The sequence below is a fragment of the Pseudomonas sp. FW215-R2 genome, from assembly GCF_058789255.1.
In genome coordinates, this window is sequence record NZ_JBYTBO010000009.1 from 115117 (window position 1) to 168822 (window position 53706).

Annotated in this window: 55 protein-coding genes (2 of these 55 cut by a window edge); 28 read left to right on the forward strand and 27 right to left on the reverse strand. The window is 60.7% G+C overall.

Annotated features, from left to right (window positions below; all coding sequences use genetic code 11):
• On the reverse strand, positions 1 to 1026 hold the 5' portion of the coding sequence (locus AC3WRD_RS14565) for a patatin-like phospholipase family protein (protein WP_096821052.1). It extends 12 nt beyond the left edge of the window; 1026 of the gene's 1038 nt are visible here — the first part of the coding sequence; its start codon is at positions 1024 to 1026; its stop codon lies beyond the left edge, outside the window.
• 217 nt (positions 1027 to 1243) lie between these two features.
• On the opposite strand from AC3WRD_RS14565, the gene AC3WRD_RS14570 reads away from it, so the two are divergent.
• The 3 genes from AC3WRD_RS14570 to AC3WRD_RS14580 all read left to right on the forward strand — a co-directional run bounded on the left by AC3WRD_RS14570 (position 1244) and on the right by AC3WRD_RS14580 (position 3282).
• Positions 1244 to 1522, forward strand: a complete 279-nt coding sequence (locus AC3WRD_RS14570; RefSeq protein ID WP_096821053.1) for a hypothetical protein — start codon at positions 1244 to 1246, stop codon at positions 1520 to 1522.
• Between the two features lie 77 nt (positions 1523 to 1599).
• Positions 1600 to 2367, forward strand: coding sequence for a CHAD domain-containing protein (locus AC3WRD_RS14575; protein ID WP_102620455.1), 768 nt, complete (start codon positions 1600 to 1602; stop codon positions 2365 to 2367).
• A 120-nt stretch (positions 2368 to 2487) separates the two neighbouring features.
• Complete coding sequence (locus AC3WRD_RS14580) at positions 2488 to 3282, forward strand: acyl-CoA thioesterase (RefSeq protein ID WP_102620454.1); 795 nt, start codon at positions 2488 to 2490, stop codon at positions 3280 to 3282.
• A gap of 1 nt (position 3283) precedes the next feature.
• Here the strand turns inward: AC3WRD_RS14580 and AC3WRD_RS14585 are convergent, their stop codons facing one another.
• From AC3WRD_RS14585 to AC3WRD_RS14595, 3 genes are all read right to left on the reverse strand, one after another.
• Positions 3284 to 3649, reverse strand: a complete 366-nt coding sequence (locus tag AC3WRD_RS14585) for an Mpo1-like protein (RefSeq protein ID WP_085730565.1) — start codon at positions 3647 to 3649, stop codon at positions 3284 to 3286.
• A 119-nt stretch (positions 3650 to 3768) separates the two neighbouring features.
• Complete coding sequence (locus tag AC3WRD_RS14590; RefSeq protein WP_096821056.1) at positions 3769 to 5247, reverse strand: methyl-accepting chemotaxis protein; 1479 nt, start codon at positions 5245 to 5247, stop codon at positions 3769 to 3771.
• Positions 5248 to 5368: 121 nt separating this feature from the next.
• Positions 5369 to 6175 (reverse strand): TatD family hydrolase, encoded by an 807-nt coding sequence (locus tag AC3WRD_RS14595; protein WP_102620453.1) that lies wholly within the window; start codon positions 6173 to 6175, stop codon positions 5369 to 5371.
• Between the two features lie 236 nt (positions 6176 to 6411).
• Between AC3WRD_RS14595 and AC3WRD_RS14600 the strand changes: the two genes are divergently transcribed.
• From AC3WRD_RS14600 to AC3WRD_RS14610, 3 genes are all read left to right on the forward strand, one after another.
• Entirely contained in the window at positions 6412 to 7833 is a 1422-nt protein-coding gene (locus AC3WRD_RS14600) for an MltF family protein (protein WP_096821058.1), read from the forward strand.
• 107 nt (positions 7834 to 7940) lie between these two features.
• The gene (locus tag AC3WRD_RS14605) at positions 7941 to 8375 is read left to right on the forward strand and encodes a DoxX family protein (protein WP_096821059.1); all 435 of its coding nucleotides are present in this window, start codon (positions 7941 to 7943) and stop codon (positions 8373 to 8375) included.
• Positions 8376 to 8625: 250 nt separating this feature from the next.
• A complete protein-coding gene (locus AC3WRD_RS14610) occupies positions 8626 to 8934 on the forward strand; it encodes a hypothetical protein (protein ID WP_096821060.1) in 309 nt (102 codons plus the stop codon).
• A 3-nt stretch (positions 8935 to 8937) separates the two neighbouring features.
• On the opposite strand, the gene greB is transcribed toward AC3WRD_RS14610, so the two are convergent.
• Genes greB through AC3WRD_RS14625 form a run of 3 tightly spaced genes read right to left on the reverse strand, consistent with a single transcriptional unit; the run spans position 8938 to position 12657 of the window.
• A complete protein-coding gene (greB, locus tag AC3WRD_RS14615) occupies positions 8938 to 9435 on the reverse strand; it encodes a transcription elongation factor GreB (protein WP_102620452.1) in 498 nt (165 codons plus the stop codon).
• A gap of 34 nt (positions 9436 to 9469) precedes the next feature.
• Complete coding sequence (locus AC3WRD_RS14620) at positions 9470 to 11974, reverse strand: ABC transporter permease (protein WP_102620451.1); 2505 nt, start codon at positions 11972 to 11974, stop codon at positions 9470 to 9472.
• Positions 11974 to 12657 (reverse strand): ABC transporter ATP-binding protein, encoded by a 684-nt coding sequence (locus AC3WRD_RS14625; RefSeq protein WP_085710774.1) that lies wholly within the window; start codon positions 12655 to 12657, stop codon positions 11974 to 11976. Before AC3WRD_RS14625 ends, AC3WRD_RS14620 begins: the two co-directional genes overlap by 1 nt.
• A 10-nt stretch (positions 12658 to 12667) precedes the next feature.
• On the opposite strand from AC3WRD_RS14625, the gene AC3WRD_RS14630 reads away from it, so the two are divergent.
• From AC3WRD_RS14630 to AC3WRD_RS14640, 3 genes are all read left to right on the forward strand, one after another.
• Complete coding sequence (locus tag AC3WRD_RS14630) at positions 12668 to 13273, forward strand: arylesterase (protein WP_096821062.1); 606 nt, start codon at positions 12668 to 12670, stop codon at positions 13271 to 13273.
• Positions 13274 to 13330: 57 nt separating this feature from the next.
• Positions 13331 to 13624, forward strand: a complete 294-nt coding sequence (locus tag AC3WRD_RS14635; protein WP_007955656.1) for a hypothetical protein — start codon at positions 13331 to 13333, stop codon at positions 13622 to 13624.
• A 150-nt stretch (positions 13625 to 13774) separates the two neighbouring features.
• Positions 13775 to 14746 (forward strand): L,D-transpeptidase family protein, encoded by a 972-nt coding sequence (locus AC3WRD_RS14640; RefSeq protein WP_096821063.1) that lies wholly within the window; start codon positions 13775 to 13777, stop codon positions 14744 to 14746.
• Between the two features lie 123 nt (positions 14747 to 14869).
• Here the strand turns inward: AC3WRD_RS14640 and oprI are convergent, their stop codons facing one another.
• Positions 14870 to 15121: an outer membrane lipoprotei OprI gene (gene oprI / locus AC3WRD_RS14645; RefSeq protein WP_003183784.1), complete on the reverse strand. Its 252-nt coding sequence runs from the start codon at positions 15119 to 15121 to the stop codon at positions 14870 to 14872.
• 637 nt (positions 15122 to 15758) lie between these two features.
• Here oprI and AC3WRD_RS14650 point away from each other — a divergent pair.
• Positions 15759 to 16040: a GNAT family N-acetyltransferase gene (locus AC3WRD_RS14650; protein WP_007955658.1), complete on the forward strand. Its 282-nt coding sequence runs from the start codon at positions 15759 to 15761 to the stop codon at positions 16038 to 16040.
• A gap of 70 nt (positions 16041 to 16110) precedes the next feature.
• On the opposite strand, the gene AC3WRD_RS14655 is transcribed toward AC3WRD_RS14650, so the two are convergent.
• Together AC3WRD_RS14655 and AC3WRD_RS14660 are read right to left on the reverse strand one after the other, a co-directional pair.
• Positions 16111 to 17187, reverse strand: a complete 1077-nt coding sequence (locus AC3WRD_RS14655; protein ID WP_042560279.1) for a 3-deoxy-7-phosphoheptulonate synthase — start codon at positions 17185 to 17187, stop codon at positions 16111 to 16113.
• 145 nt (positions 17188 to 17332) lie between these two features.
• Complete coding sequence (locus AC3WRD_RS14660) at positions 17333 to 17761, reverse strand: PilZ domain-containing protein (protein WP_085730573.1); 429 nt, start codon at positions 17759 to 17761, stop codon at positions 17333 to 17335.
• Here AC3WRD_RS14660 and AC3WRD_RS14665 point away from each other — a divergent pair.
• From AC3WRD_RS14665 to cysB, 5 genes are all read left to right on the forward strand, one after another.
• Entirely contained in the window at positions 17760 to 18146 is a 387-nt protein-coding gene (locus AC3WRD_RS14665; RefSeq protein WP_096821064.1) for a thioredoxin family protein, read from the forward strand. The genes AC3WRD_RS14660 and AC3WRD_RS14665 overlap by 2 nt on opposite strands.
• Positions 18146 to 19099 (forward strand): putative 2-dehydropantoate 2-reductase, encoded by a 954-nt coding sequence (locus tag AC3WRD_RS14670; protein WP_102620450.1) that lies wholly within the window; start codon positions 18146 to 18148, stop codon positions 19097 to 19099. The genes AC3WRD_RS14665 and AC3WRD_RS14670 overlap by 1 nt, the downstream gene beginning before the upstream one ends.
• A 31-nt stretch (positions 19100 to 19130) precedes the next feature.
• Entirely contained in the window at positions 19131 to 20036 is a 906-nt protein-coding gene (locus tag AC3WRD_RS14675; RefSeq protein WP_096821066.1) for a 5'-nucleotidase, read from the forward strand.
• Between the two features lie 98 nt (positions 20037 to 20134).
• Positions 20135 to 20638, forward strand: coding sequence for a universal stress protein (locus tag AC3WRD_RS14680; protein WP_085730577.1), 504 nt, complete (start codon positions 20135 to 20137; stop codon positions 20636 to 20638).
• Between the two features lie 113 nt (positions 20639 to 20751).
• Positions 20752 to 21726 carry an HTH-type transcriptional regulator CysB gene (cysB, locus tag AC3WRD_RS14685; protein WP_007955684.1) on the forward strand — a complete coding sequence of 325 codons (975 nt, stop codon included), beginning with the start codon at positions 20752 to 20754 and terminating at the stop codon, positions 21724 to 21726.
• A gap of 8 nt (positions 21727 to 21734) precedes the next feature.
• On the opposite strand, the gene AC3WRD_RS14690 is transcribed toward cysB, so the two are convergent.
• Together AC3WRD_RS14690 and AC3WRD_RS14695 are read right to left on the reverse strand one after the other, a co-directional pair.
• Positions 21735 to 22217 carry a GreA/GreB family elongation factor gene (locus tag AC3WRD_RS14690; protein WP_096821067.1) on the reverse strand — a complete coding sequence of 161 codons (483 nt, stop codon included), beginning with the start codon at positions 22215 to 22217 and terminating at the stop codon, positions 21735 to 21737.
• Positions 22218 to 22219: 2 nt separating this feature from the next.
• Entirely contained in the window at positions 22220 to 22627 is a 408-nt protein-coding gene (locus AC3WRD_RS14695; protein WP_102620449.1) for a hypothetical protein, read from the reverse strand.
• 124 nt (positions 22628 to 22751) lie between these two features.
• Between AC3WRD_RS14695 and earP the strand changes: the two genes are divergently transcribed.
• Together earP and AC3WRD_RS14705 are read left to right on the forward strand one after the other, a co-directional pair.
• Positions 22752 to 23894 carry an elongation factor P maturation arginine rhamnosyltransferase EarP gene (gene earP / locus AC3WRD_RS14700; RefSeq protein WP_102620448.1) on the forward strand — a complete coding sequence of 381 codons (1143 nt, stop codon included), beginning with the start codon at positions 22752 to 22754 and terminating at the stop codon, positions 23892 to 23894.
• A 48-nt stretch (positions 23895 to 23942) separates the two neighbouring features.
• On the forward strand, positions 23943 to 24512 hold the full coding sequence (locus tag AC3WRD_RS14705) for an elongation factor P (protein WP_096821070.1): 570 nt from the start codon (positions 23943 to 23945) through the stop codon (positions 24510 to 24512).
• Between the two features lie 65 nt (positions 24513 to 24577).
• Here AC3WRD_RS14705 and AC3WRD_RS14710 read toward each other — a convergent pair whose 3' ends face one another.
• The 4 genes from AC3WRD_RS14710 to AC3WRD_RS14725 form a co-directional block, all read right to left on the reverse strand.
• A complete protein-coding gene (locus AC3WRD_RS14710) occupies positions 24578 to 25591 on the reverse strand; it encodes an alpha/beta hydrolase (RefSeq protein WP_096821071.1) in 1014 nt (337 codons plus the stop codon).
• Positions 25592 to 25624: 33 nt separating this feature from the next.
• Positions 25625 to 26044 carry an organic hydroperoxide resistance protein gene (locus AC3WRD_RS14715; protein WP_102620447.1) on the reverse strand — a complete coding sequence of 140 codons (420 nt, stop codon included), beginning with the start codon at positions 26042 to 26044 and terminating at the stop codon, positions 25625 to 25627.
• A gap of 282 nt (positions 26045 to 26326) precedes the next feature.
• Complete coding sequence (locus AC3WRD_RS14720) at positions 26327 to 26791, reverse strand: MarR family winged helix-turn-helix transcriptional regulator (protein ID WP_102620446.1); 465 nt, start codon at positions 26789 to 26791, stop codon at positions 26327 to 26329.
• 83 nt (positions 26792 to 26874) lie between these two features.
• Positions 26875 to 27831 (reverse strand): LysR family transcriptional regulator, encoded by a 957-nt coding sequence (locus AC3WRD_RS14725; RefSeq protein WP_102620445.1) that lies wholly within the window; start codon positions 27829 to 27831, stop codon positions 26875 to 26877.
• A gap of 112 nt (positions 27832 to 27943) precedes the next feature.
• Between AC3WRD_RS14725 and AC3WRD_RS14730 the strand changes: the two genes are divergently transcribed.
• Complete coding sequence (locus tag AC3WRD_RS14730; protein WP_173861322.1) at positions 27944 to 28693, forward strand: sulfite exporter TauE/SafE family protein; 750 nt, start codon at positions 27944 to 27946, stop codon at positions 28691 to 28693.
• On the opposite strand, the gene AC3WRD_RS14735 is transcribed toward AC3WRD_RS14730, so the two are convergent.
• Entirely contained in the window at positions 28683 to 29537 is an 855-nt protein-coding gene (locus AC3WRD_RS14735; protein WP_007955701.1) for a LysR substrate-binding domain-containing protein, read from the reverse strand. The two genes, AC3WRD_RS14730 and AC3WRD_RS14735, sit on opposite strands and share 11 nt — an antisense overlap.
• 97 nt (positions 29538 to 29634) lie before the next feature.
• On the opposite strand from AC3WRD_RS14735, the gene AC3WRD_RS14740 reads away from it, so the two are divergent.
• Together AC3WRD_RS14740 and AC3WRD_RS14745 are read left to right on the forward strand one after the other, a co-directional pair.
• Positions 29635 to 29850, forward strand: coding sequence for a DUF1127 domain-containing protein (locus AC3WRD_RS14740; RefSeq protein WP_085607148.1), 216 nt, complete (start codon positions 29635 to 29637; stop codon positions 29848 to 29850).
• Positions 29851 to 29914: 64 nt separating this feature from the next.
• Complete coding sequence (locus AC3WRD_RS14745) at positions 29915 to 31162, forward strand: winged helix-turn-helix domain-containing protein (protein WP_102620443.1); 1248 nt, start codon at positions 29915 to 29917, stop codon at positions 31160 to 31162.
• Here AC3WRD_RS14745 and AC3WRD_RS14750 read toward each other — a convergent pair.
• Positions 31159 to 32505 (reverse strand): class II 3-deoxy-7-phosphoheptulonate synthase, encoded by a 1347-nt coding sequence (locus AC3WRD_RS14750; protein WP_007955704.1) that lies wholly within the window; start codon positions 32503 to 32505, stop codon positions 31159 to 31161. The two genes, AC3WRD_RS14745 and AC3WRD_RS14750, sit on opposite strands and share 4 nt — an antisense overlap.
• Positions 32506 to 32632: 127 nt before the next feature.
• Here AC3WRD_RS14750 and AC3WRD_RS14755 point away from each other — a divergent pair, with 127 nt between their 5' ends.
• Complete coding sequence (locus AC3WRD_RS14755) at positions 32633 to 33388, forward strand: spermidine synthase (protein ID WP_096821076.1); 756 nt, start codon at positions 32633 to 32635, stop codon at positions 33386 to 33388.
• Positions 33389 to 33391: 3 nt separating this feature from the next.
• Here AC3WRD_RS14755 and AC3WRD_RS14760 read toward each other — a convergent pair whose 3' ends face one another.
• The gene (locus AC3WRD_RS14760) at positions 33392 to 34183 is read right to left on the reverse strand and encodes a crotonase/enoyl-CoA hydratase family protein (protein ID WP_096821077.1); all 792 of its coding nucleotides are present in this window, start codon (positions 34181 to 34183) and stop codon (positions 33392 to 33394) included.
• A 422-nt stretch (positions 34184 to 34605) separates the two neighbouring features.
• Between AC3WRD_RS14760 and AC3WRD_RS14765 the strand changes: the two genes are divergently transcribed.
• On the forward strand, positions 34606 to 36279 hold the full coding sequence (locus tag AC3WRD_RS14765; RefSeq protein ID WP_007955707.1) for a DEAD/DEAH box helicase: 1674 nt from the start codon (positions 34606 to 34608) through the stop codon (positions 36277 to 36279).
• 90 nt (positions 36280 to 36369) lie between these two features.
• Here AC3WRD_RS14765 and AC3WRD_RS14770 read toward each other — a convergent pair whose 3' ends face one another.
• Positions 36370 to 37137: a DODA-type extradiol aromatic ring-opening family dioxygenase gene (locus AC3WRD_RS14770; protein ID WP_102620442.1), complete on the reverse strand. Its 768-nt coding sequence runs from the start codon at positions 37135 to 37137 to the stop codon at positions 36370 to 36372.
• Positions 37138 to 37239: 102 nt separating this feature from the next.
• Here AC3WRD_RS14770 and AC3WRD_RS14775 point away from each other — a divergent pair, with 102 nt between their 5' ends.
• Positions 37240 to 37896, forward strand: coding sequence for a thiopurine S-methyltransferase (locus tag AC3WRD_RS14775; RefSeq protein WP_096821079.1), 657 nt, complete (start codon positions 37240 to 37242; stop codon positions 37894 to 37896).
• Positions 37897 to 37947: 51 nt separating this feature from the next.
• Here AC3WRD_RS14775 and htpX read toward each other — a convergent pair whose 3' ends face one another.
• Together htpX and AC3WRD_RS14785 are read right to left on the reverse strand one after the other, a co-directional pair.
• Positions 37948 to 38835, reverse strand: a complete 888-nt coding sequence (gene htpX, locus AC3WRD_RS14780; protein ID WP_102620441.1) for a protease HtpX — start codon at positions 38833 to 38835, stop codon at positions 37948 to 37950.
• Between the two features lie 304 nt (positions 38836 to 39139).
• Positions 39140 to 40351, reverse strand: a complete 1212-nt coding sequence (locus tag AC3WRD_RS14785; protein ID WP_085710751.1) for a pyridoxal phosphate-dependent aminotransferase — start codon at positions 40349 to 40351, stop codon at positions 39140 to 39142.
• 225 nt (positions 40352 to 40576) lie between these two features.
• Here AC3WRD_RS14785 and msrB point away from each other — a divergent pair, with 225 nt between their 5' ends.
• The 3 genes from msrB (at position 40577) to AC3WRD_RS14800 (ending at position 42017) form a co-directional block, all read left to right on the forward strand.
• Positions 40577 to 40972, forward strand: coding sequence for a peptide-methionine (R)-S-oxide reductase MsrB (gene msrB, locus AC3WRD_RS14790; protein WP_096821149.1), 396 nt, complete (start codon positions 40577 to 40579; stop codon positions 40970 to 40972).
• A 101-nt stretch (positions 40973 to 41073) separates the two neighbouring features.
• On the forward strand, positions 41074 to 41559 hold the full coding sequence (locus tag AC3WRD_RS14795; RefSeq protein WP_085730592.1) for a glutathione peroxidase: 486 nt from the start codon (positions 41074 to 41076) through the stop codon (positions 41557 to 41559).
• Entirely contained in the window at positions 41556 to 42017 is a 462-nt protein-coding gene (locus AC3WRD_RS14800) for a MarR family winged helix-turn-helix transcriptional regulator (protein WP_096821081.1), read from the forward strand. Before AC3WRD_RS14795 ends, AC3WRD_RS14800 begins: the two co-directional genes overlap by 4 nt.
• On the opposite strand, the gene AC3WRD_RS14805 is transcribed toward AC3WRD_RS14800, so the two are convergent.
• Positions 42001 to 44322 (reverse strand): hybrid sensor histidine kinase/response regulator, encoded by a 2322-nt coding sequence (locus AC3WRD_RS14805; protein WP_096821082.1) that lies wholly within the window; start codon positions 44320 to 44322, stop codon positions 42001 to 42003. The two genes, AC3WRD_RS14800 and AC3WRD_RS14805, sit on opposite strands and share 17 nt — an antisense overlap.
• A 166-nt stretch (positions 44323 to 44488) precedes the next feature.
• On the opposite strand from AC3WRD_RS14805, the gene AC3WRD_RS14810 reads away from it, so the two are divergent.
• The gene (locus AC3WRD_RS14810) at positions 44489 to 45379 is read left to right on the forward strand and encodes an ATP-binding protein (protein WP_102620440.1); all 891 of its coding nucleotides are present in this window, start codon (positions 44489 to 44491) and stop codon (positions 45377 to 45379) included.
• The gene (locus tag AC3WRD_RS14815; RefSeq protein ID WP_085710746.1) at positions 45376 to 45858 is read left to right on the forward strand and encodes a GAF domain-containing protein; all 483 of its coding nucleotides are present in this window, start codon (positions 45376 to 45378) and stop codon (positions 45856 to 45858) included. Before AC3WRD_RS14810 ends, AC3WRD_RS14815 begins: the two co-directional genes overlap by 4 nt.
• Here AC3WRD_RS14815 and AC3WRD_RS14820 read toward each other — a convergent pair whose 3' ends face one another.
• The 4 genes from AC3WRD_RS14820 to AC3WRD_RS14835 all read right to left on the reverse strand — a co-directional run.
• Positions 45859 to 48804: an HD domain-containing phosphohydrolase gene (locus tag AC3WRD_RS14820; RefSeq protein WP_102620439.1), complete on the reverse strand. Its 2946-nt coding sequence runs from the start codon at positions 48802 to 48804 to the stop codon at positions 45859 to 45861.
• Positions 48805 to 48852: 48 nt separating this feature from the next.
• Entirely contained in the window at positions 48853 to 52497 is a 3645-nt protein-coding gene (locus AC3WRD_RS14825; protein ID WP_102620438.1) for a transporter substrate-binding domain-containing protein, read from the reverse strand.
• A gap of 8 nt (positions 52498 to 52505) precedes the next feature.
• Positions 52506 to 53132, reverse strand: coding sequence for a response regulator transcription factor (locus AC3WRD_RS14830; RefSeq protein ID WP_096821086.1), 627 nt, complete (start codon positions 53130 to 53132; stop codon positions 52506 to 52508).
• A gap of 392 nt (positions 53133 to 53524) precedes the next feature.
• A protein-coding gene (locus AC3WRD_RS14835; protein WP_102620437.1) for a deoxyguanosinetriphosphate triphosphohydrolase crosses the window boundary here: on the reverse strand, positions 53525 to 53706 show its end. Its footprint extends 1147 nt past the window's final position; only the last 182 of its 1329 coding nucleotides appear in the window; its start codon lies beyond the right edge, outside the window; it ends in the stop codon at positions 53525 to 53527.

The window sequence follows — 53706 nt, forward strand, 5'->3', positions numbered from 1 at the left end:
ACTCTCGTAGCGGTCGAGGGTGTCCCGGGCGATCTCGCGACCCAGTGCGATCAACTCCGGCGCCTTGTAGAACTCGAAGAACCGGCACACCCGCTTCGGCACGTTGATCAGGATGTCCGGCGGATACCCGGCGATCTTGTACTGCGCCAGCGAGGTCTGCATCACCTCGAAACTCTGGTTGATCAAGTCCAGCAATGACGCCGGCCCGACGTTATCGATGATGAACGAACCGGTGGCGGATTTCGGGGCGCCGTCGCGTTCGGGGGCGGCGGCCGGTTGCTGGGTTTCAGGCTCCGCGCCTTCGACCCACGGATTGATTTCCGCCGCTTCGGCGCGCAGCGCTTCCTGTTCCAGCAACAGCAATTGCTCGGCCTGTTTGCGGCGGAACGGCATCTTCGATCCCAGCGAACTGATCAGGCTGTCGAAGCGTGTGCGAAACGCCGCGGGACGCTGTATCACCGGCAATTTGTAATGACGCTGGTTGGTCGAGTTGAGATTGACCGCGATGATCAGATCGCAGTGGCTCGACACCACCGGCACGATCGGCAGCGGGTTGAGAATCCCGCCATCCACCAGCATCCGGTTGCCTTGCATGACGGGCGTGAACAGGCTGGGAATCGCCGCCGAGGCACGCATCGCCTGATGCAGGCAACCTTCCTGAAACCAGATTTCCTGTTGATTGGTGAGGTCGGCGGCCACCGCCGTGTAGGGGATGCGCAGGTCTTCGATGTTGATCTCGCCGACGATCTTGCGGATCTGGCCGAAGACCTTTTCGCCACGGATCGCGCCGAGGCGAAAGCTCACGTCCACCAGCCGCAGCACGTCGAGATAATCCAGGCTTTCGATCCAGTTGCGGTACTCGTCGAGTTTGCCGGCGGCATAGATCCCGCCGACCACGGCGCCCATCGAACAACCGGCAATACAGGCGATGTCGTAACCACGCCGTTCAATCTCTTCGATGACCCCGATATGGGCATAGCCCCGGGCGCCACCGGAGCCCAGCACCAGTGCGACACGCTTTTTCATCAGACTTCCTCCCGACAGGTTTCCACAATGCACCCATCGAGGGCCGGGCTACAATCGTCACGGTCGCTCGGGGTGGCAGTGGCGTCGTTATTTCGATACTTCATGACCCGCTGGCGTTATCTTTCGCAGTGCGGTGGATTCACGGGGCACAAGGCACTTTTTCGCCGCCGAACCGTCTTAACTGCACGACTGTTGACCTATCTTTGAGGTGTAAGTGATGAAAGCCTGGATCTGTGTGCCCTTGATTGCCCTGGCATTGGCCGGTTGCGCTGGCAAGACCGCCTACCGCGACAGCTGCGGCAGCCAGCTCGACGCGGCGTGGCATGAACTGGATCTGGCCAAGGCCGAAGGTTTCGCCGGCACGGTCAGCTACTCCAAAGCCCTGTCGTTGCTGACAGCGGCCAAGACTCAGCAGCAATTCGAGGGATTCGAGGGTTGCAGCAGAAAAGCCGAGAAGGCGCGTTTCTACATTCGCGAATCCCGCGCCGGGCGCTAAGCTGCTGACGTAGCGCAAGTGCAGGTGCCTTGCGCAGGTGCACACTCATGCAGCGTCATTGAATTCAGGAGCAAGTAATGTCTGCGTTGGTTGACCGGTTGGTGGCTCATGTCCTGAGCCTGGAAGTCAGGCTGCTGGCCTGTCAGGCACGTTTGACCGCTCGGACCGACCCTGAGGCGCTGCATGATCTGCGAACCACCGTGCGCCGCTTGCGCAGCCTGTTGCGGCCGTTGCGCGGTTTGCCCGGTGTCGAGCAACTGGAAGTCGCGGCGGCCGGCGTCGGGCAACTGACCACGCCATGGCGCGACCGCGAGGTGCTGGCGGCGTACCTGCTCGAACATGGTCAACCTGAGGCCGCGCAGCGGCGCATGGCGCAGATGGCCGAGGCTTATCCGGCATTGGCGGCGAGTGCGGAAGTGGCTTCGCTGCTGATGATCCTCGACGCGTTTCCGCGTTTTCTGCGGGCGTCCCAGCGTCAGGGATTGCTCAATGACCTGGACAAACGCATCGAAAAACGCCTGGGCAAACAATGGAAGAACCTCGACGTGGCGCTGCACGATCCGGCCCACGACCGTCATCGCCTGCGCCTGCTGATCAAGCGTGTGCGTTACGGCATCGAAGCCTATCCCGAACTCGATCGCTTGCCGAAACCCGCGTTGGAGCGTCTGAAGTCCGCACAGGGCGCGCTGGGTGACTGGCACGATTGCTGGCAATGGCTGGCGAAGGCCGAACAGGAGGCGGATCTGCAACCCTGCGTCGCCACCTGGCAGGCAACCATGATCAAGGCCGAAAGCAAGGCTGACCGGGTGCTGGAAAAGCTCAGCGCCGCCTGCTTCAAGTCCTGAAACCCTCTTCAGCTCGGCGCGCTGTCTTATCTGTCAGTCTCTTTGACCGGAATGGACGCTGCGCCGCTCTGCCGCGCTGGTTAAGATCCGGTCATTCCCTTTTTCGTGTCCGAGGTTCCCATGCGCTTTTGCGATCTGATCGATGCTGTCCGTCGTCAACCGGAGGTCACCATTCCGGCCGAGTGGGGCCAGGGCCGGGCCAGTTTTGGCGGATTGGTTGCCGCGCTGCAATTTGAAGTGATGCGCACCAAGGTACCCACCGATCGGCCGGTGCGTTCGCTGGCCATCAGTTTTGTCGGCCCGGTCGAGCCCGAGGTGCCGGTGAGCTTCGAGGTCGAGGTGCTGCGCGAAGGCAAAGCGGTCATTCAAGTGCTGGGACGCGCCGTGCAGAACGGCCAGGTGGTGACGATGGTGCAAGGCAGCTTCGGTGCTTCGCGCCCCTCGGAAGTGGCGGTTGAAGCCTATCCGGCGCCCGAGATGAAGCATTGGGACGAGTGCCAGGAGTTGCCGTACATCAAAGGTGTGACCCCGGAGTTCATGCGCCATCTGGCGATGCGCTGGAGTGTCGGCGGTATGCCGTTCACTGGTAATCAGTCGCGGCTGATGGGCGGTTGGGTGCGCTTGCGTGGGGATGTGAAGGAAGAACCGGTCAACGAAGCGCATCTGCTGGCGCTGGTCGATGCCTGGCCGCCCGCGCTGTTGCCGTACCTGAAGAAACCGGCACCGGGCAGCACGCTGACCTGGACCATCGAATTCGTTCAGCCATTACACGACTTGAGCACGCTGGACTGGTGCCAATATCTGGCGGACATCGAGTATGCCGCCGACGGCTACGGCCACGTTGCTGCCAAGCTGTGGAGCGCCCAGGGTGAGCTGATCGCCATGAGCCGGCAAACGGTGACAATCTTCGCCTGACTCAATGACGGCGATGGCGTTCACGCCAGGCGCGATACCAGCCGCCACTGAGAAAGAACCGCGGGAAGGTCAGAAACTGCTCGACCAGCAGGCGCGATACTGCGTCCTTGCGATCACTGAACGGCTCGGAGGCTTGCGCCTCCAGGCTGTGGCCGTGGCGCTGCAGACCCAGCGCCGCGACGATCCCGATCACGCCAATCGCCACGCTCGCCAGACTCAGGCTGAACACGCCCGAGACGATCAACAGAAACGCAACGATGAACAGCGGCACGGCGATCAGGTGCAACACCAGATTGGTCGGGTGCTGATGATTGGCCGGGTATGCGCGCCATTGCCACGCGGGAAGGTTGGGGTGACGTTTGCCCATGTTGTTGCTCCTCAATCCATGTTCGATTCATGGTTGAAGAATAGGCCCGGGCGGGCAGGGCGGCGAATCAAGGTTGGCTATTGCAGTGATAGGGACAATGGCCATTCTTGATGTTGTCCCTAGAGCTTCAACTGACCGATCGCCTTGTTCAATTCCCCGGCCAGCGTCGCCAGCTCGTTACTGGTGGTCGCCGAATCCACGGTCTGCTGCACCGTGTTCTCGGTCACATCACGAATGCTCACTACGGCGCGGTTCATCTCTTCGGCTACCTGACTCTGCTGTTCTGCCGCTACCGCAATCTGCGTGTTGCTCTCGCGCATCTGCGCCACCGCCCCGGTGATCTCCGCCAGCGCTTCTCCTGCCTCTTGCGCTTGCTGCACGCAGTCGTCGGCCTTGTAGGAACTCTCCTGCATGAAGTCCACCGCATCGCGAGTGCCGGCCTGCAGCGCCGACACCATGGTGGTGATTTCATCGGTGGAGGTCTGCACGCGCTTGGCGAGGTTACGCACCTCATCGGCGACCACTGCAAACCCGCGGCCCATTTCCCCGGCGCGGGCCGCTTCGATGGCGGCATTGAGGGCCAGCAGATTGGTCTGTTCGGCGATGCTGTGGATCACGCTGACCACGCCGTTGATCTTCTGGCTGTCCTCAGCCAGACGCTGGATCATTTCGGCGGTCTGCTGCACGCCGCTGGACAGGCCGGCAATCGAATGCTGAACGCGGGTCACCACTTGCTGACCGCTGCCGGCGAGACCATCGGCGGTCTGCGACAGGTCGCGAGTGGCGCCGGCGTGCTGGGCGATGTGGTAGACGGTGGCGGTCATTTCATTGATCGCTGTGGCAGCCTGATCGGTTTCACTCTGCTGGCCGAGCATGCCATGGCGCACCTCGTTCATGCTCGATGCCAGCCGCGCAGCACCGACGTCCAGTTGCCGCGCGGTGTTGGCCACGGTGGTGACCACCCGCTGGTAGCCGGCCTGCATCGCGTTGAAGGCATTGGCCATCTGACCGACTTCGTCCTTGCAGGCCAACGGCACCCGGGCTGAAAGATCGCCGGTTTTTTCCACGTGCAGCATCACGTCCTTGAGCGTGTTGAGCTGGCTGAGCAGGAAGCGGATCAGCAACTGTGAAGCGCCGAGCATCGCCAGCATCAAAATGAACACTGCCACCGCATAGTTGGCGAAACGCTCACTGAATACCTGGCTCAGGCTTGGTGCGAAAGCAATGACGGCGACCTGGCCATCGGCGCGGCTAAACACCTCGGCGCCGAGCAACGGGTTTTCGCCGAACAGAGGCAAGTGGCTGATGTCGACCCAGCCGTTGCTGTCAGTGATTTCCAGCAGCGGTTGATCGTTTAGGCGCGGCGCTTCACCGCGTTTGAAGGTCAGCACCTGATCGCTCTTGGGCAGTGCCTGACCTGCGGGCCAGGCCTTGAGCAATTGCGCTTGTGCCTGCGCCGAGGCCTGAGCGGCATGGCTGCGGGCCTGCTGTTCGAGCTGCACCGCGTACAAGACCAACAACAGGGTGGTGACGAAGGCGACCGCATTGACCGCCCAGAATTTGTATTTCAGCGAGATATTGCTAAGCCAGGCACCCATGGAGGTCTTCTCTGATAGCGGAAACAGTTTTGGCAAGGTGCCATTATTGTGCCGCTACGCAGGTGTCCGGATCTTGATGTGCATCAACAAGTGATGCATTCGCCGCGCTTGTAGAAGTGTTTCAGGGCAGGGCAGGTAAACCGTAGAACGCCCGGGCGCAGGCGGTGGTGTGGGTCGCGAGGTCTTCCTCGCTTTCACCTCGATGCAGCGCCACTTCACGCAACACTTCGGTCAGATACGCCGGCTCGTTTCGTCCGTTCTTCGGTTTTGGCCGTAGTGTGCGCGGCAACAGGTAAGGCGCATCGCTTTCCAGCATCAACCGACCCCGCTTGATCTCTTTCACCAACGGATGCAAATGGGTGCCGCGACGCTCGTCACAGATCCAGCCGGTGATGCCGATGTGCAGGTCGAGGTCGAGGTAACTGAACAGCGCTTTCTGCTCGCCAGTGAAGCAATGCACCACGGCGGCAGGCAACTGATCACGAAAATCACGGAGGATTTCCAGCAGGCGCTGGCTCGCATCGCGCTCATGGAGGAACACCGGCAATTGCAGTTCCACGGCCAGGGCCAGATGTTCTTCGAGGACTTTTTCCTGCTGCGGGCGCGGCGAGAAATCACGGTTGAAATCCAGCCCGCATTCACCCACCGCCACCACGTTCGATTCCTTCAGCAGACTGCGCAGACGCCGTGCGCTGTCGGCGTTCCAGTCACTGGCCGAATGCGGGTGAATACCGGCGGTGGCGAACAGTCGCTGCCCGTCCGGATCCAGTTGCTGGCACAGTTCCAGCGCCTGTTCGCTGCCCTCGATGCTGGTGCCGGTGAGCACCAGTTGGCAGACCCCGGCAGCGTAGGCGCGGTCGAGCACGGCCTGGTGTTTGTCGGCGAAACTGGGGTTGGTCAGGTTGACGCCGATATCGATGAGTTGCATGGTGCTACCTCGGGCCGAAGGCCGGAAAGCATATCAGAGCGGTAGATTTAAAAGAAAAGCCAAGAACTACAACGGCTTATGGCTGTCTGTTGAGGCCGCGAGACAGGATGGGGTGACAGAGTTGCCATCACTGTGCCAGTCTCTCGCACTTTGTCAGCGCTTCAGGCGCTCTGTTTTCGTCGGTGTTTTGCGACCGCTCAGCGGTGAAAACACCCCGTATTCTTTCCGGAGAGTGGATGGTTCGTCCCTCGGTTTTGCTACTGCTGTGTGGTTCGTTGCTGCTGCCGATGACGGCGGTCGCGCGCCTGCCCGGGCCGCTGCAAGCCGTGCCGGCCACCAAGGTCCGCGACCTGACCGAAATCCGCAACAGCCGCGTGCTGCGGGTGCTGGTCAACCAGAGCCGCAACAGCTCCGGCGAAGTTCAGGGCCAGACCATCGGCGTCGAATATCACCGTTTGCGCGCCTTCGAGCAGTACCTCAATGGCCACGCCCGCGACGGCCAGGAAATTACCCTCAAGATCATTCCCAAAGCCAAGGATCAATTGCTCGGCGCGTTGCAGCGTGGCGAAGGCGATCTGGTAGCGCCGGGCGAGCTGCTCGATCTGCAACCGGGTCACGCGGTCGCCAGCAGCGAGCCGATCGCCAGCAACGTGCCGCTGGTGCTGGTCGGCATCAAGGGTGAGAAGCGCTACACCAAGGTCGAGCAACTCGCCGGCAAAACCCTGGCGCTGCCCACTGGCAGTGCGGCGGGGGAGGCGGTCAGCCAGCTCAACCAGAAACTGGCGCTGCACAAACTGGCGCCGATCAAGATCGAATGGGTCGATCCTACGTTGGCCGTCGAGGACGTGCTGGAAATGGTCCAGGGCGGGATCTTCCACCTGACCATCGTCGAGCAACCGATTGCCGAGCGCTGGGGGAAAATTCTGCCCAAACTGCGCTTCGACCGGCAGTTGATGATCAGCGAGCCGGGCGAGGAGTACTGGTTCGTGCGGCGCGATGCCGCGATGCTGCGAGCGAGCATCGACCGCTTCCTGACCGGTTACAAGACGCCGTCGAACGAAGATGCAGCGTTTCTGCGGATCTACCGCCGCCTCTATCAAGTGCACTATCCATTGGCCAAGGCTGACCGCCAGCGCCTGGAAAAACTGCGTCCGACCCTGCAAAAACATGCCGAAGCGCAGAACATGGACTGGCTTAACCTGGCAGCGCTGGCGTTCAAGGAATCGGCACTGCAACCCAGTGCACGCGGCGGCGGAGGCCCTACCGGGCTGATGCAGATCACCCCGTCCGCGGCGCAACGGGTCGGCGTCAACAACATCCAGAATCTCGATGCGAATGTGCAGGCCGGGGCCAAGTACCTGGCGATGATCCGTCGCAAGTTCTTCAACAGCCCCAAGCTCAACGAGCGCGAGCGCATGGCGTTCACCCTGGCTGCCTACAACATCGGCCCGGAGCGTGTGCAGGGCATGCGCGCCGAGGCCCGACGCCGTGGGCTGAACCCGAACCAGTGGTTCTTTCAGGTCGAGCGCATCGCGATGGAGCAGGTGGGCATGGGCGCCGTCAGCTATGTTAATAGCGTGAACAAGTATTACTTGGCGTTCGACCGGGAGCGGGAGTCGTTGGAGCCCCGGGGACAGAAAGTTGTCTCACGCAAATGATCTAATAAATTGATTGTTATGGCGGAATATTTGCGCTTTTAACATAAATTTAACTGATTAATATGGCGGCCAACCAACAAGCACTTCTCACAACAAGGAATCGAAACATGAGCTCTCTGATCAACAAGGTCCTGTTCACCCGCGCCGGCTACGGTCTGACCATTCTGCGCATTGCCGTCGGCGTGATCTTCGCCGCCCACGGTTCGCAGAAACTCTTCGGCCTGTTTGGTGGCTACGGTCTGGCCGGCACTGCGCAATACATGGAAAGCATCGGTCTGACCCCGGGTTACCTGATGGCGACTCTGGCGGGCGGTACTGAGTTCTTCGCCGGTCTGGCATTGATCATCGGTCTGCTGGTTCGCCCGGCGGCACTGGGGCTGACCTTCCTGTCGCTGGTCGCGATCTTCTCGGTGCACATCCACAACGGTCTGTTCATGGCCAACAACGGTTACGAGTTCGCCCTGGCCCTGCTCGGTGGCAGCCTCGCGGTGCTGATCGAAGGCGCCGGCAAACTCTCGGTGGATCGCGCCATCGCCGGTTGACCGCTCTGGTTCAAGCAAAAGGCCCGCATTGTGCGGGCCTTTTTTGTTGCGGCTGATTCTTGACACTGGCTGGTCACGTTCTCTAGGATGCCGCTCATGCGCCGATTTAAACAGCTACTTGCGGGGCGCCAGGTGACTATTCTTCAGTTGCCGTCAGAAGCCGGAACAGGGCTTCGAAATACCGCTAAAGCGCTGGTTCGGTGTTGCCTCTCACCTGCCATGCAGACTTTTGAGGCAGAGACACGACACGATGAATGCACTTCGCCCTCCAGCACGTCCCGCGCCGATCACGGCACATATCACCCAGCGCAATCCAAAAATCCTGCTTGGCGGCAAACACCAGCCGACGCTGTTGCGTTATCTCGATGGCTGGCCACGTCGCAGCGGCGGTCCTGCCGCCTTCCTGATCCAGTTTGTCGAAGACGGCGAGTCGCTCGCGCGTTTTGCCGATGACAGTTTCGACCTGGCGGTGATCCAGTCGCCCAACGCTGAAGACGCCCCGGAAATGATCCGTCAGCTGACCCGCGTTGCCCGCCAGGGTCTGATTGCCCGGCGCTGAGTGTCAGGGATAGTCGATCACCACGATGTAGACGAATTGCTCGCCGGTTGGCGTCTGTACCCGAACTTCGGCGTCCAGCGCCTTGCCGATCAGGGCGCGGGCCAGCGGCGAGTCGATGCTGATCAGGCCCAGTTTCAGATCCAGCTCGTCCGGGCCGACGATGCGGTAGCGCGACTGTTTGCCGTCCTCATCTTCGATGGTCACCCAGGCGCCGAAGTAGACCTTGTTCGGATCGCTCGGTTTTTCGCTGACCACCTTCAGCGCCTCGAGGCGCTTGGTGAGAAAGCGCACGCGACTGTCGATCTCGCGCAGCATTTTCTTGCCGTAGGTGTACTCGGCATTCTCCGAACGATCGCCCTGAGCCGCCGCCTCGCTGACCGACTGCGTCACCTGTGGCCGGCGTACGTGCCACAACTCATGGAATTCGGAGCGCATCCGCGCTTCACCTTCGGGGGTGATCAGCGCGGTGCCAGCGGTGCGGGGAGGGCGATAACGGCTCATGGCAACTTCTTGTGGTATTGAGGGCTGGAGTCTATCAACCCTCGCGCAACACTGTCAGCGGGCTCGCATTCAGTGCCCGACGGGTGCCGAACACACCGGCGCCACCGATCAGGGCCGCACCGATCAACGGCAGCACCAGCAACCATGGATGCGGGTGCCAGGGCAGGTCGAACGCGAAGCGATACAACACCAGACTCACCACTTCCGAACCGATGGCCGCCAGCAAGCCGCTGACCGCACCGAGCAGGCCGAACTCGATCCGCCGCGCCTTGACCAGCAACTGCCGTTCTGCCCCCAGCGCACGCAACAGCGCGCCCTGGCGAATGCGTTCATCGAGGGTTGCCTGCAACCCGGAAAACAGCACCGCCATCCCGGCTGCCAACACAAACAACAACACGTACTCCACCGCCAGGGTGACTTGGGCGAGGATGCTGCGCAGCTGTTCGAGCAAGGCTTCGACTTGCAGGATGGTCACCGCCGGGAATGCTCGCGACAGCTCGACAATCTGCTGGTCGTGACCGGGCGCCAGATAGAAGCTGGTCAAGTAGGTCGCCGGCAGATCTTTCAAAGTGCCGGGCTGGAAGATCATGAAGAAGTTCGGCTGGAAGTTGTCCCAGTTGATCTCTCGCAGGCTGGTGACCTTCGCTTCGCGATTGACCCCGCCGACGCTGAACACCAGGTGGTCGCCGAGTTTGAGTTTGAGGCTTTCGGCGACCTTGCCCTCCACCGACACGCCGGGCACATCGTCCTGTGGCTGATCTTTCCACCACTCACCGGCAGTGAGCTTGTTGCCTGCCGGCAGGTCAGCGGCCCAGGTCAGGCTCAGGTCGCGCTGGATCGCCCGGTCACCGGCCGAATCCTTGCTGACGATCTGCTGCACCGCCTCGCCGTTGATGCTGATCAGACGTCCCGGCACCACAGGATACAACGGCGCAGCCTGAGCCGAGACATTGATCAGGTGATCAGTGAAGGCCTGCTTGTCCGCCGGCAGGATGTTCAGGGCGAAATAGTTGGGAGCGTTTTTCGGCAACTGGTTTTGCCAGGTGTCGAGCAATTCACCGCGCAGCAATGCGATCAGCGCCATGGACAACAGGATCAGACCAAATGCCAGGGACTGTCCGGCCGCCGCCAACGGGTGGCGCAGTAATTGACCCAAACCGAGACGCCAGGGCAGGGAGGCGCGAGCCAGCAGGCGACGCAGGCTGTTGAGCAGCAGCAATAGCAAACCACCGAGCACCAACGCGGCGACCACGCCACCGCCGAGCAAGGCAAAGGTCAGCAGCAGATCCAGGCTCAGGCGCCACATGATCAGCCCGAGCGCACCGAGTGCCGCACCGTAGACCATCCAGGTGCTCGAAGGAATCGGCAGCATGTCCCGGCGCAAAACCCGCAGAGGAGGAACGCGGCCCAATGCGGCGAGTGGCGGCAAAGCGAAACCGGCCAGCGCAACGAGCCCGGTGCCGATCCCGGCCAGCGCCGGCAGTAAGCCACCCGGCGGTACGTCGGTCGGCAGCAGATCATGCAGCAGCGCGAACAATCCCAGCTGAGCAAGCCAGCCGAGCAGGGCGCCGCTGAGGCTGGCGAACAGGCCGAGCACCGCCAGTTGCAGGCTGAACAGCACCATGGTTTCCCGCCGGGACAGACCCAGGCAACGCAACAGCGCACTGGCATCGAAACGGCGGCTGGCAAAGCGATTCGCCGACAAGGCCACAGCCACGCCGGCCAACAGTACGGCGACCAGACTGGCCATGTTCAGGTAACGCTCGGCCTTGCCCAATGCACCGCCGATCTGCCGGTTGCCGTCGCGGGCATCCTGAATTCGCTGATTGGCGGCAAGCCCAGGTTTGATCAGTTGGCGATAGGTTTCCAAGGCGTTGGGTTCGCCGCGCCACAGTTCGCGGTAGCTCACCCGGCTGCCAGGCTGGACCACGCCGGTCGCGGCGAGGTCGTCGAGGTTGATCAGCACCCGTGGCGTCAGACTGTAGAAGTTGCCGGCGCGATCCGGTTCGTAAGTCAGCACCCTAGTGAGCTTCAACGTTTTCATGCCGACGTCGATGCTGTCGCCGATCTTCAGGTCCAGCGCCGTGAGCAGGCGCGATTCGACCCAGGCTTCTCCCGGCTGTGGTTCGCCGCCCGACGTTTCGGCAGCAAACGGTGCCGGGGCGCTTTTCAGTTCGCCACGCAGCGGATAGGCACGGTCGACAGCCTTGATGCTCGACAACTGAATGCCGTTGTCGGTGGCGATGACGCTGGAAAATTCAACGATCTGCGCATGGTCGAGGCGCAGCTCGGTGCCGCTCTTGATCTGTTCCGTTCGGGCGGGAGAGCTGCCTTCGAGCACCAGGTCCGCGCCAAGAAATTCGGTGGCGCGCAAGGTCATGGCGCCATTCAGACGAGCGCCGAAGTAGCCGATGGCGGTACTCGCCGCCACGGCCACCAGCAAGGCAAAGAACAGCACCCGCAACTCCCCGGCGCGGGCATCGCGCATAAGTTGGCGCAGGGCAAGGCTGAACAGACGCAACAGCGGCAGACGTGCCATCAAGGCTCCAGGGGGGCGACCAGCAGGCCGGCTTCAAGTCGGATCAGACGCCGGCAGCGATGGGCCAGGCGTTCATCGTGGGTCACCAGCACCAGGGTGGTGCCGCGTTCCTTGTTCAGTTCGAACAGCAAATCGCTGATGCGCTCGCCGGTGTGGCTGTCGAGGTTGCCGGTGGGTTCGTCGGCGAACAGCACATCCGGCTCGGCAGCGAAGGCTCGGGCAATGGCGACACGCTGCTGCTCGCCACCGGAGAGCTGGCGCGGCGAGTGCGTCAGGCGCTGACCGAGGCCGACCCGCTGCAGCAATTCGGTGGCGCGACCGCGGGCGTCTTTGCGGCCGTCGAGTTCCAGCGGCAGCATGACGTTTTCCAGGGCGTTGAGACTGTCGAGCAACTGGAATGATTGAAAGACGAAACCCACGTGTTCGGCACGAATGCGTGCGCGCTGGTCTTCGTCGAGGTTGCTCAGGGACTGGCCGGCGAGCACGACTTCGCCGCTGCTTGGCAGGTCGAGGCCGGCGAGCAGGCCGAGCAGGGTGGATTTACCGGAGCCGGACGCGCCGACGATGGCCAGGCTGTCGCCCTTGTTCAGTTCCAGGCTGAGTTCGTGCAGGATGGTCAGTTCACCTTCCGCGCTGGGAACCACTTTGCTAAGGTTCTTCGCGGTGAGAATGCTTGCGCCCATGGAGAATCCGATGCGTGTGTGGTTTTTGAGTGCTGGCCTGGCCTTGATGTGCATGGCCCAGAACGCAGCGGCGGGTACAGTCCTGATCGTTGGCGATAGTATCAGCGCCGGTTTCGGACTGGATACCCGGTTGGGGTGGGTGTCGCTGCTCGAGCAGCGGCTCAAGGCCGAAGGTTTTGACGATAAAGTGGTCAATGCCTCCATCAGCGGCGACACCAGTGCCGGAGGCCAGGCGCGCCTGCCGGCGCTGCTTGCAGAGCATAAGCCGGAGCTGGTGATCCTCGAGTTGGGCGGCAACGATGGCCTGCGCGGAATGCCGCCGACGCAATTGCAACAAAACCTTGCGGCGATGATCGACAGCTCCCGTCAAAGCGGTGCCCGGGTGCTGTTGCTCGGCATGCAATTGCCGCCCAATTACGGCAAGCGCTACACCGATGCGTTCGCGCAGGTGTACGGCCAACTGGCCGAGGAGAAAAAGATCCCGCTGGTGCCGTTTTTCCTCGACGGAATCGGTGGCCATCCCGACTTGATGCAGGCCGATGGTCTGCACCCGGCGGTCGGGGCTCAGGGCAAGTTGCTGGAAAATGTCTGGCCTACGCTAAAACCGCTGCTATGAGGCTTTTCTAGCGGCAGGCTTTCGGCTAATGTGGCGCCCCCCTAAATGGAGCCCCCGATGCCGCGTTCTGCCTGGTCCCTGTTTGCCTACCAACTGATCGAGCCTGACGAACAGCTGGATCTGTTCGCCTGCCAGGAAGTGCGGGTGCATCTGGTGACCCGTCAACTGGAGCTCGGTGGCTCGGCTGACCGAACCCTGTGCGGCAGTCTGCTGCCGGCGCAACCGCGCTGGTCGAGCGTGGATCGCCGGGTGTTTCAGGATCAGCGCCTGTGCTCGCTGTGCCGGGCGATTCTCGAATCGCAGAAGCGTGGAACCTCGCCGATCTGGCCTGAGCTGCGTTTCGAGCTTTAAGCGCAAGCATCTTTCGAACACAGCCCGAGCTGGCGGCGGCTTCAATTATGAAGAGTTCTGCCTGCCCATCGGCGCATCTCCCCGAATTCCCTGGGCGCGGTGTACAATCGCGTTCTTATACCCTTGTCGATCTTGCGAAGGATTCTCCGGATGTTGCCGCGTTTCCCTGCCGTCACCCGCTGCCTGTCTCTTGCCGCCCTGTGTGTGGCCGGCCCCGTTGCCGCATTGGAGTTTCCCCTGCCACCACCTGGTGAGGACATCATCGGCCAGGTGCAGGTGATCAAGGCCAAGTACGAAGACACCTTTGCCGATCTGGGCACCACCTACGATCTGGGCTATTCGGAAATGGTTGCGGCCAACCCGGGCGTCGATGCCTGGTTGCCGGGTGCGGGCACCGAAGTGGTCCTGCCGACCCGTTTCATTCTGCCGCCGGGTCCACGTGAAGGCATCGTGATCAACCTGGCCGAGTACCGCCTCTACTACTACCCGAAAGGCCGGAACGTGGTGTACACCTTCCCGCTGGGTATCGGTCGCGAAGGCTGGGGCTCGCCGATTGCCCACACCACGATCACTGCCAAGACGCCGAATCCGACCTGGACACCGCCAGCCTCGATCAAGGCAGAACACGCCGCCGATGGCGATCCGCTGCCGAACGTGGTGCCGGCCGGTCCGGACAACCCGCTGGGCCCGTTCAAGTTCACCCTGGGCACACCGGGCTACCTGATCCACGGTTCGAACAAGAAGTTCGGCATCGGCATGCGCACCAGCCACGGCTGCTTCCGCATGTTCAACAACAACGTGCTGGAAATGGCCGGCATGGTGCCGGTGGGCACGTCGGTGCGAATCCTCAACGATGCGTACAAGTTCGGTCGCAGTGGCGGCAAGGTCTACCTGGAAGCGCACACACCGATCGACGACAAGGGCAACCCGTCAGTGGTCGACAAGCACACCGCCGTGATCAATGCGATGCTCAAGCGCGAAGACATCACCAACAACCTGCGCATGAACTGGGATGTCGTCCGTGATGTAGTCGCGGCCGAAGATGGCCTGCCAACCGAAATCGGCACGCCGAACACCTCGGCGCCGATCGTCTCCAGCGCACCGATCGACTTGCAGCAGTAAGCCGATAAAAAGAACCCGCCGATGCTTGCGCGTCGGCGGGTTTTTTATTGCATGAAGAAAATTTCAGGCAAAAAAAAGCCGACCCGAAAAACGGGTCGGCTTGATAACAATCCCGAAGGACTATTACTTGCGGCTAGCTTTTTCCAGCATGCGCAGAGCACGCTCGTTAGCTTCGTCAGCAGTCTGTTGTGCTTTTTGAGCAGCAGCCAGAGCTTCATCAGCTTTACGGTAAGCTTCGTCTGCACGAGCCTGGGAGCGAGCAGCTGCGTCTTCAGTAGCGGTCAGACGTGCTTCGGTTTCTTTCGATGCGCTGCTGCAACCGGTAGCCAGAACTGCGGCCAGAGCCAGAGCAGAGAATTTCAGAACGTTGTTCATCGTGTTCCCCTTCAAGGACTTTCAATTAAGTGGCTGTCTCCTCCGATTGAGGAAATAGCCGGCGTACATACTACCCATTACTTGTAGTAAGTAAACTGACGTAAGGCAAGAAGCAAAAAAAATTGTAGGCGTTGATTCTTTTTCGAGCAACTTTTAACTGGGTTGTATAAAAAATATTCAGCTGCAAGGCCCGAGATGAGCGAGTTAATGAGAAAAAGTTCCCGTGGTCCGGTGCTGTTTTGCGGGTAGTGGCTAGAGTCTGTCTATATGGATTCGTCCACACTTTTGTTGCGTTTTTGTGCAGCGTCTCACCTATCTTTGTCCATGTTCAGGTGACTTTAAAAAACCAGGCACGTCTTAAGTCTCAACATCCGGCGATGTTCAGCCTTTCGGCTCGGGACGAGCGTCTCCCGAACCGGCCCTGAGTCCACCGGAGCTGCCCCGTCAATCAGCACGATGACGAGTGCGCCTTGAGCATTTTCGCCATTGGTGCCTACTATTTGATACGTGCTCGGGTTGCGCGAGATCGGTGCAGTTCTTCTCGGTGTCCATCAGGCACGGGGTGGCGTAGATGTTCCTTCGCCGGGAAAACATCGGTAAGGTAGGGGTCAGAATTCGAGACCCGCGAGGAGTAGTGATGAGCGAGGCGTTGTCCATCCACCATGACCAGGCTGGTCATCAGTTCGAGACCAATGTGGACGGTCATCGTGCCTACCTGACCTATATGGATCTGGGGAAACAGACCCTGGATATCTACCGCACCTTCGTGCCCAACGCATTGCGTGGCCGAGGTATCGCGGCAGCCCTGACCGAACGGGCGCTGCAGTACGCCGATGAAATGGGCTACACGGTGATTCCGTCGTGCTCCTACGTGGAGCGCTACATGGAGCGTCATCAGCGGCGCACCGCCAAGATCTGACTGACCTCACACCGCACACACAAAAACGCCGGGCAATGCCCGGCGTTTTTTTATGCCTGCGAAACGGCTATCAGCTGCGCTGACGTTTCGGCAGCACATCCTTGAGCTTGGCGTGCATGCTGCGCAAGGTGTTTTCGGTGGCCGACCAGTCGATGCAGGCATCGGTGATCGAGACGCCGTATTGCAGGTCGGCGAGGTCTTTCGGAATCGCCTGGCAACCCCAGTTCAGGTGGCTCTCGACCATCAGGCCGATGATCGACTGGTTGCCTTCGAGGATCTGGTTGGCGACGTTCTCCATCACCAGCGGTTGCAGGGCCGGATCCTTGTTGGAGTTGGCGTGGCTGCAATCGACCATGATGTTCGGCTTGATCTTCGCCTTGTTCAGCGCCTGTTCGCACAGGGCAACGCTGACCGAATCGTAGTTCGGCTTGCCGTTGCCGCCGCGCAATACCACGTGACCGTAGGCGTTGCCCTTGGTGGTGACGATCGACACGCCACCTTCCTGGTTGATACCCAGGAAACGGTGCGGGCTGGAGACTGACTGCAAGGCGTTGATCGCCACGGTCAGGCCGCCGTCGGTGCCGTTCTTGAAACCGACCGCCGAGGACAGGCCGGAAGCCATCTCACGGTGGGTCTGGGATTCGGTGGTGCGGGCGCCGATGGCCGACCAGCTGATCAGATCCTGCAGGTACTGCGGGGAGATCGGGTCGAGGGCTTCGGTGGCGGTCGGCAGGCCTTTCTCGGCCAGGTCCAGCAGCAACTGGCGACCGATGTGCAGACCGTCCTGGATCTTGAACGAGTCGTCCAGGTACGGGTCGTTGATCAGGCCTTTCCAGCCGACGGTGGTCCGCGGTTTTTCGAAGTACACGCGCATGACCAGATACAAGGTGTCCGACACTTCCGCCGCCAACACCTTCAGGCGCTCGGCGTACTCGTGGGCAGCCTTGATGTCGTGGATCGAGCAAGGCCCGATGACCACGAACAGACGGTGGTCGGTGCCATCGAGAATGTTGCGGATGACTTCGCGACCCTTGGTGACGGTGCGCAGGGCAGCGTCGCTCAGAGGGATATCACGCTTGAGCTGATCGGGAGTGATCAGTGTCTCGTTGGAGGCGACGTTTAGGTCGTTGATCGGTAAATCAGCCATCGTTTACTCGTCAGGTCACGGGTGCCGGCCGCCAGCGATCCCCGCGCGGCGGAGCACAGCAGATTTAAGCGCGTCGGGGAGCCGAACCTTATCGCGTTAGACGCCTGCTAGACAATGGGCAAGTAACTGTTCAGTCCAGCTCTGGTTACGCAAAAGCTTTGCGAACGCTGTCGTGGGAGAATTCTTCGGCGTGCTGCTCGACCCATTGCAGCGCTCGCGCCTGGATATCCTGCAGGTCATCGTGGGCATCGTTGATTCGGCAATAACGCTCGATCTGACACACCTGCTCACCCATTCGCGCACTGAACAGCGTCTGTTCATCGGTGAACGCAATGCCCACCAGATAACCTTTTTTACGGCGCAAGCACCAGGCCACATAGCCCGGATAGGCGAAGTCGGCATTGAGTGTGGGCATGCGCACTTGCAGCGCGGTGCCATGACGCCAGGCGCGGTGGTAATTGCAAGCGATGCCGCCGAGGCTGATAGTGTGCAGCTGTTGCCGCGAAATGCACTCAGGTTTGAGCAACGTTAATTCGACGGGCACATCATCCGGATGAGGAATAAACCGTCCCATGAGCACAGACTCCCTGTGTCGGCCATTTGACATTGTTTCCCCCAGTATAGTGTTCGAATCGGAACTGACCGATTTCGACGCCGACCAACGGCTGCTGGCGATGAACGGCATTTCGCTGGTGATTTTCACCAGTGTCGGCTGCGCCAGCTGCCGATATGCCCGCGAAGTGTTGCCAGGGCTCGATCTGGCGGTCGATCGCGTGTGCTGGATCGACGCTGGCAACAACGGCGGGTTGGTCGAGCGTTATCAGGTCTTTCATTTGCCGGCGCTGTTCGTGGTGCGCGACGGCGAGTTCTTTGGGGCAGTACACACGCGCTTGAACGCCACGGAGCTGAACGCAGCCGTGGCCCAGGCGCTGGGTCGAATTGCAGAGGAGTTGCCGTGATGGGAGCAGTGAACAGACCGGTCGTGGGGATTATCGGTACCGGCGCAATTGGAGGGTTTTACGGCTTGATGCTGGCCCGGGCCGGGTTCGATGTGCACTTTTTACTGCGCAGCGAGTTTTCCGCCGTCGCCGAACGTGGTTTGCAGGTGGACAGTGCGGTTCACGGCACGCTGACGCTGAATCCGGTGCAGGCCTATTCCTCGGCTGAAGACATGCCGCCCTGTGACTGGTTGCTGGTCGGCGCCAAGACCACCAGCAATGCCGGGCTGGCGCCGTCGATCATTCAAGCGGCCAAACCCGACGCGAAAGTGCTGGTGCTGCAGAACGGCCTGGACGTCGAGGACAGTCTTCGCGCATTGCTGCCCGATTCACTCCACTTGCTGGGCGGCTTGTGCCTGATCTGCGTTCACCGGGAAGGCCCGGGCCACATCACTCATCAGGCGCTGGGGGCGGTGAACGTGGGTTATCACAGCGGTCCGGCAGCCGATGATGCGGCGCGCATGGCGATCGTCGAGGAGGGCGTTGGTCTGTTCCGCACTGCGGGCATCGATTCACAGGCGATGCCGAACCTGCATCAGGCGCGCTGGCAGAAACTTGTCTGGAACATTCCCTACAATGGTCTTTCGGTGTTGCTCGGGGCGAGCACCACGCCGCTGATGGCCGATGCCGACAGCCGCGGGCTGATCCAGGCGCTGATGGCCGAAGTGGTGCAGGGCGCCAAGGCCTGTGGTCATGACATGCCGCCCGGTTACGCCGAATATCTGTTCATGATGACCGAGAAAATGCCCGACTATTGGCCGAGCATGTACCACGATTTTCTGCACAAACGACCGCTGGAACTGGACGCCATCTACGCTCGACCCTTGGCAGCGGCAAAAGCGGCAGGTTGCGAGCTGCCGCGCATCGAAGCGTTGTACCGCAATTTGCGTTTCATCGACCGGCGTAACACCTGAGTCGGTTTCTTGAGGGGATTTGGGGGAAGGCATGGCCAAGAACATCGATGACAAACTGGTGCTGGCGATTTCGTCCCGTGCCCTGTTCGACCTGAGCGAGAGTCACAAGGTGTATCTGTCGAGCGGCGTCGAAGCCTATCGGCAATATCAGATCGAGCACGAAGACGAAATCCTCGCGCCGGGCGATGCCTTTCCGCTGGTGGAAAAACTGCTCAACCTCAACAGTCGCCTCGGCCGTGCCCGGGTCGAGGTGATTCTGGTGTCGCGCAACAGTGCCGACACCGGCCTGCGGGTGTTCAACTCGATCGATCATTACGGCTTGGCGATTTCCCGCGCGGCATTTGTCGGCGGGCGCAGTCCTTATCCTTATCTCAAAGCGTTCGGTTGCGACCTGTTTCTTTCTACCCATGCTGAAGACGTGCGCTCGGCGCTGGATAACGGCTTTGCGGCGGCGACCATTCTTTCCGGCGGCGCCAGCCGTGCGGCCAGCGATGAATTGCGCATCGCCTTTGACGGCGATGCGGTGCTGTTTTCCGACGAATCGGAGCGGGTCTATCAATCCGGCGGCCTCGAAGCCTTCCAGGCCAAGGAGCGTGAATCCGCTCGTGAGCCGTTGCGTGGCGGGCCGTTCAAAGGCTTCCTCGCGGCGCTCAATCTGTTGCAGCGCGAGTTCCCGGACGACGCCTGTCCGATCCGCACCGCGCTGGTCACCGCGCGTTCGGCGCCGGCTCACGAGCGGGTGATCCGCACTTTGCGCGAGTGGGACATCCGTCTGGACGAGTCGCTGTTCCTCGGCGGCCTGACCAAATCGGCGTTCCTCGAAGCCTTTGCCGCCGACGTGTTTTTCGACGATCAGGCCGGTCACTGCGAGCTGGCCCGGGAGGTGGTTGCCACCGGCCATGTCCCGCACGGCATCAGCAACGAACCGGCGGTCTAAAGCCCACGTGGTTCAAGACGTTGCGTCGCACGTCGTACTCGCCAAGGCACTGCTAAGCTGAATCAAATCTCCGCCATGTTGGCTAGCGAGGAGGTCATATGATTCGTTCGATGCTGTATGCCACTGACCTCGGTCTGTACGCACCGTTAGTGATGCAGCATGCCTTGGCGATGGCTCGAATATTCAATGCCGACTTGTATGTGGTGCACGCGGTGGAACCCATGGGGCTGTTTGCCGAATCGGTGTTGCAGAGCTATCTCGACGAGCAGGCGTTGAACGAATTTCACAGTCAGGGTCTGAAAACCGTCATCGCCAATATCGAGCAACGGGTGCTGGACAGTTTTCGCGAAGAACTGGGGGACGAAGGCGAGCAGGATCTGCTGCGGATTCGTGCGGTGCGGGTGCTGCAGGGCGATCCGTCTCAGGTGATTCTCGACCAGGTACAGAAACTCTCCGTCGATTTGCTGATCGTAGGAAGTCACAGCCACGGGGTTGGGGCGGAAACACCGTTGGGGCGCACGGCGACTCGCTTGCTGCAATTGTCCAAGGTGCCGGTTTACATGGTGCCGCTGGTGGAGCGTCGGCGTCGGGAGGATCGCTGAGGCGGGAATAATGGCGTTTTGATAAAAAAGTTCTAGATTTATTCTTCAAACCATTAATATAGTTATATACCGTCGCTGATGCCCGTGGCGTCTACCTGCTTTGAGGGATTCATATGAAGCTTCAACAATTGCGCTACATCTGGGAAGTGGCGCACCACGACCTCAACGTTTCCGCTACAGCCCAAAGTCTCTACACCTCGCAACCGGGCATCAGTAAGCAAATCCGTCTGCTGGAAGACGAACTGGGCGTCGAAGTGTTCGCCCGCAGTGGCAAGCACCTGACCCGTGTCACTCCGGCCGGCGAGCGCATCATCACCACCGCCGGTGAGATTCTGCGCAAGGTCGAGAGCATCAAGCAGATCGCCCAGGAATTCTCCAACGAGAAAAAAGGCACCCTGTCGATCGCCACCACTCACACCCAGGCACGTTATGCGCTGCCGCCGGTGATCAGCAATTTCATCAAGCAATACCCGGACGTGGCGCTGCACATGCACCAGGGTTCGCCGATGCAGATCGCCGAAATGGCCGCTGATGGCACCGTCGATTTCGCCATCGCCACCGAAGCGCTGGAGCTGTTCGGCGATCTGGTGATGATGCCGTGCTACCGCTGGAACCGCTGCGTGGTTGTACCTCAGGGCCACCCGCTGACCAAGCTGCCGAAGCTGACCCTCGAAGCGCTGGCCGAATACCCGATCGTGACTTACGTGTTCGGCTTCACCGGCCGTTCGAAACTCGACGAGGCTTTCAGCCATCGTGGCCTGACGCCGAAAGTGGTGTTCACCGCCGCCGACGCCGACGTGATCAAAACCTACGTGCGCCTGGGGCTGGGTGTCGGCATCGTGGCGAAAATGGCCGTCGATACCAAACTCGACAACGACCTGGTGGTACTCGATGCCAGCGAACTGTTCGAATCCAGCGTGACCAAGATCGGTTTCCGTCGCGGCACTTTCCTGCGTGGTTTCATGTGCGATTTCATCGAGAAATTTGCGCCACACCTGACCCGCGAAGTCATGGCCAAGGCCATTCAGTGCCACAACAAGCAGGAACTCGAAGAGCTGTTCGAAGGCGTTGAACTGCCGGTTCACTAAGCCCCTGTCTACAGCACCTCGGTGACAGCAAACTGTTGCCGGGTGCCCGCCACCAGAATCTCCACCTCATCGCCCTCGAACTTGCCCAGCAGGCTTTTGCCCAGCGGCGAGCGCGGGGTGATGACGGTAATCGGCTGACCGACCACGTCGACTTTCAGTCCCGCCGCATCCGGCGCCAGAAACAGCCATTGCTCGCGACCCTTTTCGTCTTCCAGACCGAGCAGGGCGCCGATTTCAATTCCGCGTTGATCGTCATAGGCCCGAAGCGTCAGGTTCTGGCAGACCGCCAGTGACTGGCGGATCTCCTCGACCCGTTTCGCTTGCCCGGCCGCCAGGTACGACGCCTCAAGTCCGAGAGTGTCGTACTTGTTTTCGGCGATGTTCTCTTCGTGGGTCGCGGTTTCGTAAGCGGTTTGCGCGGCGCGTTCGGCGATATCGAGGTCGACGCGCAGTTTGTCGAGAATCAGTTGATGGACGGCGTGCTTGTTCATGATCAATCGCAGAATTGCAGGACGTTGGCGCGGCTTTTTTCGCTTGGGGCCGTCTGATCCTGCTGGAGCCAGAACTGACATTTCGGGTTCGACTGGTTGCGCGTGCTGCTGCGGGCCTGATCGAGGCGGTTCTGCTGCTCGTTCTTGCGCAGGTTTTCTTCGTACTGCTCGAACAACGGGCTTTGTGGAGGAATATCCGGCACCGCTCGTACCGCCGGTGGATTGGCCAGTTGTTGTACGGCCTGGGCAACCGGCGCCAGTTGTTCATTGAAGACAAAGCGTGAAATGAGCCAGCAGGTCAGCGCAATGGCCAGGAAACCCAGCCACAGGCCCAAGGCAATGCTGCCGGTCAATTGCAGCGCGCTAAGCTGAACAGGCAAGGGGCGACGCGGGTTTGGGCGGTAGGGCATGGCTGCCTCCTGGCGGATGATTGCGGGCAAGTGGCGATTGTCGCACGAAGATTAATCGTCGTCGGCTCTTCTGCACGCAGACATTTATGCGGACAATCGTCGCTTTTGCCAACGGGAGTCTTGAATGCCGCAACCGAAAACCCGCTGGGACATCTTTTGCACCGTGGTCGACAACTACGGCGACATCGGGGTGACCTGGCGTCTGGCCCGGCAACTGGTGGCCGAGCATGCATTGGCAGTGCGGCTGTGGGTCGATGATCTGCGCGCGTTCGAACGGATTTGCCCGGAACTCGACATCAATCTCGACGCGCAATGGCAACAGGGCGTTGAAGTCCGGCACTGGCCGGCAGAATGGCCGGAAACGGACGCCGCCGATGTAGTGATCGCCGCGTTCGCCTGCCAGTTGCCGGGTGCCTACATGGACGCCATGGCCGAGCGGGAAAAGCCGCCATTGTGGATGAACCTCGACTATCTCAGCGCCGAAGACTGGGTGGCCGGCTGCCACGGCCTGCCTTCGGTGAAGTACAAGTCCGTGCAGAAGATCTTTTTCTTCCCGGGATTCCAGGCGGGCACTGGCGGGTTATTGCGTGAAAGCGGATTGCTTGAGCGACGTCAGCGGTTTCAGCAGGATCCCGAGGCGCAGCGACAATTCCTGCAGGCGTTGGGTGTGGTTCCGGCGCCCGATGCGCAACTGATTTCGCTGTTCGCCTACGAGAATGCCGGGCTCGCCAGTTGGCTGGATGTACTCGCGGCCGATTCGACGCCCACTCATCTGCTGGTGCCGGAAGGGCGGATTCTCGGTGATGTCGCACGTTGGCTCGGCGTCGACTCGCTGGCTGTCGGCGCTGTGCATGTCGATCGATCGCTGATTGTGCAGGTGCTGCCGTTCGTCCGTCAGGATCAATACGATCAACTGCTGTGGTGCTGCGATTTCAACGCGGTGCGCGGCGAAGACTCGTTCATCCGGGCGCAGTGGGCAGGGCGGCCGATGTTGTGGCACATCTATCAGCAGGACGAAGATATCCATCTGGACAAGCTCGATGCCTTCCTCGCGCTCTATGGAAAAGGCCTTTCGACGGAAGCTGCCGAGGCGATGAACGGTCTCTGGCGAGCCTGGAGTGCCGGGCAGCCTATCGGCGAGCACTGGCTTGAGGCCCGTAAATACTGGCCCGAACTGCAGAAAAATGCCGAAGCATGGTGTCTGGAACAGGCCTTGCAGGCCGATCTTGCGACGGCGCTGGTACAGTTTTACCGAAATTGGATATGATACGCGGCCTAGATTTTTGTAAATCCCATCCAAATTCGGATATTCGCAATGAAAACTGGTAAAGAACTCAAACCCGGTACCGTGATCCGTATCGACAACGATCCTTGGCTGGTTCAGAAAGCTGAATTCACCAAATCGGGCCGTAACAGCGCGATCATGAAGACCAAGCTGAAGAACCTGCTGACCGGTTACAAGACCGAAACCGTTTACGGTGCGGACGACAAGCTGGACGACGTGATCCTGGACCGCAAAGAAGCGACCCTGTCCTTCATCAGCGGCGACACCTACACGTTCATGGACACCAGCGACTACACCATGTACGAGCTGAACGCCGAAGACATCGAAAGCGTTCTGCCTTTCGTTGAAGAAGGCATGACCGACGTTTGCGAAGCCGTGTTCTTCGAAGAGCGTCTGGTTTCCGTAGAGCTGCCGACCACCATCGTGCGCGTAGTTGACTACACCGAAGGTTCGGCTCGTGGCGACACTTCCGGCAAAGTCATGAAGCCAGCCAAGCTGAGCAACGGTACTGAGCTGCAGGTTGCCGACTTCATCGAAATCGGTGACAAGATCGAGATCGATACCCGCGAAGGCGGTTCCTACAAAGGCCGTGCCAAATAAGCACTGGTTTTTGCGGAAAGAAAAAGCCCGACCATTGAGTCGGGCTTTTTTGTGCCTGATGAAAATTACTGCTTCAGGTGTTGTTTCAGTTCTTCCGAGGCCTGCAACATCGCCGAGCGCACCGCCGGCACCTGGCTGACCACGTTGAGCAAACCGTAGTCGTGGATCATGCCGTTGTAGCGCACCGAGGTCACCGGCACGCCGGCTTCGTCGAGTTTGCGGGCGTAGGCTTCACCTTCGTCACGCAACACGTCGGCCCCGGCGGTCTGCACCAATGCGGGCGGCAGACCTTTCAATTGTGCAGTCGTGGCCCGCAGCGGCGAGGCGTAGATCTCGTTACGCTGGTTGGCGTCGGTGGTGTAGTTGTCCCAGAACCACTTCATCATGTTTCGGGTGAGGAAGTGCCCCTCGGCATATTGGTTATACGAGCCGGTATCGAAACTGGCATCGGTCACCGGCCACAACAGCACCTGGAACTTGATCGCTGGCGTGCCTTTGTCCTTGGCCATCAAGGCGACGACTGCCGCCATGTTGCCGCCGACACTGTTGCCCGCCACCGCCAGACGCTTGCCGTCGACGTTGATCTCTTTGCCGTGTTCGGCCACCCATTTGGTTGCCGCGTAAGCCTGGTTGATCGCCACCGGGTAATGCGCTTCCGGCGAAGGGGTGTAGTTGACGAACACCGCCGCGGCCCCCGAGCCGACCACCAGATCCCGCACCAGACGTTCGTGGGTCGGGAAATCTCCCAGCACCCAGCCGCCGCCGTGGAAGAACATGAACACCGGTAGCTCACCCTTGACCCCGGCCGGCCGGACGATGGTCAGGCTCAACGGTTGGCCATCGACCTGGATGGTCTTCTCGCTGACGTCTGCCTTGGGCAGCGTCAGTTTGACCCCGGACTGTGCGCCCGTCAGTACGGCGCGGGCATCCTTGGGCGTCAGTTGTTCCATCGGTTTGCCGGTGCCGGCGTTCAGCACATCGAGGAACGCCTGAGTGTTGTGCTCGACGTCACCGGCGAATGCGCTGTGAACGGACAGGGCGAGAAGGGTACCGGTCAAGACTTTGCTGAAAGTGTTCATGTTCATTTCCTGTTCGGGCCTGGGTGTCAGTGATTACACGGTGACGTGCAGGCGCACATCGACATTGCCACGGGTGGCGTTGGAGTACGGGCAGACCTGGTGGGCGGCGTCGACCAGGCTTTGTGCGTCAGCCTGTTCCAGGCCCGGCAGGTTGATGTGCAGGTCGATGTCCAGACCGAAACCACCAGGAATCTGACCGATGCCGACGTGAGCGGTGATCGAGGCGTCGTCCGGGATTTTGCGTTTGGTCTGGCTGGCAACGAATTTCAGCGCGCCGATGAAGCAGGCCGAGTAGCCGACAGCGAACAGTTGCTCAGGGTTGGTGGCTGCGCCGCCGGCACCGCCGAGTTCTTTCGGGGTGGCCAATTTGACGTCGAGGATGTTGTCGCTGGAGATCGCACGACCGTCACGGCCGCCAGTGGAGGTTGCGATTGCGGTGTAGAGAGTTTGCATGGTGTGAGCCTCATTGAGTGTGATTTATTGCGCTAATTATTTGCGCGCTAACTAGGTGCGAAGTAAATGTACTGCGCGAATATTTAGCGCGCAAGATAAATTTTTGAAAAATGATGAAACCGAGGCATGGATCAGGCTGAGAAGAGATCTCAACTCTTTGATATAAAAGTTTTTTACGAAGGGAAAACGAGAGAGAAAAAATTTTGCGGGAGAGGGGGAAAGCAGAGAAAGGCGCGATTTCCCTGTAGGTGCGAGGTCGCTCCTACAGGGAAAGGGGGAGGCTTAAGTGAGGCTGTCCTGCAAATGACCGCGCAAGGCCTGCAACTCGGCTTGCAGGTTTTGCAGGCGCTCCAGCGTGAAGCCACTGGCCCCCAGAATGCATTGCGGAACGGTTCGGGCCTTGTCTTTCAAGGCGCGGCCCTGTGCGGTCAATTCGACGATCACCACCCGTTCATCCTCGCGGCTTCGAGTTCGGCTCAGCAAACCTTCACCTTCCAGGCGCTTGAGCAGCGGGGTTAGCGAACCCGGATCGGTCAGCAGGCGCGTGCTGATTTCTCCGACGGTCAAACCATCCTTCTCCCACAGCACCATCATCGCCAGATACTGCGGATAAGTCAGGCCAAGCGCTTGCAACAGCGGTTTGTAGACCTTGGTCATCATCAGCGAAGTGGAATGCAGGGCGAAGCAGGCCTGATTGTCGAGCAGCAGCTCTTCGCAGTGGTCGGTGGTGTCGCGGGTGGTGGTCATGTCGGTGCCTTGAACGGTGATGCAGATGAATCTAGCGCTCGAATCTTTAATGCGCCAGACAATTGTGCCCGGTGGCGAATCGGTCAGTGCCGGCCCAGTTCCCGTTGCAGTGCCAGATCCCACGGTGGCACGGGGCTGAAGCGGGTCTTGAGGTATTCCAGCAGCAGGCGGCTGCGGGAGCTGGCCTGTTGTTCCAGTCGCAGCGCGTAGATGCCGGTGCTCTCCGGTTTTGGCAGGCCGTTGTCACAGAACAGCGGCAGCAGTTCGCCGCGCAGCAAGTATTCGCTGGCCAGCCAGGTCGGCAGATGCGCGATTCCGAGGCCCGCAAGTGCACCGCACACCAGAGCCTCGGCGTTGTTGGCGCTCATGCGAACCCGCGCCGGGCGATGCAACTGCATCTGCCCGTCCTGTTCGAATCGCCAGGCGAAGGGCGGGGCGAGGCCGTCCCAATCGAGGCCGTCATGTTCACCCAGTTGTGCCGGCTCGCTCGGCACACCCCGACGCTTGAGATAGTCGGGGCTGGCGCAAGCGATGCGCACCATGCTCGCCAGCGGTGTGGCGACCAGTCGGGTATCGGCCATTTGCCCGGCGCGCAACACCAGATCGACCTTGCCCAGGTTCGAGCCGTCCATGTCGACGAAGCTGTCGATCAGATGCAGTTGCACGTCCAGCCCCGGATACAGCACCAGAAAGTCGGCAATCACTGGCGCCAGATGCCGACGCCCGAACGCTGCCGGCGCATCCACCCGGATCAAGCCTTCCGGCGCGCTGCTCAGGGAAACGGCTTCAGCGCGGGCCAGTTGCAGTTCGGCAACGATCCGCCGCGCCCGTTCGGCAAACGCCAGGCCGGCCGGCGTGGCGCGCACCGCATGAGTGCTGCGGATGAACAACTGGCTGCCGACAGCGCTTTCCAGGCTGTCGATACGCCGGGCGACGGCCGATGGCGTCAGCGGATGCCGGCGCGAGGCGGCGGAAAAACTGCCACTCTCCAGCACATCGAGAAACAACCCGAGTTGTTCGGTCAATTGATTGGGATTCATGAATCAGCTCAGTGCCTATGCGAATTTGGCACAGCCATTGTGCGTTGCTGTGCGTTTCCGTGCCAGCGCCGACTGCGTAGGATGAATCCCCTGACGTATGAGGAATTCTGCTGTGATCGAGTTTTTGCTGTACCTGTTGTCTGGCGCCGCCCTCGGCACCCTGGGTGGGATATTCGGAATCGGCGGCGGCTTGATCGCCATTCCGCTGTTGGGCGTGTGGTTCGGGCTCGATCAGCAGATCGCCCAAGGCACGGCGCTGGTGATGGTGGTGCCGAACGTGATGCTGGCGCTGTGGCGTTATCACCAGCGCAATCGCATCGAACTCAGGCACGCGTTGCCGCTGGCAGTGATGGGGTTCTGCTTTGCATGGATCGGCTCGATCTGGGCCGTGGGCATCGACGCGCAAACCATGCGCATCGGTTTTGTCGCGTTCCTTGTGGCATTGTCAGCGTACAACCTCGTGCGCATGTTCGGCGCGCGTCCGGCGGCGACTTCCGAGATGCGTTATTCATGGCCGTGGCTGGGCGTGCTCGGCGCGGCGTCGGGCACTATGGGCGGCCTGTTCGGTGTCGGTGGGGCAGTGGTGGCGACGCCGGTGCTGACCAGCCTGTTCGGCACCACTCAGGTGGTCGCTCAAGGCCTGTCGCTGGCGCTGGCATTGCCGAGCACCGGTGTCACGCTGGTGACGTACGCGGTGCACCACGAAGTGGACTGGATGATCGGCCTGCCGCTGGCCATCGGCGGTCTGGCCAGCATCAGTTGGGGCGTGAAGGTGGCCCACGCGATGCCGGAAAAACTCCTGCGTGGGCTGTTCTGCGGGTTCCTGGTGCTGTGTGCGGTGATGCTCGCCTTTAAAGTTTGAAACCTTCGACGATGTGCTCGGCCAGGCATTCGGTGATCGGCGACGGATTGTTCAGATTGCGGATCAGCATGATGCTGGCCTCGGGCAACAGCGGCAGATCTTCGGCGGCACCGAGAATTCGCAAGTCCGGGGTGATCAGGCTTTCCAGTTGCGCGGTGATCGCCAGACCCGCGCTCACCACCGCCATCAACGCCGACAGGCTGGTGCTGTTGTAGGCAATCCGGTATTCACGGCCCATGGCGTCCAGCGCATTGCAGGCCCACAGGCGGCAGAAGCAATCACTGTTGAACATCGCCAGCGGCAACGGCGTCTGCTCGTGGGCGCTGAAATTCTGTGCCTCGGCCCAGACGAAACGCTCCTTGCGCAGCAACTGGCCAATCTCGTTGCCCGGCTCGCGGGTGACGATCGACAGATCCAGGTCCGTGCGCTGCAGCAACTGTTTGGTCGACTCGCAATGCACTTCGATCTGGATCAGTGGATAGAACTGGGCAAAGCGCGACAGGATCCCCGGCAGAAACCGCATTACGTAATCGTCCGGCGTACCGATCCGCACCGTGCCGACCATGTGTGGTTCGCGCAGGGTGTTGAAGACTTCGCTGTGCAATTTCAGGATGCGCCGCGCGTAGCCGAGCAACACCTGGCCTTCGGCGGTGAGGCGCACCTGACGCCCGTCGCGCTCGAACAACTGGCGCTGCAACACGTCCTCTTCCAGACGCTTCATCTGCATGCTCACCGCCGACTGAGTGCGGTTGACCATTTCGCCGGCGCGGGTAAAACCGCCCTGATCGGCAATTGCGACAAAGGTACGCAGGACATCGGTATCGATACTGGGGTACGCCGACAATTGATGAATCTCCGTGATGCTTGCCATCAGAAACATTCGTTGGATTGATCGTAGCCCCGGCGCGAGACTTGAGCCATCCCTAAAGGAGGGCAACACGATGAAAGGTCAAAAACTGTATGTGAGCGATGAAAGAGTGCCGGTCCATCTGATTTCCGATCTGCTGCACAAGTTTAGCCGCTGGTACGAACTTCACCGCGAACGCGAGCTGCTCGCCAGTCTGAGCGACGAAGCGTTGAAGGACATCGGGGTCAGCCGTGCCGATGTCGAGCACGAAGCGATTCGGCCGTTCTGGGACGATCCGATGCATAAATGATGAGGCCATCGCTACACAAACCACTTTCAGGTGAGGTAGGTTGCGAGCAGACATGGAGGTACACATGCCCGCGACATTGTCCTTTTCCCTTAAACAGGCTCGACGTCTGGCACTGGCTGCCCAAGGGTTTCACGGGCGCCAGCCGCCGGCTGTCAAGGCGATGCACGTCAACCGGCTGATCGAACGCCTCGGTCTGTTGCAGATCGACTCAGTCAATGCGGTGGTGCGCTCGCACTACCTGCCGTTGTTTTCCCGTCTCGGTTCCTATTCTGCTGACTTGCTCGACCAGGCTGCCTGGAGTTCGGGGCGACGTCGTTCGCTGTTCGAATACTGGGGCCATGAAGCGTCATTGCTGCCGCTGTCGATGTACCCATTGATGGGCTGGCGCATGCAGCGAGCCAAGCGCGGTGAGGATATCTATCAGCAACTGGCGCGTTTCGGCCGTGAGCAACAGGACACCATTCGCCAGGTGTTGGCGTCGGTCGAAGAGCAGGGCGCACTCGGCGCCGGCAGCCTGTCGACCCGCGAGGAAAAGGCCGGGCCCTGGTGGGACTGGAGTGCGGAAAAACATGCGCTGGAATGGTTGTTTGCCGCCGGCGAAGTCACCGTGGCCGGGCGGCGCGGCTTCGAACGGCTGTATGACTTGCCGGAGCGAGTGATCCCGGCGTCCGTGCTGCAACAGCCATTGCCCGATGAGGCCGAGGCGCAGCGCGGTTTGCTGCTGCACGCGGCTGAGGCGTTGGGCGTAGGCACGGAAAAAGACCTGCGCGATTACTTCCGCCTGAACCCTGCCGATGCCCGACCGCGCCTGGCGGAGCTGGTCGAGGCCGGGCAACTGCTGACCTGCGAAGTTGCTGGCTGGCGTCAGATTGCCTACTGCCTGCCCGAACCGAAAGTCCCGCGCAAAGTCGAGGCCAGCGCATTGCTGTCGCCGTTCGATTCGCTGATCTGGGAACGCAGTCGCACCGAGCGGCTATTCGACTTCCGCTATCGGCTGGAGATTTATACGCCGCAGGACAAGCGGGTCTACGGCTATTACGTGCTGCCGTTCCTGCACAACGAACGGATTGCTGCGCGGGTTGATCTGCGCGCCGAGCGGGCTGCGGGGCGATTGGCGGTGCATGCGGTGCACGAGGAAGAACCGGGGCTGGATGAGGCGGGGATGCTGGCGTTGGCGCTGAACTTGCGGCAGATGGCGGATTGGTTGGGGCTGGAGCAGGTGCTGCTCAATTGCCAGCGCGAAAGTGCCGGGCGGTTGCGGGTGGCGTTGGCTCAAGTCGAAAACGACCGAGCCAACGTCATCGCGGTTTAGCGTTTGACCTGTTTCAACGTCTCGGCAATCAGAAACGCCAGTTCCAGCGACTGATCGGCGTTCATCCGTGGGTCGCAATGGGTGTGATAGCGATCCGACAAGCCATCTTCGGTGATCGGCCGCGCGCCACCGATGCATTCGGTGACGTTCTGCCCGGTCATTTCGATGTGGATGCCGCCGGCGTAGCTGCCTTCTGCTTCGTGAACCTGGAAGAACTGCTTAACCTCGCCAAGGATCTGCGCGAAGTCGCGAGTCTTGTAGCCGCTGCTGGCCTTGATGGTGTTGCCGTGCATCGGGTCGGAACTCCACAGCACCTGCTTGCCTTCGCGCTGCACCGCGCGGATCAGCGCCGGCAGGTGATCGCCAACCTTGTTCGCGCCCATCCGCGCGATCAGGTTGAGGCGGCCCGGATCGTTGTCCGGGTTGAGCACATCGATCAAGCGGATCAGGTCGTCGGGGTTCATGCTCGGGCCGACTTTGACACCGATCGGGTTGTTCACGCCGCGCAGGAATTCGACGTGGGCGCCGTCGAGCTGACGGGTGCGGTCGCCGATCCACAGCATGTGCGCCGAGCAATCGTAGTAATCGTTGGTCAGGCTGTCGCGGCGCACGAAGGCTTCTTCGTAGTTCAGCAGCAGCGCTTCGTGGGCCGTGAAGAAACTGGTCTCGCGCAGTTGCGGCGAGCTGTCCATGCCGCAGGCGCGCATGAACGCCAGGGTTTCATCGATGCGGTCGGCGAGGTGGCTGTACTTCTCCGCCAGCGCCGAGTTGGCGATGAAATCGAGGTTCCACTTGTGCACCTGATGCAGGTCGGCAAAACCGCCCTGGGCGAAGGCGCGCAACAGGTTGAGGGTGGCGGTGGACTGGTGATAGGACTGCAGCAGACGCTCCGGATCCGGCACGCGGCTGGCCGAGTCGAAGCCGATGCCGTTGACGATGTCGCCACGGTAGGCCGGCAGGGTCACGCCGTCGATGGTCTCGTCGTTGGCCGAGCGCGGCTTGGCGAACTGGCCGGCCATGCGCCCGACTTTCACCACCGGGCAACCGGCGGCGAAGGTCATGACGATCGCCATTTGCAGCAGCACTTTGAAGGTGTCGCGAATCTTCGCGGCGGAGAACTCGGCGAAGCTTTCCGCGCAGTCGCCGCCTTGTAGCAGGAACGCCCGGCCCTGGGTGACTTCGGCAAACTGACGACGCAGCTCCCGCGCTTCGCCGGCAAACACCAGCGGCGGATAGCTGGCCAGCGTCTGCTCGACCTGGCGCAGGTGCGCGGCGTCGGGGTATTGGGGTTGTTGCTGGATCGGCAAGGCGCGCCAGCTGTCAGGGCTCCAGGGTTGGCTCATCACGGTCTCTATGGTTCTACGCACGGACGGCCATGTTAGCAGCAATTAGTGCGTGACCTGCTCCCGCCGCATCGCCGACAATCGCCGCTTTGCCACGGCGCCACAGCGGTGACCACCAGGAGACGAAATGACTGAGGAGCGCGTCGAGCTGTTGCTCGCCGAGGTACAGGATGAGTTCGGCGTGATTCGCGTACTGGAAGTGGCCGACTACCGCTTTCTGGAGTTCGGCGACGCCATCGAGCAAAGCTGCGTGTTTACCGCCGACCCGAGCTGGCTGGAGTACGACTACACCCGGGCGATGCTGATTGGCGCGTTGTGCCATGAGCAACCGGAGAGTGCACTGTTTCTCGGCCTTGGCGCTGGCACGCTGACCCAGGCCTGCCTCAAGTTCCTGCCGCTGGAAGATGTCGAAGCCATCGAGTTGCGCCCGGATGTGCCGCGTCTGGCCATCGAATACCTCGGTCTCGATGACGATCCGCGGCTGTATATCCGCGTTGGCGATGCAATCGAACTGCTGCCGACGGCCGAACCGGCGGATCTGATCTTCGTCGACCTCTACACCGATGTCGGCCCCGGTGCCGCTCACCTTGCGTGGAATTTCCTCGGTGACTGTCAGAAACGTCTGAATCCCGGCGGCTGGCTGGTGATCAACCAGTGGGCCACCGATGACGGCAAGCCTCTGGGGGCGGCGCTGTTGCGCGGGCTCTATCACCGACATTACTGGGAACTGCCGGTGAAGGAGGGCAACGTGATTCTGATCGTGCCGGCGGATCTCGATCAGGTGCTGGACATGCAGGCGCTCACCGCCCGGGCTGAAGCGCTCGCGCCGAAGCTGGGGTACTCGTTGCAGTCGTTGATCAAGGCTATTCGCCCGGCGACCTGAACCTCAGATGCCTTTGAAGACCCCCGGTCTGCGCTCCACCAGCGAGCGCACGCCTTCCTTGGCATCCTCACTGGCCAGCAATTTCTTCACCAGCGGCGGCAAGCTCTGCGCCGCTGCGGTCTCGCCTTCATAGCGCGCCTGACGTGCCGACATCAGCGTCGCCTGCACCCCCAGCGGCGCCTGTCGGGCGATCCGTTCGGCCAGTTCGATGGCGCGTGGCAGCAAGTCTTCGCTGGCCATGACTTCCTGCACCAGGCCCAGGCGCAACGCATCATGGGCATCGAACTCGTCGCCGGTCAGCAGCCAGCGCATGGCATTGCCCCAGCCGGCTATCTGATGAAAGCGCAACGTCGCACCGCCGAACGGAAAGATCCCGCGCTGCACTTCCATCTGCGCGAATCGGGTGTTGCTGGCGCACAGGTTGATGTCGGCGGCGAGCATCAGCTCGATACCGATGGTCAGGCAATAGCCTTGCGCGGCGACGATCACCGGTTTGCTGACCCGTGGCCCGACAAATACGCCCCACGGATCGCAACCGCCGGGCGGCACCTGCCAGCCCTGGGCGAGGGCGGAACTGGCGTTGACCAGGTCGAGCCCGGCGGTGAAATGCTCACCATGCCCGAACACCACGGCCACCCGCGCGTCGCTGTCGGCCTCGAATTCACCGTAGGCCAGGGCCAGGTCATTGAGCAAATCCAGATCGAAAGCATTGCGCTTGGCTGCACGGTCCAGGCCAATCAAATGGACGTGACCGTGGCGCGCACGGCTGACGCGGCCGGGGCAGGGCTGATTCATGGGTGTTTCCTCGGACGGGAAGAAAGGGTGCAGCGACCAGATGCCGCACGTCGGTGAATCGTTTAAGCGCCATCGCCCGCAGGGCCGGGGTCTTTGAAAAATAGACCTTTGCCCGATTATCCGCAAAACCCCGTTACACAGCGGTGACAACTGTATTTCACCGATAAAAAAAGCTCCCTTTTTTGGCAAATTCCGGTATAGTGCGCGCCGGCCTTTAACCGGGCCGCGTTTAGGTAGCGCAATTCCCCGAAGTCAGCTTCGGCTGCACGTCCGCACTGCGGGCTCTTCCTTGACGATTCTTTTTCATTCATTCGTTTTCGCAAATCCCCGCCGACAAAGCTGCCAGGGCGACTCTTGAGTCTCAACACGGCATGTGCAGCTTTGGAGCATGGGTCTTTGCGGATGCACTTAGAGGCAGACCCATGACCCAGGAAATCGGCGGCTTCGCCGCTCTTGAACTTCATCCCAATATTGTCGCTGCAGTAGTCGCTACCGGCTATGAAGAGCCTTCGGCCATTCAGCAGCAGTCGATCCCGATCATCCTCGCCGGTCACGATATGATTGGTCAGGCGCAAACCGGTACCGGTAAAACCGCTGCCTTTGCCCTGCCTATCCTGCACCGCATTGATCCGTCCAAGCGCGAGCCGCAAGCTCTGATCCTGGCCCCAACTCGTGAGTTGGCGCTACAAGTTGCAACCGCTTTCGAAACCTACGCCAAGCAAATGCCGGGCGTAACTGTTGTGGCTGTCTACGGCGGCGCGCCGATGGGCCCACAATTGAAAGCAATCCGTAATGGCGCACAGATCGTTGTCGCCACTCCGGGCCGTCTGTGCGACCACCTGCGTCGCGACGAAAAAGTGCTGCAGACCGTGAACCACCTGGTTCTCGACGAAGCAGACGAAATGCTCAAACTGGGCTTCATGGACGACCTCGAAGTCATCTTCAAGGCCATGCCGGAAACCCGTCAGACCGTATTGTTCTCGGCTACCCTGCCGCAATCGATCCGTGCCATCGCCGAGCGTCACCTGCGCGATCCAAAGCACGTGAAGATTCAGAGCAAGACCCAGACCGTTACCGCGATCGAACAGGCTCACCTGTTGGTTCACGCTGACCAGAAGACCTCTGCCGTTCTCAGCTTGCTGGAAGTGGAAGATTTCGACGCTCTGATCATGTTCGTGCGCACCAAGCAAGCGACCCTGGATCTGGCCAGCGCCCTCGACGCCAAAGGCTACAAAGCCGCAGCGTTGAACGGCGACATCGCCCAGAACCAGCGTGAGCGCGTCATTGACTCGCTGAAAGATGGCCGTCTGGACATTGTTGTGGCGACCGACGTAGCCGCCCGTGGTCTGGACGTACCGCGCATCACCCACGTATTCAACGTGGACATGCCGTACGATCCGGAATCCTACGTGCACCGTATCGGCCGTACCGGCCGTGCCGGTCGCGAAGGCCGCGCGCTGCTGCTGGTGACTCCACGTGAGCGCCGCATGCTGCAAGTGATCGAGCGTGTAACCGGTCAGAAAGTTGCCGAAGTGCGTCTGCCGGACGCCCAGGCCGTTCTCGATGCCCGCATCAAGAAACTGACCAACAGCCTGTCGCCGCTGGTGGCTGACGCCGAATCGACTCACGGTGATCTGCTGGATCGCCTGACCGCCGACATCGGTTGCACCCCGCGTGCCCTGGCTGCTGCTCTGCTGCGCAAGGCCACCAATGGTCAGGCGCTGAACCTGGCAGCGATCGAGAAGGAACGTCCACTGGTGCCGAACAGCGCTCCACGTGGCGACCGTCCTGAGCGTTCCGGTGATCGTCCGGACCGTGGTGATCGCGAGCGTCGTGCTCCGATGCCACTGGGCGAAGGCCGTGCCCGTTGCCGTACCGCGCTGGGCGCGCGTGACGGTATCGCGGCGAAAAACCTGCTGGGCGCCATCCTCAACGAAGGTGGTCTGGCACGTGAAGCCATCGGTCGCATCCAGGTGCGTGACAGCTTCAGCCTCGTCGAGCTGCCGGAAGATGGTCTGGACAAACTCCTGACCAAGCTGAAGGACACTCGCGTTGCCGGTAAGCAGTTGAAGCTGCGTCGCTACCGCGAAGATTGATCCGCCCTTGGGCTGATTGATCGAACATAAAAAATCCCCGACTGGTTCGGGGATTTTTTTTGCCTGCGATTTGAGGTGGGAACGAACTCGTCAGCCGAAGCGGTAGATGTCCATGCCCAGCGCGCCCATGGTGAACCCTTGGTGCGCAATGCTGAACTCACCGCCGGCACCGCGAGCGAAGTACAGCGGCAACAGATGCTCGTCGCTCGGATGGCTGCGCACAGCGTTTGGCGCTTGCTGGCGGTAATCGTGCAGGGCGGCTTCATTATTGGCTGCCAGCTTCTCGATAATCCAGTCACGGAAGTCTCTGGCCCAAGGCTCGACGCTTTCCGGGCCGGCATGCCAGTCCAGTTCACGCAGGTTATGGGTGATGCTGCCGGAGCCGATCAACAGAATGCCCTGGCCGCGCAGGCTGGCCAGCGCCTGGCCGACGCGGGTCTGCAACGCCGGGCCGCCACGGCTGGGCAGGGAAACCTGAACCACCGGGATGTCGGCTTGCGGATACATCAGCGACAGCGGCACCCACACCCCATGGTCGAACGGTCGTTGCGGGTCGAGACGCGCGGGCAGGTTGTTGGCGGTCAGCAGTTCGGCGACCTCTTGCGCCAATTGCGGATTGCCCGGTGCGGGGTACTGCACTTCAAACAATGCACGGGGGAAGCCGCCGAAATCGTGCCAGGTTTCCGGTTGCGGATGGCTGCTGACCAGCAGCTCATGGCTTTCCCAGTGGGCGGAAACGATGACGATGGCTTTCGGACGCGGCAGTTCGGCGGCCAGACGCGCCAAGGCCGGGCCGCTGGCGCCGGGTTCCAGCGCGAGCATGGGCGAGCCGTGAGAGATAAACAGGCTGGGAAGCATGGAAGGGTTCCTGAGCGTTAAGATGGTTCATCTTCAGTCAGTTCATTGATCTAATTCCAATATAAGTTTTAACGCTTTTTGATCGAATTCTTAGGAGGAACCATGCAGCCGGAGTTTTGGCACAAGAAGTGGGAATCGAACCAGATCGGCTTTCACCAACCCGAGGTGAACCCGTATTTGCAACGGCATTGGCCCGATCTGGCGATCCCGGCGCAGGCGCGTGTGCTGGTGCCGTTGTGCGGGAAAAGCCTGGATCTGTTGTGGCTGGCCGGTCGTGGGCATCGGGTTCTCGGCGTCGAGCTGTCGCAGAGGGCTGTCGAAGACTTCTTCCGTGAACAGCAATTGCAGCCGCAGATCAGCGAAGAGGGCGGCTTCAAGGTTTATCGGGCCGGGGCGATCGAGTTGTGGTGCGGGGATTTCTTCGCCTTGTCCGCGAGCGATGTGGCCGAATGCACGGCACTTTATGACCGCGCGGCGCTGATCGCCTTGCCGGCGCCGATGCGTGAGCGCTACGCGTCGCACTTGCAGAATATCTTGCCGGCAGGCGTACGCGGTTTGCTGATCACGCTGGATTATGATCAGGCGCAAATGCCCGGACCGCCGTTTGCAGTGGAAGATGCCGAGGTGCAGCGTCTGTTCGGTGGCGGCTGGCAGGTGCAGGCGCTGGAAGAACAGGACGTGTTGAGCGAAAGCGGGAAGTTCCTGCAGGCGGGAGTGACGCGCCTGGAAGAGCGGGTGTACCGGCTGACTGGCCAGTAACAGGCACAAAAAAGGCCCGCATCACTGCGGGCCTTTTTTTAGCCGGGCTGATCAGCCGCGACGACGCAGGGCGTCGATACGCTCTTCCAGCGGCGGGTGGCTCATGAACATGCGGGCGAACCCTTGTTTGATGCCACCGTTGATGCCGAAGGCATTCAGGGTGTCAGGCATGTGCACTGGCAGTCCCTGCTCGGCGCGCAGGCGTTGCAGGGCGCCGATCATCGCGCTGGTACCGGCCAGACGGGCGCCGGCTTCGTCGGCACGGAACTCCCGTTTGCGCGAGAACCACATCACGATCGCGCTGGCCAGGATGCCCAGAACCAGTTCGGCAAAGATGGTCGCGATGTAATACGCGATGCCCTGGCCTTCCTCGTTCTTGAAGATCACCTTGTCAACGAAGTTGCCGATGATCCGCGCGAAGAACATCACGAAGGTGTTCACCACGCCCTGAACCAGTGCCAGGGTGACCATGTCACCGTTGGCCACGTGGCCGATCTCGTGGGCCAGAACGGCTTTCACTTCATCCGGAGAGAAACGCTCCAGCAAGCCCTGGCTGACCGCGACCAGCGCGTCGTTCTTGTTCCAGCCGGTGGCGAAGGCGTTCGCTTCGTAGGCCGGGAAAATCCCGACTTCGGGCATCTTGATCCCGGCTTCGCGGGACAGTTGCTCGACGGTTTGCATCAGCCATTGCTCGTGGCGGGTGCGCGGCTGGGTGATGATCTGGGTGCTCGTGCTCATCTTCGCCATCCACTTGGAGATGAACAGCGAGAACAGCGAACCGGCGAAACCAAAGACGGCACAGAAGACCAGCAGCTGACTGAGGTTGAGGTCAACCCCGTTGGCCGCCATGAACCCGTTGAAGCCGAACAGGCTCAGGGTGATGCTGGCTATCAGCACGACCGCCAGGTTAGTGGCCAAAAACAGCAGGATGCGCATCATGGTTGTAGAAATCTCCTCAAGCTAAAGATGTAGCGTACTGCGGGGTATATAAGGTGCGGCACCGGGCGATTCAACCGAGTGACTATTTCAAACTGTGTCCTACATCGGATTCTCCGGTGTGCGGGACAATTCCCACCCCTGAAGACGACAAGGATGACAGCCGCGCGCCACCCACCGGCATTGCATCAGGCGCATGTGATCGGTACGAATCGACAGTGTAGAAGGCGTACGGAAGGGGGCGGGGCAGAAGTGTTGCTGAATCAGACAGTGCGCAACGAAAGGCTCGTTGCGCACGGATCGCCGGTTACTGGCGGTAGGACTTGAGGAAGTTGCCGATGCGCCCGATGGCCATGTCCAGGTCATCGACACGCGGCAGGGTCACGACACGGAAGTGATCCGGCCACGGCCAGTTGAAGGCCGTGCCCTGAACCACCAGCAGCTTCTCGGACAGCAGCAGGTCGAGGACGAATTTCTCGTCGTTGTGGATCGGGCAGATCTTCGGGTCGATCTTCGGGAAGGCATACAGGGCGCCCATCGGCTTCACGCAGCTCACGCCGGGAATGTCGTTGAGCAACTCCCAGGTGCGGTTGCGCTGTTCCAGCAGGCGACCTTGCGGCAGCACCAGGTCGTTGATGCTCTGATAGCCGCCGAGGGCGGTCTGGATCGCGTGCTGGCTCGGCACGTTGGCACACAGGCGCATGTTGGCCAGCATGTCGATGCCTTCGATGTAGCTGTGGGCATTGTGTTTCGGCCCGGAAATGGCGATCCAGCCGGAACGGAAACCCGCCACGCGATACGACTTCGACAGACCGTTGAAGGTCAGGCACAGCAGGTCCGGCGCCAGCGAAGCGGTGCAGATGTGAACGGCGTCGTCGTAAAGAATCTTGTCGTAGATTTCGTCGGAGAACACCACCAGGTTGTGCTGGCGAGCCAGTTCCAGCATGCCCAGCAACACTTCCTTCGAATACACCGCGCCGGTCGGGTTGTTCGGGTTGATGATCACCATGGCCTTGGTGTTCGGGGTGATCTTGGCCTTCATGTCGGCCAGGTCCGGGAACCAGTCGGCGCCTTCGTCGCACAGGTAGTGCACCGCGTTACCGCCGGCCAGGCTCACGGCAGCGGTCCACAGCGGATAGTCCGGCGCCGGCACCAGCACTTCGTCACCGTTGTTGAGCAGGGCCTGCAACGACATCACGATCAGCTCGGATACGCCGTTGCCCAGGTAGATGTCTTCGATGCCGACACCTTCGACCTGCTTCTGCTGGTAGTACTGCATCACGGCCTTGCGCGCGCTGAACAGGCCTTTGGAGTCGCTGTAGCCCTGGGCGGTCGGCAGGTTGCGGATCACATCCTGGAGAATTTCGTCCGGCGCTTCGAAACCAAAGGGCGCCGGGTTGCCGATGTTCAGCTTGAGGATGCGATGGCCTTCCTCTTCCAGGCGTTTGGCGTGCTTGAGCACTGGGCCGCGAATGTCGTAGCAGACGTTGGCGAGCTTGTTCGATTTGCTGAACTGCATGGCGATGTGATCCCGAAAATGAACGATCCAGGCGGCGAATGGACAACCGTGCTGGGAATCCTGCGTCTTCACACAGGCAAGCGTCTTGAGCGGCGGTTTCCAACAATCAGTTTGAATGCGCAGGATCCCGCTGCCAGACTGGCGTGTGACGAGGCGCAATCATACGTGCCGCCCGATCCGTGGAAAAGGTACAGATCGGGCTTTTTCAGCCGCTGAGGTGTGATGATGGAAAAGATTGAAAAGACCCTGGAAGAATGGCGCGCGATGCTCGACCCGGAGCAATACAACGTGTGTCGTCTCAGTGCCACCGAGCGACCGTTCTCGGGCAAATACAACGCCACCAAGACCGACGGTGTCTATCACTGCATCTGCTGCAATGAGCCGTTGTTCGATTCCAAGACCAAATTCGACTCCGGTTGCGGCTGGCCGAGCTTCTACGCGCCGATCGGCGAGAGCGCCATGACTGAAATCCGTGACACCAGCCACGGCATGATCCGCACCGAAGTGAAATGCGCCCGATGCGATGCGCATCTGGGTCACGTGTTCCCCGATGGCCCGCCGCCGACCGGTCTGCGTTACTGCATCAACTCGGTGTGCCTGGACCTGGTGCCGCGCGAATAGCCGATGCGGGCGATCCCTGGATCGCCATTCGGATAATTAAATTGCACACAATTCAATTGCTCGCTATTTTTACAGCTTCTCAACTTTCCAGAGTGCGCACCATGAGCGATAACCTGCTGACCATTCCGTGCACCACCATCAAGGGTGAGCAAAAGACCCTGGCCGATTTCGCCGGCAAAGCGGTGCTGGTGGTCAACACTGCCAGCAAGTGCGGCTTCACCCCGCAATACAAGGGCCTTGAGGAGCTGTGGCAGACCTACAAGGATCAGGGGCTGGTGGTGCTGGGCTTTCCGTGCAACCAGTTCGGCAAGCAAGAACCCGGCAACGAGGGTGCGATCAGCGAGTTCTGCGAGCTCAATTACGGCGTCAGCTTCCCGCTGTTCAAGAAGATCGAAGTCAACGGCAACGGTGCGCATCCGCTGTTCGTGCAGTTGAAGAAGCGTGCGCCAGGTGTACTGGGTTCCCAGGGCATCAAGTGGAACTTCACCAAATTCCTGATCGGCAAGGACGGCCAGTTGGTCAAGCGCTTCGCCCCGGCCACCAAGCCGCAGGACCTGAGCCGCGAGATCGAAGCCCTGCTCAAATGAACGATCTGTCAGCCGATGCGCTGAAGCTCGACAGTCAGTTGTGCTTCAAGCTGTACGCCGCGTCCCGGGCCGTGATTCGTGCCTACAAGCCGATGCTCGATCAGCTCGGTCTGACCTACCCGCAATACCTGGCGATGCTGGTGTTGTGGGAATGGCAGGGCGCGGCGCCGGAACAACCGACCGTCAAGGCACTGGGCGAGCGTCTGGCGCTGGATTCCGGGACGCTGACGCCGCTGCTCAAGCGCCTGGAGCAACTGCAACTGGTGCAGCGTCAACGTTCGGCGCGGGACGAGCGTGAGGTTCACCTGAGCCTCACGCCTCAGGGCCAGGCGCTGCGCGAGCAGGTCGGGCCTTTGAAGGACCGGTTGCTGTGCGACAGCGGCGTGGACCTGGATCGTCTCAACGAACTGCGTACCGGGCTTGATCATCTGCTGGGGCAAATCAAAGCGCTGTCGTAGTTGGTATCCACTGATCCAGCAGCGCTGCCAGTTCTTCGCGACGGAACGGTTTGGCCAGGTAGTCACTCATGCCCGCCGCCCGGCAGCGCTCCCGTTCCTCGGACATGGCGTTGGCCGTCAACGCCACGATCGGCAAGTGTGGCCAGCGACCGCTCTGACGGATCTGCCGGCTTGCTTCGTAACCGTCCATCACCGGCATGTTGCAGTCCATCAGCACCAGATCGAACTCATGGTGTTCCAGTTGATCCAGCGCTTCTGCGCCATGGGCCGCCACCACCACCTCGCAGCCGAGTTTACCGAGCATGCCCTTGGCCACCAGTTGGTTGACCGGGTTGTCCTCCACCAGCAACACCCGCCCGCGACGCTGAGATGGCACGCTTTCAAGACGCGCACGGTCGATGGTGGTGATGTCCGGTTGCAGGGTTCTGCGCAGATTCTGATACAGCGCGTTGCGTGCCAGGGGACGAGCCTGCTGCTGTAGCGGGGCAAGGGCCGCAGCTTCTTCGCCCGGCATGAAACTGCCGTAAGCGGTCACCAGCAGAATCGGTGCGGTCATGGTCGGGCGCAGGCCAAACAGGCATTCGGGGCAATCGGTGATGATGATGTCCGGTGACGGGCCGAGGAGTGACGCTTCGATCGTGCGCTGTTCGTACGACAGACCCCAGACCGGCAACAGACTGCCGAGCAGCTCTGACAGGCCGCTGGCCGCCGTGGTGATGGCGAGCACGCTGCCATGCAGCGGGGCCGGGATGACTGCGCGGGTGTGGCAGGGCAACGGCAGTTCGGCACAGAACTGACTGCCGAAACCGACTTCGGAACTGATCGTCAGGCGCCCCTGCATGGCCTCGCAAAGGTTGTAGGTCAAGGCCAGGCCCAGCCCGGTGCCGCCGTACTGGCGGGTGATACCGGCCCCGGCCTGGGTGAAGGGCTGGAAAATCTTCACCTGGGCTTCCTGGGCGATACCGATGCCGGTATCGCAGACCTCGATGCGCACGCCATCCTTCCAAGTCGACAAACGCACATCGACCCGACCAAAACGGGTGAACTTCAGGGCGTTGGACAGCAGATTACTGACGATCTGCCTGACCCGGGTCGGGTCGCCGAGCACCAGCGCCGGAAAGTGCGGATCGATCAGACACGTCAGCTCCACGCTTGGCGCCGCGTTCTGCGACAGCAGGTTGGCGGTGTCTTCGATCAACGAGCCGAGGTCGAACGGGATGTGTTCGAGCTCCAGTTGCCCGGCATCGAATTTCGACAGGTCGAGAATATCGTTGAGCAACTCCACCAGCACTTTGCCCGAGTCGTGGGCAATGGACAGTTGTTGCTGCTGTTCGCCGTTGAGCGGGCCGTCGAGGGACAGCGCGATCATGCCCAGCAGGCCATTGAGCGGGGTGCGAATCTCGTGGCTCATGTTGGCAAGGAACGCCGAGCGGGCCTCTGCCATGTCCAGTGCGGTGCTGCGGGCGACCTCCAGTTCCTCGTTGGACTGGCTGAGACGGGCGTTGATCGCTTTGAGTTCGGCGGTGCGTGCCGACACGATGTCTTCGAGTTGAGCGAGGTAGTCGGTGAGACGGTTTTCCGCGGTGCGCCGTTGCTGGATTTCCGTGGCGATGTTCTCGAACTGCTGGTTGGCGACCTTCACCAGCACGCCGATCTCGTCGTTGGCGTGTCCACTCGGACATTCAAGCGTGGTCGGTTCGGCACTGCGCGGATCGCGCCCGCTGAGTTCACGGATCACCCGCACCAGCGGCTTGGTCAGCATCACGTAGAACAGTGCCAGCAGGATGCCGGTCAGGATCAGGCTGCGGGCAAAACCGTTGAGCAGCGTGACTTCGGCCCGGCGCAGGAAGCGGCTGCCGAAGGCATAGGTGTCGACTTCCAGGCTCAGGGTGCCGAGGGATTCGTTGGGCAAATGGTCGAGATAGAGCCGATCTTCGAACTCGCGTTTGGCGCCGAACAGAAAGTCGCTGATCAACCGATAGCCGCTTTGCAGCTCCGGGCGCTTCACGCTGGCCAGAACCGTCTGATTGTTGTCGGTCAGTTGTGCGGAAATGATGGCCGGCGAGCGCAGCAGGCCCAGCGTGAGTTCCTGGGCCAGCTCGGCATCGATGTTATAGGCGATACGCGAGGCCGGGTTATGGCTGATTTCCAGCAAAGACAGGATTTCACGGTTGATGGACGCGTCTTCACTGGCATAATCGATGCCGATTTGCAGCAGGCTGAGCAGCGTGCCCAGAATGAACCCGACCAGCACGGTAAGCCGGGCCTGTTTGTATGACAGCCGGTGGGTGAATTTGATATCCATGGGGTGTTGAACCACTTCCGTTTCCCTTCGCTGCTCAAGCATAGTCGATCATGTATGGATACCGTGGTTCCCGAATCGCCTTGTAACAAGGGCCGGGGCGGGTGTCGAACGCTATCGGTCGTCGCTGTATCGCCATCATTACTGTGAACCAGCCCGAGGAGAAGACGTGGATTCCCGATTGAATGCTTTTCTTGAGCGCGCCGAGTCGGTTCTGGCGCGGATCGAACCGCTGCTGCCGGCACCACGCCCGGTCATCGACTGGGGCACTTGCCTGGCCGCACGCTGGCAGCGTGACGGTCGCAGCGGCTATCTGCTGCCGCTGGAAGTCAGCCTCGACATGCGTCTTTCGGACTTGATCGGTGTCGATCGGCAACTGGAGCAACTGGGCCGAAATACCGAACAGTTCCTCGACGGCATGCCGGCCAACCATGCGTTGCTCTGGGGTTCGCGCGGTACCGGTAAATCCTCGCTGGTACGGGCGCTGCTGGCCGAGCACGCCAAGGCCGGTCTGCGCCTGATCGAGATCGAACGCGATCACCTGGCCGACCTGCCACGGGTGGTGGAGCAGATCGGCAAACTGCCGCAACGTTTCGTGCTGTTTTGCGATGACCTGTCGTTCGAGTCCGGCGAAGGTGATTACCGTGTGCTGAAAAGCGTGCTGGATGGCTCGCTGGAGCAGGCGCCGGACAACGTGTTGCTGTACGCCACCTCCAACCGTCGCCACCTGGTGCCGGAAAAGGAAAGCGACAACGAAAACTGGAAGCGCGTCGATGGCGAACTGCACCCGAGCGAAGCGGTGGAAGACAAGATCGCCCTGTCGGACCGCTTTGGCCTGTGGCTGTCGTTCTATCCGTTCACCCAGGAACATTTCCTCAACGTCGTCGAACATTGGATCGGCCAGTTGGCCGCCAAGGCCGGCCTGAGCTGGCAGCGCGACGAACAACTGGACATTCTCGCCGTGCGCTGGGCGACCGGCCGTGGCAACCGCAACGGACGTTGCGCGTACCAATTCGCCCGTTACTGGGTGGGACTGAAATTGCTGGAGCACAAGGCATGATTGATTTGCAACAGAGCGGCCAGGGCCTCGAAGGCTATGGCATGTTGGCCGCGCAATTGGAGTCGCTGCTGGCGGACGAGCGCGATTTCATCGCCAACGCCGCGCAGTTTTCGGCGTTCCTGTTCAACCAGCTCGATGACCTGAACTGGGCCGGTTTCTACCTCAATCGCAATGAAGAGCTGGTGCTCGGCCCGTTCCAGGGCCAGATCGCTTGCGTACGCATTCCGTTCGGTCGCGGTGTGTGTGGCGCGGCGGCGGCCAGTCTGCAGACACAACGGGTCGAAGACGTTCATGCATTCCCCGGCCACATCGCCTGTGACAGCGCGTCGAACAGCGAACTGGTGGTGCCGTTGGTCAAGGATGGTCGGCTGATTGGCGTACTCGACCTCGACAGCCCGAAGCTTTCGCGTTTCGGCGCAGACGATCAGGCTGGTATCGAACGACTGGCGGCGATCTTCCTGCGCCTGACCGACTGCTGATCACGCCGCAAGCCCCGCCTTGCGCAGCACGCCGGCAGGGTCGACAGCATCGATCTGTTGCGGGTCGAGGAAACGGCTGGCGTATTGCAGATACAGACCTTCGCGGATGAACAGGCCGAACAGCTCGGCATCGATATGTGCCTCGCGGCACATGGTGGCCATGATTCCCAGCGCTTCGCTGAGGGTCTTGGCCTTTTTGTACGGGCGGTCGGCGGCGGTCAGCGCTTCGAAGATGTCGGCAATCGCCATCATCCGTGCCGGCAGGCTCATCTCCTCGCGTTTCAAACGTTTCGGATAACCGGTGCCGTCCATTTTTTCGTGATGGCCGCCGGCAATCTCCGCCACGTTGTTCAGATGCCCGGGGAAGGGCAGATGGCTGAGCATCAGGATCGTCTGCACCATGTGGTGGTTGATGATGTAACGCTCCTCTCGGGTCAGCGTGCCACGAGGAATGCTCAGGTTGTACAGCTCGCCACGGTTGTACTTGTAGCGCGGGACGTCGAGTTTGAACCCCCATGGGTTGTCTTCCGGAATCAGTTCGCTGTCGGCACGTTCGAGCAGATGCTCGGGCTTGTCCGCCAGTAACCTTTCGCTGACCGGAAGGGTGGGCGCCGATGTGCGTGCCTGGCGCCGGTTTTCCTCCCAGGACACGCCCAGGCGATCATCCAGGGTACGTGTCCAGGTGCGTTGCGCAATGCCCTCAAGACGCTGAAGGTCGGCGTCGGCCATGGCCTCACTGCCCAGATTGCAGCGGGCGACAAAACTGAAGTCATCATCCAGCGCTGTCAGCGTCGCGTCGCGCAGGCTGGCCAGTTGTCGTTCGTCGCCACCCGACGCCAGGGCTTGCCAGTAGCTGATCCACGCATCGCGCTTGAGCACTTCGAACCGGGTGCGGACTTCATGGATGCGATCGTTCAGGGTTTCCAGTTTGGTGGCTTTGTCGACGACGTATTCCGGCGTCGTGACTTTGCCGCAGTCGTGCAGCCACGCGGCGATGTGCAAGGCTTCCCATTCGTCCTCACTGGGCTGGTAGTCGCTGAAGGCGGGGGCCTCGCTGGCCGCGGCGGCGTGGGCGAGCATCAGGGTCAGTTCCGGCACGCGTTGGCAATGCCCGCCGGTGTAAGGGCTCTTGGCATCGATGGCGCCGGCGAGAAGTTGAATGAACGCATCCAGCAGCTGTTTCTGCCGGGCTTGCAGACGCTGGCTCTCGATACTCACCGCCGCCGCACCGGACACCGCTTGCAGGAACGCGATGCGGTCGGGTCGCAGCTTCTCCAGGTCGGCCGGGGTGCCGCTGTCATTGATCAGCAACACCAGCAGGCCGATTGTTTCGTTGTGCTGGTTGTGCAGGCGGATCCCGATCAGGTGGACGCGCGGCGTGTCCATGGCCAGCAGAACCTTTTGCAGGTCGGCGGCCTGTTCGAAGCCGAAGTTGCTGACCACGTTGTTGGCATGCGCCAGTTGCTCGAACCATTCGGGACCCTGCGCGGTATCAAGGTTGTGGCCTTGAATATCGAACGCTGCCAGCGGCCGGGAAGTGCCGTCGACCACCAGCCCGTAAGGCTCCATGCGGTTGCCATCACTTTCACGCAGGTAGATCAGACCAGCCTGGGCCTGGGCAATTTGCACCGTTTCGAACAACACCCGTTGCAGCAGTGGGGCGAACCGGGTTTCGGCGGTCAGGCTGTCGGTGATGCGAAAGAAGCTGGCCAGGGTGTCCTTCATCCGCGCCATCGACAGGCTCAACTGGTCGACCTCCAGCACCGGCGAGCGGCGGGTCACGGGAAAGTTGAAATCGAAGCTGCGGATGGCATCGGCTTCCTTGACCAGTGCATGCAGCGGCTTGACCAGAATCCGCGAGATCAGCCAGCCCAGCGGCAGGCACAGCAACAGGGTGGCAAGGGTGATCAGCGCACCTTGCCAGCGCATGCGATAGGCATCGACCAGTAACTCGTCCTCCGGCACCAACAAGGCCATCTGCAAACCTTTCGGGCCGCCTTCCTGCAGGCTGCTGCGGGCGACGATCCAGCGTCGTCCGTCAGCTTTCAGGCGTTTGCCCTGATGATCGGCCGACAGCAGGGCATGCAGGCTCGGGCTCAGGTCAGCCGCCTTGGCCAGGCGCGCGGTGCGGTCATCGACGATCAGCCGGCTGCTGTCGGGATAGGCCACGGCGTTGCCTTCGGCATCGAAGAGGACGATTTCTGTCGCCGGCGTCACCACGTGTTTGGTCAGGGTCGCCGACAGTGCGTCGAGGGTCAGATCGGCAGCGATCACCGCGTGCACGCTGCTGCGCCGGGCGAGGGTGGTGCCGACATTATGGGTGGAAAAAAACACATAGGGTTCGGTGGTGATTTGTTCGTTCTGTTGCTGCGCGCGGGTGTACCAGGTGCGGCTGCGCGGGTCGTAGGCATCGTCCGGATTGTCGTGACGACCCACCGCTGACAACGCCTGATCGAAAAACAGCGATTGCGATCTGACGCCGCCATCGGCGTCATGTTCGATGCTCCAGACCTGATACGCCGCTGCATCCGGAGCTTTCAGCAAGGTTCTCAGTGACGCGGTGCGCAAGGGGCGCACCATGAAGAAATCGCCGTTGTCGTAACCCAGATACAACGAGGCCAGGTCCGGGTTGTCCGCCAGTGACTGGCTGAACGGCTTGAGCAGCGTCAGGCGTTTTTCAAGCGTTGAGGCCTGAGTCCCGGAGTTGTCCGCGAGCAGGCTCAGCAGGTGCCGGATTGGCGCGTAGGTCGATTGCAGGTCGACGCGTACATCCTGTTCGATGCGTTCGAACAGTTTTTCACTGCTCGACAGAATGATCTGTGTGGTCTGCCGGTAGTTGAACAGCCCCAGCACGACCCCGGTGAGCAGCAGCAGAAAGGTGAACATGACGCTGATGTGCACGTGCAAAGGGAACCGGCGTTGATCCGGGCGCAGTGGGCTGGGCATTGCGGACTCTCCGTGTTGGTAAACACACTGCTCAGCGCCCAAGCATAGTTAAGGCCCGGTCATTCTGCTCTGGTCGGTCAGCGTCAGTTGTTGCTCCAGTGCCTTCTCCAGTTCAAGGATGGCGAAGCTGCTCGCCTTGCAGCGGCGTTTGATCTCGTCCACCGGCAACGCTTGCAGGCAGGCCTGTTCCAGAGCGTCGCAACTGTCGATCAGGCGTGACGCCTGGGCAATGCGCGCGGCGCCTTTGATCTTGTGCGCCATCTCGGCCAGAGCCTGGTGATCCCGCCCCGGGGACAACGCCAGCAGATCCTGACGGTCAAGCCGACTGCTGTTGAGCAGTTCGGTCAGCAGTCGGCGGGTCTGAGCGGGGTTTCCTCCTGTCAGGGCGTGCAACCCTTGCAGATTGAACGCAGGCGAAATGAGCGCTGGCTGGACACTGTCGACCCATTGGCTCAAGACACTCAGGCTCAGTGGTTTGAACAGGCACTCGTTCATGCCGGCCTGCTTGCAGCGAAGCACCTCTTCCGGTTGGGCATTGGCGGTAAACCCCAGCACGGTGCAAGGGGGGCGCTGCGTGAGTCGTTCGTGGCGCCGGATCGCTCGGGTCAGCTCATAGCCATTCATGACGGGCATGTTGCAATCGGCGATGACCAGATCGAATGCACCGTTTTTCCATTGTTCCAGTGCGCTCTGGCCTTCTTCGGCGATGCTGAAGTGGTGCCCCAGGAACTCGAGTTGCTGACACATCAGCAGGCGATTGGCCGGATGATCGTCGACCACCAGAACGTTCAGCGGGACAAGGGCGGTCTGGATCTGTGGTTCGTGTTTTCGGCCTGTCACTTCCGCGGGCAGGATAGCCAGCGGCAGCGACACACTTACCTGTGTACCGATCCCGGGCTGGCTACTCAATTGCAACTGACCTCCCATCATCTCGCACAGGCTGCGGCTGATGACCAGTCCCAGCCCTGCGCCACTGATTGCCCGATCCCTGCCTTGGCAGGCCTGGGCGAAAGGTTCGAACAGCCGTTGCTGATCCTCGGCAGAGATGCCGATGCCGCTGTCCTGAACCGTCAGTTGTACCTGCGAGCAATCAGGAACAACGCTGGCCAGCAGGTGCAGCGTGATCCGGATCTGGCCTTTTTCGGTGAACTTGATGGCATTGCTTATCAGGTTCGACAGCACCTGTTTGAAGCGCAAGGGATCCAGATGTACGTCGACGTTGAGTTCGGGAGGGGAGACGTTCACCACCAGCGTCAGCCGTTTCTGCCGGGCCAGGCCTTCGAAGATCCGGACCACCGAGGCGATGGTATCGATGAGGTTGACCCGCTCGGGGCTCAGGCTCAGGCGCCCGGACTCGATCCGGGCGATATCCAGAATGTCGCCGATCAGCCCCAGCAGATCCTTGGCCGAACTGTAGGCGGTTTCGATGCTGGAGCGGTCCGGATGCACTTTGTCGATGCGCTTGAGTGTCAGTTCGAGCATGCCGATGACCGCGTTCATCGGTGTACGTATTTCGTGGCTCATGGTCGCCAGGAAAGTACTCTTGGCCCGGTTGGCATCATCCGCGCGTTCCTTGGCTGCACGAAGTTCGTCGAGCAGCTCATGACGTTCACTGATGTCGATCCAGCCGCCGATGATCCCCTGGACATCGCCGCCGGAGTCGCGGTAAGGCAGGATCCAGTGATAAATCGTCAGGCGCCGGTTGCCGATATGCAACGGCCGGTCGAGCACCAGCGGCCTGCCCTCGGTCACCACCCGTTGATAGTCGGCCTGATAGGCGCGGGCTTCGAAGGCATTGTTCAGGGCACCTTCCATCACACTCTTGCCGATGACGTCTTCGCGCCGGGCATTGAAGGCTTCGAGGTAACTGTCATTACAGCTTTGCAGCAGGCCCTGTCGATCTCGCACATAGATCGGGTGGGGCGTGCCATTGACCAGCGAACGCATGAACTCCAGTTGATCGTTCAAGGCGCGTTCGGCCGATTGGCGCTGTTTGATCTGGCGACGCATGTAGGCATTCCAGAGCATCGACAGCAGCAAGAGCAGGCTGGCGCCCCCGATCACCTGATAGAACAAGCGTCGATACTGATGCCAGGTGCCTTGCGAAAGGCTGGAGTAGCCCCGCCAGCGACCGTTGATGATGCCCAGTTCTTCGGGCGTTATGCTCATCAGCGTCTTGTCGATGATCGAGCCCAGTTCCGTGTTGTCCCGGGCGGTTGCCAGGGAAAAAGCTGCCTGTCGTGTGCCGATGGTGGTGGTGATCTGCAAGGGCTGTTCGAAGATGTGTGAGGCGATGAAATAGTTGGCGATCACCAGCGAGTTCACCGCGCCCTCGACCTGACCTTCGTCGAGCAATGCCACCGCACTGAAGGTGTCCGGGGTTTCGATCAACTGGATGTAAGGAAACTCGCGGCGCAGGTACTCGATCATCGGGTTGCCCTGGGCGATGGCCAGACGCTTGCGCTTGAGCTGGCCCAGGTGCGTCGGACTGTCGGCAGCCTTCCGAGTCAGCAGGACGTAGGAGTTTTCAAGGTAGGGGCGGCTGAACTTGAGCGTTTCCTCGCGCAGGGCGGTTGGCAGCAGGGCGGCGATCAAGTCGGCCTGATGGTTTTCTATCTGCTTGATCATCTCGGCATCGCTGCGGCTGCGGCGGACTTCGAAGCGCAGGCCGGTGCGCAAGCGGATGAGTTCGAGCAGGTCGGCGCTGATGCCGCGAAAGTTGCCATCGGTATCAAAGAAGCTCAGGGGCGCAAAGGCCTCGTTGACGACCACGCTCACCACCGGGTGTTTTTTCAGCCATTGTTCTTCGCGATGGGTCAGTTGCAGTTTCTGATCGGTCAGCAAGGTATCGCTGCCGGCACTCCAGCGTTTGGCGATGTTTTCCCGCTCGCTGCCCGGGACGGCCTTGAGCACGCTATCGATGATGCCCAGCAGTTGAGGATTGTCGCGGCGAACGGCAAAACTGAAACCGTGGGCCTCGTGCTTGCCGAAATTGGCCATGCGGATGTTGTTCAGATACCCCTTGCTGATCATGTAGTGGGTGGAAATGGTGTCGCCGAGAAACACGTCCGCCTGATCGAAAGCAACCGCGTTGATTGCGTTCTGGTACGACGGATAGGACGTGATGAGGGCCTTGGGGTACAGGGCCTTGACCTCGTCCAGCGGCAGATAGTGATACAGCATGCTCAGCCGCAGGCCGGCCAGGCCATCGGTCAGTGAGCGGGTTTCACCGACGCGGGTGACCAGTACCGGTTGATCGATGGCGTAAGGGCTGGACAGCACGATGTCGGCGTTTTCCGCCTCCAGCCCGTTGGACGTACCGAGCATGTCGATGCTGCCATCGATCAATGCCCGAATCGCGGCGTCCCGTGTGGCAAAGCGCTTGACCTTGACCGGAAGACGGGTTGTCTGGCCAATGAGCCCGGCATAATCGGCTGTGAAACCTTCGTAGTCGCGGCCACTGGCGGTCATGTCAAAAGGCGGATAGTCGGGAGCGGACGTGCCCAGAATCAACTCGTTGCGATTGTGCAGCCAGTCCCGTTGCGAATGTTCAAGCAGGACCGGCAGCAACTTGTCGGACGAACGACTGAGCAGGGCCAGGTCTTGTGAAGTGACGGGCGTGGCTGTTGCATGAGCACTTAAACCAAGGCATGCACTCAATACAATCAGACAGGTTTTCAAGCGACTGGGCATGTTGGCTCTCACACGAGTGCGTTACGTTTGGCCATTTCGATAAGTTCTACAAGGGATTTGGCTTTGAGTTTCTGCATCAGGCGTTTTTTATAAGTGCTGACGGTCTTGTTGCTGAGGAACATGCCTTTGGCAATTTCCTTGTTTGTGCGACCTTGGGCAAATAGTTGCAATACCATTAATTCCCGGTCGTTGACGGCTTTGAATAGTTCCAGTTCCGTGTAACGCACATCATCGCTGCGAACCGGGTTCAGTGCCTGACTGGGAAAATAGTTGTAACCGGATAGAACAGCCTTGATGGCACTGACCAGTTCGCTGAGGTCTTCCTGTTTGCAGACATAACCCGACGCGCCGGACTGCATGCAACGAATGCCGAACAATGTCGGGCACTGTGCGGTCAGGACCAGTGTCTTGAACGGCGAGCTCATGGCATTGAAGCGGGCAAGGACTTCCAGGCCGTCAAGCTTCGGAATACTGATGTCGAGGATGATCAGGTCAGGCGCGCATTCGCGGACCATTTGCATGGCATCGACCCCGTTATCGGTTTCACCGACGACTTTGTAGCCTTCATGTTCCAACAGCATTCGAACGGCAAGACGGATAACCGGGTGATCATCGACGATAAAAACGGAGTTCATAATAAAGTCCCATGCGAGCGCGAATAAAGGGCGCACCTTAGCTCAGATGGATGAGCGGTCGCATGAACCGACAGTGCCTCAGCGGCAATCTAGGATTATTCCTACATATAAAGAAGAATGAGACTACGCGTGAACTAGTTTTGGCGTAGGTAGAGGGAGTGGCGCGTTAATTGGGTTTCGTCAATGGAGCGCCGTGCATTATTGAAAGGCCTGGCTGTTTAATATTTATAGGATGTTAAGGGGCTTCGGTTTTTTGTTTTAGTGATTCTTCGCAATATTTGGACGATGCATATAAAGAAAAATCGGAACCTGCAACAGACCCTGTCCTGAATCCTGTCTTGTGTGATGCGTGCTCCGACCGATCAGCGCCTGACCGGTTGGAGCACGAGGCATCATTGGCTGGAGCGGCCTGTCATTTCCAGGGCCATGTCGCTGGCGTAACTGTCAGTCATGCCCGCGATGAAGTCGATCATGCGCAGGAACGATGCGTGCAACGGGCCGTGCGGATCCGGTGCATTGTTGCCCAGCAAGTCGAGGATTCTGCGGCTCTTGAACGACGGCGTACGGCCGTTGT

What these genes read in the sequence shown, in the direction of transcription:
- AC3WRD_RS14570 (WP_096821053.1), top strand. Translation starts at nt 1,244, where the DNA reads ATGAAAGCCTGGATCTGTGTGCCCTTGATTGCCCTGGCATTGGCCGGT.
- AC3WRD_RS14575 (WP_102620455.1), top strand. Translation starts at nt 1,600, where the DNA reads ATGTCTGCGTTGGTTGACCGGTTGGTGGCTCATGTCCTGAGCCTGGAA.
- AC3WRD_RS14580 (WP_102620454.1), top strand. Translation starts at nt 2,488, where the DNA reads ATGCGCTTTTGCGATCTGATCGATGCTGTCCGTCGTCAACCGGAGGTC.
- AC3WRD_RS14585 (WP_085730565.1), bottom strand. Translation starts at nt 3,649, where the DNA reads ATGGGCAAACGTCACCCCAACCTTCCCGCGTGGCAATGGCGCGCATAC.
- AC3WRD_RS14590 (WP_096821056.1), bottom strand. Translation starts at nt 5,247, where the DNA reads ATGGGTGCCTGGCTTAGCAATATCTCGCTGAAATACAAATTCTGGGCG.
- AC3WRD_RS14595 (WP_102620453.1), bottom strand. Translation starts at nt 6,175, where the DNA reads ATGCAACTCATCGATATCGGCGTCAACCTGACCAACCCCAGTTTCGCC.
- AC3WRD_RS14600 (WP_096821058.1), top strand. Translation starts at nt 6,412, where the DNA reads ATGGTTCGTCCCTCGGTTTTGCTACTGCTGTGTGGTTCGTTGCTGCTG.
- AC3WRD_RS14605 (WP_096821059.1), top strand. Translation starts at nt 7,941, where the DNA reads ATGAGCTCTCTGATCAACAAGGTCCTGTTCACCCGCGCCGGCTACGGT.
- AC3WRD_RS14610 (WP_096821060.1), top strand. Translation starts at nt 8,626, where the DNA reads ATGAATGCACTTCGCCCTCCAGCACGTCCCGCGCCGATCACGGCACAT.
- greB (WP_102620452.1), bottom strand. Translation starts at nt 9,435, where the DNA reads ATGAGCCGTTATCGCCCTCCCCGCACCGCTGGCACCGCGCTGATCACC.
- AC3WRD_RS14620 (WP_102620451.1), bottom strand. Translation starts at nt 11,974, where the DNA reads ATGGCACGTCTGCCGCTGTTGCGTCTGTTCAGCCTTGCCCTGCGCCAA.
- AC3WRD_RS14625 (WP_085710774.1), bottom strand. Translation starts at nt 12,657, where the DNA reads ATGGGCGCAAGCATTCTCACCGCGAAGAACCTTAGCAAAGTGGTTCCC.
- AC3WRD_RS14630 (WP_096821062.1), top strand. Translation starts at nt 12,668, where the DNA reads ATGCGTGTGTGGTTTTTGAGTGCTGGCCTGGCCTTGATGTGCATGGCC.
- AC3WRD_RS14635 (WP_007955656.1), top strand. Translation starts at nt 13,331, where the DNA reads ATGCCGCGTTCTGCCTGGTCCCTGTTTGCCTACCAACTGATCGAGCCT.
- AC3WRD_RS14640 (WP_096821063.1), top strand. Translation starts at nt 13,775, where the DNA reads ATGTTGCCGCGTTTCCCTGCCGTCACCCGCTGCCTGTCTCTTGCCGCC.
- oprI (WP_003183784.1), bottom strand. Translation starts at nt 15,121, where the DNA reads ATGAACAACGTTCTGAAATTCTCTGCTCTGGCTCTGGCCGCAGTTCTG.
- AC3WRD_RS14650 (WP_007955658.1), top strand. Translation starts at nt 15,759, where the DNA reads ATGAGCGAGGCGTTGTCCATCCACCATGACCAGGCTGGTCATCAGTTC.
- AC3WRD_RS14655 (WP_042560279.1), bottom strand. Translation starts at nt 17,187, where the DNA reads ATGGCTGATTTACCGATCAACGACCTAAACGTCGCCTCCAACGAGACA.
- AC3WRD_RS14665 (WP_096821064.1), top strand. Translation starts at nt 17,760, where the DNA reads ATGAGCACAGACTCCCTGTGTCGGCCATTTGACATTGTTTCCCCCAGT.
- AC3WRD_RS14660 (WP_085730573.1), bottom strand. Translation starts at nt 17,761, where the DNA reads ATGGGACGGTTTATTCCTCATCCGGATGATGTGCCCGTCGAATTAACG.
- AC3WRD_RS14670 (WP_102620450.1), top strand. Translation starts at nt 18,146, where the DNA reads ATGGGAGCAGTGAACAGACCGGTCGTGGGGATTATCGGTACCGGCGCA.
- AC3WRD_RS14675 (WP_096821066.1), top strand. Translation starts at nt 19,131, where the DNA reads ATGGCCAAGAACATCGATGACAAACTGGTGCTGGCGATTTCGTCCCGT.
- AC3WRD_RS14680 (WP_085730577.1), top strand. Translation starts at nt 20,135, where the DNA reads ATGATTCGTTCGATGCTGTATGCCACTGACCTCGGTCTGTACGCACCG.
- cysB (WP_007955684.1), top strand. Translation starts at nt 20,752, where the DNA reads ATGAAGCTTCAACAATTGCGCTACATCTGGGAAGTGGCGCACCACGAC.
- AC3WRD_RS14690 (WP_096821067.1), bottom strand. Translation starts at nt 22,217, where the DNA reads ATGAACAAGCACGCCGTCCATCAACTGATTCTCGACAAACTGCGCGTC.
- AC3WRD_RS14695 (WP_102620449.1), bottom strand. Translation starts at nt 22,627, where the DNA reads ATGCCCTACCGCCCAAACCCGCGTCGCCCCTTGCCTGTTCAGCTTAGC.
- earP (WP_102620448.1), top strand. Translation starts at nt 22,752, where the DNA reads ATGCCGCAACCGAAAACCCGCTGGGACATCTTTTGCACCGTGGTCGAC.
- AC3WRD_RS14705 (WP_096821070.1), top strand. Translation starts at nt 23,943, where the DNA reads ATGAAAACTGGTAAAGAACTCAAACCCGGTACCGTGATCCGTATCGAC.
- AC3WRD_RS14710 (WP_096821071.1), bottom strand. Translation starts at nt 25,591, where the DNA reads ATGAACACTTTCAGCAAAGTCTTGACCGGTACCCTTCTCGCCCTGTCC.
- AC3WRD_RS14715 (WP_102620447.1), bottom strand. Translation starts at nt 26,044, where the DNA reads ATGCAAACTCTCTACACCGCAATCGCAACCTCCACTGGCGGCCGTGAC.
- AC3WRD_RS14720 (WP_102620446.1), bottom strand. Translation starts at nt 26,791, where the DNA reads ATGACCACCACCCGCGACACCACCGACCACTGCGAAGAGCTGCTGCTC.
- AC3WRD_RS14725 (WP_102620445.1), bottom strand. Translation starts at nt 27,831, where the DNA reads ATGAATCCCAATCAATTGACCGAACAACTCGGGTTGTTTCTCGATGTG.
- AC3WRD_RS14740 (WP_085607148.1), top strand. Translation starts at nt 29,635, where the DNA reads ATGAAAGGTCAAAAACTGTATGTGAGCGATGAAAGAGTGCCGGTCCAT.
- AC3WRD_RS14745 (WP_102620443.1), top strand. Translation starts at nt 29,915, where the DNA reads ATGCCCGCGACATTGTCCTTTTCCCTTAAACAGGCTCGACGTCTGGCA.
- AC3WRD_RS14750 (WP_007955704.1), bottom strand. Translation starts at nt 32,505, where the DNA reads ATGAGCCAACCCTGGAGCCCTGACAGCTGGCGCGCCTTGCCGATCCAG.
- AC3WRD_RS14755 (WP_096821076.1), top strand. Translation starts at nt 32,633, where the DNA reads ATGACTGAGGAGCGCGTCGAGCTGTTGCTCGCCGAGGTACAGGATGAG.
- AC3WRD_RS14760 (WP_096821077.1), bottom strand. Translation starts at nt 34,183, where the DNA reads ATGAATCAGCCCTGCCCCGGCCGCGTCAGCCGTGCGCGCCACGGTCAC.
- AC3WRD_RS14765 (WP_007955707.1), top strand. Translation starts at nt 34,606, where the DNA reads ATGACCCAGGAAATCGGCGGCTTCGCCGCTCTTGAACTTCATCCCAAT.
- AC3WRD_RS14770 (WP_102620442.1), bottom strand. Translation starts at nt 37,137, where the DNA reads ATGCTTCCCAGCCTGTTTATCTCTCACGGCTCGCCCATGCTCGCGCTG.
- AC3WRD_RS14775 (WP_096821079.1), top strand. Translation starts at nt 37,240, where the DNA reads ATGCAGCCGGAGTTTTGGCACAAGAAGTGGGAATCGAACCAGATCGGC.
- htpX (WP_102620441.1), bottom strand. Translation starts at nt 38,835, where the DNA reads ATGATGCGCATCCTGCTGTTTTTGGCCACTAACCTGGCGGTCGTGCTG.
- AC3WRD_RS14785 (WP_085710751.1), bottom strand. Translation starts at nt 40,351, where the DNA reads ATGCAGTTCAGCAAATCGAACAAGCTCGCCAACGTCTGCTACGACATT.
- msrB (WP_096821149.1), top strand. Translation starts at nt 40,577, where the DNA reads ATGGAAAAGATTGAAAAGACCCTGGAAGAATGGCGCGCGATGCTCGAC.
- AC3WRD_RS14795 (WP_085730592.1), top strand. Translation starts at nt 41,074, where the DNA reads ATGAGCGATAACCTGCTGACCATTCCGTGCACCACCATCAAGGGTGAG.
- AC3WRD_RS14800 (WP_096821081.1), top strand. Translation starts at nt 41,556, where the DNA reads ATGAACGATCTGTCAGCCGATGCGCTGAAGCTCGACAGTCAGTTGTGC.
- AC3WRD_RS14805 (WP_096821082.1), bottom strand. Translation starts at nt 44,322, where the DNA reads ATGGATATCAAATTCACCCACCGGCTGTCATACAAACAGGCCCGGCTT.
- AC3WRD_RS14815 (WP_085710746.1), top strand. Translation starts at nt 45,376, where the DNA reads ATGATTGATTTGCAACAGAGCGGCCAGGGCCTCGAAGGCTATGGCATG.
- AC3WRD_RS14820 (WP_102620439.1), bottom strand. Translation starts at nt 48,804, where the DNA reads ATGCCCAGCCCACTGCGCCCGGATCAACGCCGGTTCCCTTTGCACGTG.
- AC3WRD_RS14825 (WP_102620438.1), bottom strand. Translation starts at nt 52,497, where the DNA reads ATGCCCAGTCGCTTGAAAACCTGTCTGATTGTATTGAGTGCATGCCTT.
- AC3WRD_RS14830 (WP_096821086.1), bottom strand. Translation starts at nt 53,132, where the DNA reads ATGAACTCCGTTTTTATCGTCGATGATCACCCGGTTATCCGTCTTGCC.